Source organism: Brenneria tiliae, assembly GCF_023347575.1.
GTDB classification, from domain to species: domain Bacteria; phylum Pseudomonadota; class Gammaproteobacteria; order Enterobacterales; family Enterobacteriaceae; genus Brenneria; species Brenneria corticis.
The window spans coordinates 1-55447 of record NZ_JAKPCB010000086.1; the positions used below are offsets into that span (position 1 = coordinate 1).

Below are 55447 nucleotides of genomic sequence, written 5' to 3' on the forward strand. Positions count from 1 at the left end.
TTTGCCTGGCGGCGATAGCGCGGTGGTCCCACCTGACCCCATGCCGAACTCAGCAGTGAAACGCCGTAGCGCCGATGGTAGTGTGGGGTCTCCCCATGTGAGAGTAGGGAACTGCCAGGCATCAAATTAGAAGTAGCAGTGAAGTCCGACGGGCAGTTGACTACTCGATAGAGAGTAGGAAAAAAGCCGAAGGCTTTTAAACGTTGCGCAGCAACGGCCCGCAGGGTGAATCATGAAATGATTCATAAACTGCCAGGCATCAAATTAAGCAGTAAGCCGGCGAAATGCTGGTGAATAAAAGAAATTCGGTGGAGCGGTAGTTCAGTTGGTTAGAATACCTGCCTGTCACGCAGGGGGTCGCGGGTTCGAGCCCCGTCCGTTCCGCCACTTATTGCATAAGCCCTGAGTTAACGCTCAGGGCTTTTTTGCATCGATGATTTCTTATCCCCAGCCTGCTTCCGTATGTTGGCCGCATTAGTGCTGCCATGTATTGAAAGTCTACTATACAATCCTTATAACAGAAGCGTACCTTTGATCCATTAAAGGTGTTTTGAGGTACTGGAATTTATAGCAAGGCGTGGCGTGCGAAAAAAAACATATGCGATGAGGTATGTAGCTGGTCAGCCGGCAGAGCGTATCTTTCCCCCCGGAACAATGCATCATCTGGAGCAAGTGCTGCCGTCAGGTCCACTGCTGCTGGAGAAAGATGTTTTACGCGTCATGGTGTGGAATATCTTTAAGCAGCAAAGAATGAACTGGCTTTCAGTTTTACAGGACTTTGGCAGAGACGCGCAGCTGGTGCTATTGCAGGAGGCGCAAAGCTCGCCGGAGCTTATTCGTTTTGCAACCTCTAATTATCTTTCTACCGATCAGGTGCCGGCAATTATTTTGCCGCAACACCCTTCGGGCGTAATGACACTGTCCGCTGCTCAACCTATGTACTGTTGCCCGTTACGGGAAAAAGAGCCTTTGCTGCGGTTATCTAAATCGGCGTTGGTAACGGTCTATTCATTGCCCGACGGCCGCCAGTTGATGGTGATTAACATTCATGCGGTAAATTTCAGTTTCGGCGTTGAAGTGTACAGCAAGCAGCTTGAAACCATCGGAGAGCAGCTGATACACCATCACGGCCCGGTGGTAATGGCGGGGGACTTCAATGCCTGGAGTCAGCCTCGCATCAGGGCGCTTTATCGGTTTGCTACCAGGATGGCGTTACAGGAGGTGGGCTTTATTGACGACTACCGTCGCCGGGTGTTCGGTCGCCCTCTGGACTTTGTATTCTATCGGGATCTGACGGTGGTGCAATCCTCCATCCTGGTCACCCAGGCATCGGATCACAACCCCTTGCTGGTTGAGTTTCAGGCTTAATAGCTGGAAATAAAGCGGAAAAGGAATTCCAACCATAAAAAAACTGCCGTATAGGCAGTTTTTTAATCGTAAAGGCTTACGACTCTGGTTGGGTGTTTTTACTGACGTAAAGCGTCAGTCGATCGCCGGGCTGGATATTGGCATTTTTGTTGATTACCGTATTCCAACGCATAACATCAGCGATATTTACACCATGACGTTTGGCTATGCTGGCAAGTGAGTCACCTTTACGAACCTGATAGGTGATTGACCCGCCTTTACCGCCGCTGCCATTATCAACGTCAGACACTTGAGCAACTTGCAAGGTTTGACCAACCTTCAGCGCATTTGCGCTACGCAGATTGTTCCAGCTTTGCAAATCCCTGGTGCTGACCTTCAACCGTGCGGCAATGGTGGATAAAGTATCCCCAGCGCGCACCTTATACTGCGACTCCTGCGTTGACTGCGCCAGACGAGTTGGCTGGATCGCGGCGATATCGCTATCTGCCAGAGAATCCTTCAACTGCTCAACGTGAGCTTTCGGCACCATAATGTAGTGTGGCCCGTTAGGCGCGGTCACATTGCGTTTGTAGCCCGAGTTATAGCTCTTCAGTTTGTTCAACGGCAGGCCAGCCATCTCAGCTGCTTGCGTCAACTTCATCTGCTGCCCGACTTCAACTCTGGCCAATGCACGGCTTTCGTTTGGTTTGGGCAGGCTAACGCCGTATTTTTTGCTATTCTTAAGTATATCGCTCAGGGCCAACATTTTCGGAACATAGATTGACGTTTCGCGAGGTAACGCCAATGCCCAGAAGTTCGTTGGTTTGCCTTGTGCTTTATTGGCTTTCATGGCTTTCATGACGCGGCCTTCACCACTGTTATAGGCAGCGACGGTTAATAACCAGTCGCCGTCAAACATGTTGTTGAGGCGTTGCATCATATCCAGCGCGGCGGTCGTCGACGCGACTACGTCGCGGCGTCCGTCATACCACTGGTTTTGTTTCAAACCATAATTACGCCCCGTGCCAGGGATGATCTGCCATAGCCCTGCGGCATTGGCGGATGATGTGGCCTGAGGGTCAAAAGCGCTCTCCACTATGGGTAGCAGTACTAGTTCCATCGGCATCTTACGTTGTTTAATCTGCTCGACAATCCAGTACATGTACGGCTCTGCCCGTAATGTTACATCGTGGAGATAGCTCTTGTGTTTTAAATAACGCCTTTTTTGTTCGCGGATCCGGGCGTTTTCCGGAACCTCCATCTTCAGCTCGTCGCCAATAAAGTTCCACAGATCTCGTTGCGCGCCGCTGTCATCATCCAGCCATCGCGCCGAGGTCTCTCGACCCTCTGCGTACCTTGCTGCTTCACTTTGACTTGCCGAAGACAGACTCTGTGCATGCTGCTTGGGTTGAGAGGTATCGTTAGGCGGTACCTGGCAACCGGCCAGCAAGACTGAGGCGATAAGTATCGCTTTAGCCTTCATATGTGTGTCAAATAGTTGCTTAAAAGACGAGCAATAATACTTTGATTAGAGGGTTAGCACAACATAAACCTTTAGAAGCCGTCTTTCTTGCTACGTAGCTGAGCAAAAACTTGCAAGTTCTCTATGCTTTCAGGTTGTTGTGATGTTTTTCTTTTTAAATCAATATCATGACATCTAAGAAAAAGGTTGATTTTTCGCTCCAGCCCCAGGGTCGTCGGCAAAGTAGATTGTGACTTTTCGCGTATCTGTCTGATTTTATGAAGGTGAGCCGTAATTGTGGACTCTTCAGGCCAGACGGCATGAGCGAATTCCAGATTCGCAAGGGTATATTCATGGGCGCAGCAGATTAGCGTATCATCGGGTAGGTTGGATATTTTTTTAATTGAATCATACATTTGTTTTGGCGTGCCTTCGAAAATTCGCCCGCACCCGCCGGAAAAAAGCGTGTCTCCGCAGAATAAAAAAGGGTGGCTATAATAAGCAATATGTCCTGCCGTATGACCGGGAACGGCCAACACGGAAAAGTCCGAATTTAGCAGCGATAGGGTATCTCCCTCTTCAACAACGGTTGTTGCGCCGCTTTTTTGGGTTTCCCGGGGGCCAAAAATCGGCAGATGCGCATAATGTTCGACAATAGCGGCGACGCCCCCGACATGGTCGTGATGATGGTGAGTTAGCAAAATCGCCTCAGGCGTCAACCGATGTTTTCCGAGCGCGTCCAGCACCGGTTGTGCTTCGCCGGGATCGACGATGACACAGTGATTTTCTTTGTTACTCAATAACCAAATGTAGTTGTCCTGAAGTGCCGCAATACTGATAAGATTCATGGAGTACCTCGTTTTGTATCAGCCTGGGGAAGATAATAGAACATGAAGCCAGCACAAACATCTCAGACGGTTGCGGTTCCCGGCTCATGGGATGATATCCCCGGAGGACGATATTACCGCGAATCGCTTGAGAAGGCGCTGTCGCCCTGGTGGCCGAAGCTGTTCGGCTTTCATCTGTTGAAAATCGGAGCGTTGAGTGCGGCAACGAAGATAACGGAGTGCGCTATTGCGCATCAGGTCAATGTCGCGCCCGCCGGAGATAATGTGCAGGTTATTGCCGATCCGCATCAACTGCCTTTTGCCGAGAAATCGGTTGATGCCTGTCTGTTGATTCAAACGCTCTCTTATTCCGCCGATCCGCACCGCATATTGCGGGAGGTGGACCGCGTGCTGATTGACGACGGCTGGTTGATATTGAGCAGCTTCAACCCGGTGAGCCTGCTGGGGGTGGCAAAACTTATCCCAGGCTTAAACAGACGACAGCCCTATTGCAGCCGGATGTTTACGCAAATGCGCATGATGGACTGGCTCGGTTTGCTGAATTATGAAGTGGTCCATCATGCCAGCCTTCAGGTTACCCCATGGAGAAAAAACAAGGGAAAATTGAATAAACACTTGCCGGTATTCGGCTGCCTGTCGCTGATTATCGCGCGTAAGCGAACCATCCCCCTGAGCTTTACGCCGATGCGTGCCCGGCTTTGCAAGGTCCCTTTGCGCCGCACGGTCGGCGTGACGAAAACCTACCGTAGCTGAAAACCCGTTATTCGGGTTTATATCCAATATCATCCAGCGTTGGCGCACTGGCGGCGTTGCGGGCAAGTTCGTCACAGCGCTCATTCTCAGGATGGCCGGCATGGCCTTTCACCCATTCCCAGCGCAGCGTATGGTGCTGAATCGCCTGATCCAGCCGCTGCCAGAGATCGACATTTTTCACCGGTTTTTTATCCGCGGTTTTCCAGCCGCGTTTTTTCCAGTTGTGGATCCACTTGGTGATCCCCTGGCGAACATACTGGCTGTCGGTGCTTAGCACCACCTCGCAGGGTGAGGTCAGGGTTTCAAGCGCGGCGATGGCAGCCATCAGCTCCATGCGATTATTGGTGGTCAATCGATAACCCGCACTCAGGGTTTTTTCATGTTGCTTATAGCGCAGCAAGGCGCCGTAACCGCCGGGACCCGGATTACCGAGGCAAGATCCATCGGTGAAAATCTCTACCTGTTTAAGCATCTCTGGTAGACTCTTCCTTATGGTGAAAATGGCAAGTCTGACATAAACGAAAACGATGAGCACTGAAATTACGCGACAAATCGTCCTGGATACTGAAACCACCGGTATGAACAAACTGGGGGTTCACTACGAAGGACACAAAATTATCGAAATTGGCGCTGTTGAGGTGATTAACCGTCGTCTGACCGGGCGCCACTTCCATGTGTATATCAAGCCCGATCGTCTGGTCGATCCGGAAGCCTATAATGTGCACGGCATCAGCGATGAGTTTCTGGCGGACCAGCCGACCTATGCGGAGATTGCCGATGAATTTCTCGACTTTATCCGCGGCGCCGAGCTGGTCATCCATAACGCGATGTTTGATATCGGCTTTATGGACTATGAATTCCGAATGCTCAATCGGGAAATACCCAAGACGGAAACCTTCTGCAAGATAACCGATAGCCTGTTAATGGCGCGTAAGATATTTCCGGGCAAGCGGAACAATCTGGATGCGTTATGCGATCGCTATCAGATAGATAACAGTAAACGAACGCTGCACGGCGCTTTGCTCGATGCCGAAATTCTGGCGGAAGTCTATCTGGCGATGACGGGCGGCCAGACATCGCTGGCGTTCTCGATGGAAGGGGAGAAGCAACGGCAGGAGAATGAAAGCGAAAGCATTCAGCGCATCGTCCGTCCTGCCTCGACGCTGAAGGTATTATACGCCAGCGATGAAGAGCTGCTGGCGCATGAGAAACGGCTGGATTTGATCGCCAAAAAAGGCGGGAGCTGTCTGTGGCGCGGTGAATAGTATCGCGGCGGCGAGGGAATAGGCGTTCAGCTGAAATTATAAGCAAACAGAAGCGGTTAGTTATAAAAACCATTGACGTAATAGTAGCGCCATCTTAGTATTCATCCCGCTCGATGAGCGCAGAGTGGAGCGGTAGTTCAGTTGGTTAGAATACCTGCCTGTCACGCAGGGGGTCGCGGGTTCGAGTCCCGTCCGTTCCGCCACTTATCTATTCCGGGATGTTCCTATACATCTCTGGATGAATGAAAACCGTATCGCTGTCAAAGGCATACGGTTTTTTTTCGTCTCTATAATACCTCCGGCATAGCGGAGTATCCGGCGTAAAATGGCCCACGAAATTTCTCTTTCCGGCGCGTAGGCCATTTTTATGGCGCCCTATCCCTGACAAGATGAAAAAAACGCGGTACGAAACTAAAATCCAAACGTTGGTTCTTTATCTGAACTAAACTAAGATGACTTAGTTTATTAGTTCGTCTGGAGGCGTTATGCAAACCGTAAACATTCATGAGGCGAAAACCCATTTATCCCGACTGGTTGAGATGGCCGCGAAGGGGGAGTCCTTTATCATCGCCAAAGCCGGTAAGCCGTTGGTCAAAGTAACGGCATTAAGCGCGCCGGAGTCTCAGCAGGAAAGGCGGTTAGGGTTTATGGCGGGCAGCATCAATGTGCCCGATGACTTTGACCGGATGGGCGAGGGGGAGATTGAGCAGCTTTTCGGCGGTGACAAATGAAATTTTTACTTGATACCCATGTGTTGCTGTGGGCGGCTGGCATGCCGGAAAAACTGCCTTCATCAACGGCGAGGTTGCTTGGTTCGCCGGAAAACAAGCTTTTTTTCAGCGTGGTCAGTCTGTGGGAGGTAGTCATTAAGCGTGGGCTGGGACGTGACGATTTTCAGGTTGACGCACGATTGCTGCGCAGGGGGCTGCTGGATAATGGTTACAGCGAATTGCCTATCGCTAGTGAACATGTTGTCTCGGTCGAGAGTCTGCCTGCTGTTCACAAGGATCCATTTGATCGCCTGCTGGTGGCGCAGGCGACAGTGGAGGGCATTACGCTGTTGACTGCCGATGCGCTGGTGGCGCAGTATCCCGGCCCGATAAAAAGAGTTTAACGCAATAGAATAAATATCTCTGGCAACCGGTCATGCTACTGGCTTACGGGGCGGCGATCGGTAACATCGCAGGCGGCCGGATGACCGACCGCATGGGCATGGATCTCTGCTGGAGGGGGCGCGGCAATGCTGGTGCTGATCGGGCTGGGACAAACCAATTTCCTGGTCATAGCATTGGGACTGACTACCTATGACGCGATCTCGTCGCTGCAATCGCGCGCATCCTTGGACTGGAGCGCCGTCATCGTCCGCAGGCGTTGATGTGACTTCGGTAGACTACCGTCTGGCACCAAAAATTCATTTACAGTGGCAATGATTCTACGAAGCTCATAATTTTCTGGTATTGTCCATAATTGTAATGACAATTCCCAACATCAATCTTAGGCTTATTTTTTCCATGAAAATCACTACCGCAAGACACAAAAACATTTTTTGAACAAGCATAATCATATAAAAAATCGGAAAGTTTATCTGTATGATAGCTGGAAAAAACCTCAACCCCCTCCACTCCTACTGATAACATGTCATCAAGAGTTTCTTCATAGTTGTTTTTAATATTTGCACCTATATGAGCGATTATTGGAATGCCATTATTACCCTTTATAATTTCGATAATCCGTTCAAGCTTAGGGTAGTCCGCTGCTACATAACATGCTTTGCCATAACCGAAAAAATCCCAATAAAAGTTAATCAATGGCATATTTGAACGCTCACCACCATCTCTATACGGAATAAGTAATTTGTTACTATTATTTCTTTCATCTTGCAGAATCAATTCAGCCATTTGCTCCTCCTGTGGGATTTTTTCTTTAGCTAACTGATAAAGTTATTCTTCATCTATAAAAAATCCAAGAGCTTTTAGCTTATCAATTTTTAATGGTGTCAAGCCAAGTTGCAGTTCAAAGAAATTCTTCTCAATTAATTCAAAATCGGAAAAGTCATTGCCAATGCCATATCCAAGCAAATGAAAATTTTTCCCTTGAAACGAACAGTCAATTTCAGTTCCAGGGATAATAGTGATGTTATTTTCTGATAACCCTCTTTTTTTCACTTCGTTGATAGAATGAATCGAGTTATGATCGGTGATGGAGATTATATCGATCTCATTAGAGATACATCGCTGTACTAAGACATCAACAGACAGATCAGCATCATCACTATAATTTGAATGCATATGTAAATCGATCTTCTTCATAGCTACACCTTTTCATTTCTTAAAAAATATCGAAATAATTCTCTCTATTAAAGAGGTTTATGCTATTTAATACATGGCCAATTATGTCGATTAATACACGTCAAATATATCCAAGGCGGTTATAAAAAGATGATTATTATATCTTTTAGTGATCGGGAATCATATAAAGATATAATAATATCTAAAAATCTTAGTCATTATATGAATTTAACCATGGTTCAAACTGCTTGTATAATGGAAAAATTTCTTTTGGTGATAGGAGATTGGAATGGAGATCAGACAACTACGTGCTTTTGTCAAGTTAGCGGAATGCCTCAGCTACAGAGAAGCCGCTGATAAACTATGGTTGACGCAACCTACGCTAACTAAACAAATCAAGACGTTTGAAGATGAATTAGAACTAATTCTCTTTATTCGAGACAATCATGGCACTCAACTGAGTCCTCACGGACAGACTTTATATGATGATGCAAAAAAAATATTGGAGGAAATTGATAGATTTAAAATACGCTGTAAATACATGAAACAAGGAAAAAAGGGGAATTTATCGATAGGTTTTATTAATTCGGTTTCGGCGTTAATTCCTGATTTCATTTCCTCTTTTCAGGATTATTATCCTGAGATAAATATTCAATTGAATGATTGTTCATCCCCTCTACAGAAAGAAATGCTTCTTTCAGGGAAAATGCAGGTTGGATTCATGCGTTTACCTGTTGAACGACCGCTAGCATACAAAAAGATAGAGCAAGATCGCTTGGCAATTATTTACAATAAAAAAATAAATTTAAATAAAATGAAATTATTAGAGGCCATAAAAATATATCCCTTATTAACTATTGACGCAAAGACTTGTCCCGGTTCTGCGTTTCAAATTCACAATTTTATACTGAAAAACAAGATGGATGCCATATCCATTAATTACGTGAATAATGTAAATAGTTTAATTGCGATGGTAGAGTCAAAAATTGGAATAGGAATTTTATCCCAAAGCAATATTCCTTTAAATAACTCAAAAATTATTTGTGAAAAGTTGACTGGAGAATACGCTAGTTGGGATATTGGTTTGGTTTGGAATAACAATATTAATGACTTGCCCCGTGATAACTTTATTAAAGTGGCTCTTGATATTTTTACCCAAAAACCGCAGCTGAAGTTAACCTTACCTGATAATTATGGCGTTTAAATTAAAAAACAAAGTAAATATGCATAAATTATTATTCCTTTCGGAAGGATCAGTGTTCGCTTATTCCGTTCTTTATCACTAATTAACCTCCGAATAAGACATGAAAAACTAAACACGCCAGAGTCCCAGCAGGAAAAGCTGCTGGGGCTCTGGCGGGCTATATCAATGTGCCTGACGACTTTTACCTTGATGTGCAAAGGAGATATTGCGCAGCACTCCGGTCCGATACGGAGAGTCTGACGCTTTTCCTGGCGATTAAAAATCCCAATCCTCATCTTCGGTGTTTACCGCTTTGCCAATAACGTACGACGAACCGGAACCGGAGAAAAAGTCATGGTTCTCATCGGCGTTCGGCGAAAGCGCCGACAGGATCGCCGGGTTGACGTCGGTCATGCCTGCGGGAAATAGCGCCTCATAACCCAGATTCATCAGCGCCTTGTTGGCGTTATAGTGCAGGAATTTCTTTACGTCCTCCGTCCAGCCGACGCCGTCATATAATTCCTGGGTATACAGCACTTCATTGTCATACAAATCCTGCAGCAGATCGTAGGCAAAGTTTTTCACCTGCTGCCGGCGGGCGGGGTCCGCCTTCGCCAGGCCCTGTTGGAATTTATAACCGATGTAGTATCCGTGTACCGCCTCATCGCGGATAATCAGCCGTATCAGATCCGCGGTGTTGGTCAGCTTGGCGCGGCTCGACCAGTACATGGGCAGATAAAAGCCGGAATAGAACAGGAACGACTCCAGAAATACGCTGGCGACCTTTTTCATCAGCGGGTCGTCGCTGCGGTAGTGATTGAGAATGATGGCCGCTTTTTTCTGCAGCGACGGATTCTCCTCGCTCCAGCGGTAGGCGTCGTCCACTTCGCTGGTCAGGCACAGCGTGGAAAAGATCGAACTGTAGGAGCGGGCGTGCACCGCTTCCATAAAGCTGATATTGGATAAAACCGCCTCCTCGTGAGGCGTTACCGCGTCGGGCATCAGCGTCGGCGCGCCCACGGTGTTCTGGATGGTATCCAGCAGCGTCAGCCCGGTAAACACCCGAATGGTCAACTGCCGCTCCTGGGCGTTCAGCGTGCCCCAGGACGGAATGTCGTTGGATAGCGGAACCTTTTCCGGCAGCCAGAAATTCGAGGTAAGCCGGTTCCAGACCTCCAGATCCTTGTCGTCTTCAATTTTGTTCCAGTTGACGGCCTGTACGCGCGTTAACGATGTCATGATCAAATTTCCTTCAGCGATAGCTTATAAGGCGCAGGAGACGCAGCCCTGAACTTCAGTGCCTTCCAATGCCATCTGCCGTATGCGTATGTAGTAAATGGTCTTGATGCCTTTGGTCCACGCGTAGATTTGCGCTTTGTTGATATCCCGCGTGGTGGCGGTATCACGGAAGAACAGCGTCAGCGACAGCCCCTGATCGACATGCTGGGTCGCCGCCGCGTAGGTATCGATAATCTTCTGCGGCCCGATCTCGTAGGCATCCTGATAATATTCCAGGTTGTCGTTGGTCATGTAGGGGGCAGGGTAGTAGACCCGGCCGATTTTGCCCTCTTTGCGGATCTCAATTCGCGACACAATCGGGTGGATGCTCGACGTGGAGTGATTGATATAAGAGATGGAGCCGGTAGGGGGCACCGCCTGCAGGTTCTGGTTATACAGCCCGTGCGCCATCACGGCGTCGCGCAGCGCGGCCCAGTCCTGCTGGTCGGGAATGGTGATTCCCGCCTGTTCGAACAGTTGGCGTACCCGTTCCGTGGCGGGTTCCCAGCGTTGTTCAACGTACTTGCTGAAGTACTCGCCGGAGGCGTACGTCGAATTCTCGAAGCCTTTGAAGCTCTGGCCGCGCTCCGTCGCCAGCTGATTTGAGGCGCGCAGCGCATGGTAGGCGACGGTGTAAAAATAGATATTGGTGAAGTCGATCGCTTCCTCGGAGCCGTAAAATATCCTCTCGCGGGCCAGGTAGCCGTGCAGATTCATCTGCCCGAGGCCGATAGCGTGCGATGCGTCGTTGCCTTTTTCAATCGATGGCACGGAACCGATATGGCTCATATCGGAGACGGCGGTCAGCGCGCGGATCGCCATTTCCACCGTGAGGCCGAAGTCCGGCGACGACATCGCCTTGGCGATATTCAGCGATCCGAGATTGCAGGAAATATCCTTGCCGACGTGACGATAGCCGAGGTCTTCATCGTATAGGCTGGCGTCATTGACCTGCAAAATTTCCGAGCACAGGTTGCTCATATTGATGCGGCCCTGAATCGGATTGGCGCGATTTACCGTATCCTCGAACATCATATAGGGGTAGCCGGACTCGAACTGGATCTCCGCCAGGATCTGGAAGAACTCCCGCGCCTTGATCTGCGACTTGCGGATCCGTTTGTCGTTCACCATCTCATGGTATTTTTCCGTGACGCTGATTTCCGACAGCGGAACGCCGTACACCTGTTCGACATCGTACGGCGAGAACAGGTACATCACCTGGTTATTTTTCGCCAGTTGGAAGGTAATGTCCGGTATCACCACGCCAAGCGACAGCGTTTTGATGCGGATTTTTTCATCGGCGTTTTCCCGCTTGGTGTCGAGGAAACGCAGAATATCGGGATGGTGGGCGTTGAGGTACACCGCCCCGGCGCCCTGGCGCGCGCCCAGCTGGTTGGCGTAGGAGAAGGCGTCCTCCAGCATTTTCATCACCGGGATGATGCCGGATGACTGGTTTTCGATTTTTTTTATCGGCGCGCCGGTTTCGCGGATATTGGTGAGCATAAACGCCACGCCGCCGCCGCGTTTGGAAAGCTGCAGCGCGGAGTTGATGGCGCGGCCAATCGACTCCATATTGTCTTCAATACGCAGCAGAAAACAGGAAACCAGCTCGCCGCGCTGTTTTTTCCCGCAGTTGAGAAAGGTGGGGGTGGCGGGCTGAAAGCGTCCGCTGATGATCTCCTCCACCAGCGCGCTGGCGAGTTCGGTATTGCCGGCGGCCAGCGTGAGCGCCACCATGCAGACGCGGTCTTCGTAGCGTTCCAGATAGCGCTTGCCGTCAAAAGTCTTCAGCGTATAGCCGGTGTAGTATTTGAACGCGCCGAGGAAGGTTTGGAAGCGGAATTTATGGCTGTAGGCCTGCTGAAAAAGGCTTTTGATAAAGCTGAAAGCGTATTGGTCCAGCACCGCGGCTTCGTAATAGTTTTCTTCCACCAGATAGCGCAGCTTCTCTTCCAGATTATGGAAGAACACCGTGTTCTGATTGACGTGCTGTAAGAAATAGCGCCGCGCCGCCAGCTTGTCCTGTTCGAACTGGATGTGCCCCTCGGCGTCGTACAGGTTCAGCATGGCGTTGAGCGCATGGTAATCCAGCTCGGTATTGGCTGGTTTAGCGATCACGGATTCTGTTGTTGCCAAAATTCGGTTACTCCCTTTCGCACGTTTGCCACGTCTTCTGGCGTACCCAGCAGTTCGAAGCGATATAGATAAGGCACCCGGCACTTTTGCGCGATGATGTCGCCGGCAAGGCCGTACGCCGCGCCAAAATTGGTATTGCCCGCCGCGATGACGCCGCGCAGGTTGTCGCGGTTTTGCCGATCGTTGAGAAACAGGATCACCTGACGGGGCACCGCGCCTTTGGCGCTTCCCCCGCCATAGCTGGGAACCACCAGGATATAGGGTTGATCCAGTTTCAGTGCGGGCCGCTCAGTCGCTATCGGAATGCGCAGGGCCGGCAATCCAACCCTGGCGATAAAGCGATGGGTGTTCTCCGACTGGCTGGAAAAGTAGACCAGCGGGTTCATTTCCCCCCCTCACTGCAACTGCAGGGACTGCTGCAGCGTACTGATTTTGTCCGGGCGGAATCCGCTCCAGTGGTCGTTAGCCGTCATCACCACCGGAACCTGTTGATAGCCCAACGCTCTTACCTGCTGTAACGCCTGTTCGTCTTCCGTCAGGTCCACCAGTCGATAGTTGATTCCCTGCTTATCCAGCGCACGGCATGTGGCATTGCATTGCACACAATCTGGTTTGGTGAAAATAGTAATACGCATGATTCGTATTTACCCTTTGGCGTGAGAGAAGTGTTTCGGAACGGCTATCTTCGGGGCTTGCGCACCCGGACCGATTCCACGATGTAGCCACCAGTAGTGATGAACTTACGCTTTGAATACTAGATGTAGGTGTTTTAAATTTCAACCATACAATATATAGGATTTATGCGCGAGCTTATGCAAACGGCGGCTAACCCAGACGGCGTAAGGGGAAAAATAAAAACAAGTAAAAAAATAATTTTTAAAGGGTGGGAAAGGGACCGCCATTCCGAGGTTTTTTTCAGCAGAGTGAATGGTGAGAGGAAGGGAGCCGCGCTCCCTTCCTCGGACACTACAGCACCGGCAGATTTCTGCCGTAATAAATTTCCTGCATCTCGTGATACAGCAAATCAGTGATTCGTTTACGCTCTGCAGCGCTCAAGGCGTTGGGATCGACGTTGAACAGGTAATGCTTCAGGTCGAAATCTTTTAGCAACATCTTGGTGTGAAACATATTTTCCTGATAAACGTTTACATCCATCAGGTGATATAGCGATTTCATGTCTGCCGACATGAAGTTCTGGATCGAGTTGATCTGATGGTCGATAAAGTGTTTTACGCCGTTAATGTCGCGGGTGAAGCCCCTGACGCGGTAATCAATGGTGACGATATCCGATTCCAACTGGTGGATAAGATAGTTAAGCGCCTTCAGCGGGGAGATAACGCCGCAGGTCGACACTTCAATATCGGCGCGGAAGGTACAGAGTCCGCCCTCGGGATGGCTTTCCGGATAGGTGTGCACGCAAATATGACTTTTATCCAGATGGGCGACCACCGAGTTGGGCAACGGTCCCGGATGTTCGGAATTGTCGACGTCGCGGGGATCTATCGGCTCTTCACTGACCAGAATGGTCACGCTGGCGCCCTGCGGCTCATAGTCCTGACGGGCGATATTCAGAATATTGGCGCCGATGATCGAGCAGGTTTCACTCAGGATCTCGGTCAGCCGGTTAGCGTTATACTGTTCATCAATATAGGCGATGTAACCGTCACGCTCATCGGCCGTTCTGGTGTAACAGATATCGTAGATACAAAAACTCAGGCTTTTGGTCAGATTATTAAAGCCGTGCAGTTTCAGCTTGTGCAATTTAAGTCACCCCCTTATGGATGCGGAATCAATGCGATAGCGCATTCAGTAAATATTGCGGCAGCGCGAAGCTACCCCTGTGAACGGCCGGATTGTAATAACGGCACTCAATACCCGAGGCGTTAAAACGTTGTTGCAGCGTCTCGGTGGTTATCTGGCGCAGCGACGGCGCGTTGCTGGCCCAGGCAAAGGTCATGATGCCGCCGTAATAGGTGGGGATCGCCGCCTGGTAGAATGTGACGTCGCTAAAGTAGCGGCCGAGCTTTTTGTGGCTGTTGACGGCCTCGTCCTGTTGCAGAAAGCACACCCCGTTCTGCGCGACGAAGACGCCGCCTTCGTTCAGACAGCGGGCGCAGCCCTGGTAAAAATCGGAGGTGAACAGGCTTTCGCCCGGCCCGATGGGATCGGTGCTGTCGGAAATAATGACGTCGAATTTTTCCGTACAGCGATTAACGAACTTCACCCCGTCATCAATCACCAGATTAAAACGCGGGTCGTCATAGGCGCCGGCGTTATGATTGGGCAAATACCGCCGGCAGAACTCCACCACGCCGGCATCGATCTCCACCATGGTGATATGCTCAACGCCGGCGTGTCGGCTGACTTCGCGCAGTATGCCGCCGTCGCCGCCGCCGATAATCAGCACGCGTTTGGCCTGTCCGTGCGACAGCAGCGGAATATGGGTCAGCATTTCGTGGTAGATGAATTCGTCGCGCTCGGTGGTCTGGACCACGCCGTCCAGCGCCATGACGCGGCCTAAGGCGGCGTTTTCGAAGATGATCAGATCCTGATGGTCGGTCTTTTCGTGGTATAGCACCCGCTCGATGGCAAAGTACTGACCGAAGTTGGCATGCAGGGTTTCATACCAAATTTCTTTCTGGGACATGTTAGGGCTTCCTCCGCGATAACAGCCATGAAAATTGGCGCGCCATGATAGCGAACTCTCGCGGCGCTTGCACGGTCAAATTTCATTCAGTGCGCGGGAGAAAGAGAATTACTGTGCGTAGGCAAGTAAACCGAGTGAGTTACGGGCCAGCGCCTGACATTTTTGGGCCGTGGGGATGGCGATTTTACTCAGGTCCCGATAGCTGTCCTCTCCCAGAACGGTCATATTGAAGGCGCCGTAATTGCTGAGATCCCAACGATTTTGCCGGGCGAAAGCCAGCAGTGTCTGACGAATCTGCTCGTTGGGAAGGTCCTGATAACCGCAGTTGTTTTTCAGATAAACGAAAACCGCAGTTAAATCGGCGAGATCTTCCGCTTCAAATTCATTCAGAGCCTTGCTGGCGGAGGAGAAGCTCATCAGGCTCAGCAGGAACAGCGCCAGCGCAGAGTTTTTCATGGTTAAATTCATTCCGGTTATCGTCAGGAGACGTTATCACAATTGTAGATCACCTGACCAAATTTTCTCGTTGCGTTGGTTGTGCCTGGCAGAGCGGTCAAGCGCGGAGGTTAGGTTAATAAATATCTGATATTCGGATGATAGATTCATTCCAGCCCGGAATATAATACATGGCGGAGAGCGTGATTACGGCGGCGGGTCTTTTGATTTACCGGCGATACCGAATAAACGCGGCGAATTTCCAGCTTAATACGGTGCTGAAAAATAAACCATGACAGATGTAACCGATGTACTGGCGATTAATAACCTGACCTGCCGTTATCCGCCGGGTAAAGAAAAGGAGGGGACGGCGCTGCAAAACCTTTCCCTGACGGTTCGGCAGCGGGAAATTGTTTGCCTGCTCGGCGCCAGCGGCTGCGGCAAGACCACGCTGCTTAAAGCGGTGGCGGGGCTGCTTCCGGTGGATAGCGGGTCGATTGTGGTTGCCGGCCAGACGCTGAGCGAGGGTGAGCGGACCGTCGCGCCGGCGTTGCGTCAGGTTGGGCTGATTTTTCAGGATTGCGCGTTGTTTCCGCACCTGACGGTGGCGCAGAATATTGCCTTTGGGCTGAACGGTCAGCCTCAGGAAGCGATAGCCCGCAGCGTTGAAGAGACGGCGGCGCTGTTGCATCTGGCCGGGCTGGAGGACCGCTATCCGCATCAGCTCTCCCGTGAGCGGCGGCAGCGGGCGGCTATCGCCCGGGCGCTGGTCCGCAAGCCGAGCGTACTGCTGCTTGATGAGCCTTTTTCCAATATGGACAGCCAGGTGCGCGATACGCTGATTAACGAGCTGCGCCCCATCCTTAAACGGCAGCAGGTCGCCGCCGTCCTGGCGACCCGCAGCAAGGAAGAGGCCTTTGCCTTTGCCGATCGGCTGGCGGTAATGGACCACGGGGCCATTGTGCAGGAGGGCTATGCGGCAACGCTTTATCAGCGGCCCGGCAGCCGTTTGGTCGCGGACTATCTGGGCAGCAGCAACTATCTGCCGGTTAACATCCTCAGCGATCATCAGTGGCGGAGTCTCTTTGGCGATCATCACGCCGCGCACCCGCACGGGCAGCCCATCGGCTCTCACTGCGACTGGCTGGTTCGTCCGCATGATATTGCGCTGGCGCTCGACCCCAAAGGCGAGGCGGAGGTTGTGGATCGGCTGTTTATGGGCACCTTGAACCACTATCGCATCAGGTTGGACGACCATATCATCCAGGTACAGAGCAGTACCTGGTTTGAGCCGGGGCAACCGGTCAGGTTAAGTATAAAAACCGAACAACCGCTCCTGTTTCCCCGCTTATAGCCGCCCCACGGCGTTATAACCCGGCGGGTTTGGGGACTTCGAGGTATTCGCCGTTGATGGTGCGTTTGTAATAGGCGCCGTTTTTCACATAGAAGCGTTCGCCGTTCATGTCCAGCACGGTCATGCCGCCCTGTGTTGTGGCGGAGGCCGCATTCGGCGGCGCGTCAACCACCACGTATCGGTCATTCTGGCGCTGGTAGAAGATGCCGTTCAGCACATAATAGGTCAATCCGGCGATTAACACGGTTTCCACGCCGGAAGGCAATCTGTCGAACCGCGCGCCGGGAGCGGGGCCCCAGCCGCCGGGACCCGGACCGCCGTACCCTCCGCCAGGACCACCGGGGCCGGGGCCGCCCGGACCGGGACCGGCAAGGACGCTCACCGGCAGTAACAGGCTTAACGCCACGAGCATAGTCAGTGATTTTTTCATACCGCACTCCCTACCGACATCGTATTCGGATCAGCTTTTCCCCACCACGGGTGGCGAAAATTATTGATTGTCTGTCTTCTCTTCCGGCGCCGCCGGGGGCGCAGACGGCAGCTCTCTCACCGAGACTCTGACTTCGTAATTTTTACCCTCTCCCTTCGGCGCGTTGGCGACCAGCTTATTCAGCGCTTCATCGGGATTACGCGTCTGAAGAGAGGCTTCATACAGCGGCGCCGGCGGAGGCGGGAAACCCGGCCCGTCATGAGGAAAATGCGCTACTGGCGCGGGCTGTTGCGGTACGGCTTCAGGGGCCGCCCAGGCGGCGACGCCGGCGCCGGACAGCGCCAGCAGCAGGGCGGCGGTAGCGGATACTTTGGTCATTTTTTGCATAAAACCTCCGTTAGTCGGGATTCTCATCAGCTATAAGAAACTCAATCGACGGAGCCCGCAATGGGCTTTACGCAAATTTATTCCGTGATAACGCAATCCTGCATATTCATTAACAATTAGCGGCATCATGACCGTAGCCGACGGGGATGGGGCTGGCCCGCGCTTTCTGATATACTGCGCGCCCTTAGGCGCTATCCGTCTGCACTGGCGTACCGTCGATAAGCATTATCTGTATGCTATTGATGGTGCTGAATACCTTTATTCAAAGAGTTATGAGTATGATGAAGCATACCGTGGAAGTCATGATTTCCGAGCAGGAAGTCAAGGCGCGGGTTACCGAACTGGGCCGTCAAATCAGCGAACACTACCGCGACAGCGGCAGCGATATGGTGCTGGTCGGCTTATTGCGCGGCTCGTTTATTTTTATGGCCGATTTGTGCCGGGCGATTGATGTTTCACACGAAGTCGATTTCATGACGGCCTCCAGCTATGGCAGCGGTATGAGCACCACCCGCGACGTGAAGATCCTCAAAGATCTGGATGAGGATATCCGCGGCAAAGATGTGCTGATCGTCGAAGATATCATCGACTCGGGCAATACGCTGAGCCGAGTGAGCGAGATCCTGCAACTGCGCTCCCCGAAGTCGCTGGCAATCTGTACCTTGCTGGACAAACCGGAGCGCCGCGAAGTGGACGTCAACGTCGAGTGGGTCGGATTCTCCATTCCTGATGAATTCGTGGTCGGCTATGGCATTGACTACGCGCAGCATTACCGGCATTTGCCCTACGTCGGCAGGGTTATCCCTCAGGATTAAGGCCGCGAGCGCAACGCCGTGGTAAATCGACGCCCGATGCCAGGGCGTCGGCATCGGTCAGGTCAGGGAGGACATCGCCCGGCGATAGCGCTGTTCCAGCGTCTCCCGGTTGGTGGCGGTCACTTCCAGATTGCGCAGCCGCCCATCCTGAATACCGTAAACCCATCCGTGGATGGTCACTTTCTGGCCGCGTTTCCACGCCGACTGCATGATGGTGGAGTGGCCGAGGTTATACACCTGCTCAACCACGTTGATTTCGCACAGGGTATTCAGGCGCTGTTCGGGAGGCAATTCTCCCAGCAGCGAACTATGCTTGTACCACAGATCGCGGATGTGCAGCAGCCAGTTGTTGATCAATCCCAGTTCGGGGTTTTCCACCGCCGCCTGGACGCCGCCGCAGCCGTAATGGCCGCAAATAATGATATGTTCGACCTCCAGCACCTCGACGGCGTATTGCACCACGGAAAGGCAATTCAGGTCGGTATGAATCACCAGGTTGGCAACGTTGCGGTGCACGAACAGTTCGCCCGGTTCAAGGCTGGTGAGGCTCTCTGCCGGCACGCGGCTGTCCGAGCAGCCGATCCATAAAAAACGGGGGCGTTGCGCCTGCGCCAGCCGTTCAAAATAACCCGGATCCTCTTCCACCATGGTTTCTGACCAGCGTTGGTTATTGGCGATAAGCGTTTCGATTTCTTTCATGAAAGTAAATGACCTGTAACAAACAAAGGGCGGTGAGAGGTAATATAGGACAACAATCGTCGTTTGAAAAACGATAGTTTAGGAATTGAAACTGTAGAACTTACTGATAATAGGGCAACGCATTTTTTATGACATATGCACTGGAACTGGCGCAGCTGACCAAGACCTACCCAGGGGGCGTCAGGGCGCTGCGCGGTATCGATCTGCGCGTTAAAGCAGGCGATTTCTACGCGCTGCTGGGGCCGAACGGCGCCGGGAAGTCCACCACCATCGGCATCATCAGCTCACTGGTCAATAAAACCGCCGGAAAGGTTCAGGTATTCGGTTACGATCTCGATCGCGACGTGGTCAACGCCAAGCGTCAACTGGGGCTGGTGCCGCAGGAATTCAACTTTAATCCGTTTGAAACCGTGCTGCAGATTGTGGTCAATCAGGCGGGTTATTACGGCGTCAAACGTCAGGACGCTCTGCAGCGGGCGGAAAAATATCTGCGGCTGCTGGATTTATGGGAGAAGCGCAACGAGCGGGCGCGCATGTTATCCGGTGGGATGAAGCGTCGCCTGATGATTGCCCGCGCGTTGATGCATGAGCCTAAATTACTGATCCTTGATGAACCCACCGCCGGGGTGGATATCGAACTGCGCCGCTCCATGTGGGGATTTCTGAAAGAACTCAACGCGCAGGGCACGACCATTATTCTGACCACCCACTATCTGGAAGAGGCGGAAATGCTCTGCCGCAACATCGGTATTATCCAGCATGGCCAACTGGTGGAAAATACCTCCATGAAGCACCTGCTTTCCAAGCTCAAGTCGGAAAACTTTATTTTCGATCTGGCGGCGAAGAGTCCGTTGCCGAAGCTTGAGGGATATCAGTATCGCCTGGTGGATACCTCAACCCTGGAAGTGCAGGTTATGCGCGAGCAGGGGCTGAACGGCGTGTTCAGCCAGTTGAGCGCGCAGGGCGTTCAGGTATTGAGCATGCGCAATAAAGCCAACCGGCTGGAAGAGCTGTTTGTCACCCTGGTGAACGGCAATGGAGGGAAAGCATGATGCGGTTATATTGGGTGGCGTTGCAGAGTATTTGGTACAAAGAGGTGCATCGTTTCGGCCGTATCTGGATCCAGACGCTGGTCCCCCCCGTCATCACCATGACGCTCTATTTTATTATCTTCGGCAATCTGATCGGTTCCCGCATCGGGGAGATGCATGGCTTTGATTACATGCAGTTTATCGTTCCCGGACTGATTATGATGTCGGTGATCACCAATGCCTACGCCAACGTGGCCTCTTCCTTCTTCAGCGCCAAGTTTCAGCGCAATATCGAAGAGCTGCTGGTGGCGCCGGTGCCGACGCACGTGGTGATCGCGGGTTATGTCGGCGGCGGCGTGGCGCGCGGCATTTGCGTCGGCGTGCTGGTGACGGCGGTATCGCTGTTTTTCGTGCCGCTGCATATTCACGCCTGGTGGGTGATTGTTTTGACGCTGGTGCTGACGGCGGTACTGTTCTCGCTGGCGGGGCTGCTGAACGCGGTGTTCGCCAAGAGCTTTGACGATATCAGCCTGATCCCGACGTTTGTGCTGACGCCGTTGACTTATCTCGGCGGGGTATTTTATTCGCTGACGCTGCTGCCGCCGTTCTGGCAGGCGGTATCGAAGCTGAATCCGGTGGTTTATATGATCAGCGGTTTTCGCTACGGTTTCCTGGGGATCCAGGACGTGCCGCTGGCCTTTACCATGGCGGTGCTGCTCGCCTTTATCGCGGTGTTTTATCTGCTGGCATGGTGGCTGATTGAACGCGGGCGCGGACTGCGCAGCTGAGCCGCGGATGCAAAGCAAAGGCGGTGTCGCCACCGCCTTGTCATATCACGCCACCTGTACCGGTATCGCCTTGGCCTGGCGCTGTAGCTGGTTGTCGCCGGAGAAGTAAGCCACCCTGGGGTGATGTTCCCGCGCCTGCTCGTCGGACATCTGCACATAAGAACAGATGATCAGCTTGTCGCCGACGCAGGCGCAGCGCGCGGCGGCGCCGTTTACCGAAATAATCCGCGAACCGCGTTCTCCGGCAATGGCATAGGTTGAGAACCGCTGGCCGTTATCCACGTTGTAGATATCGATGGCTTCGTATTCCAGTATGCCCGCCGCATCCATAAAATCCTGATCGATGGCGCAAGAGCCTTCGTAGTGCAAATCAGCCTGGGTTACCTTTACCCGATGCAGTTTGCCTTGCAGCATGTTACGTATCATTGTTCATCACCTCGACTTATCCCTTTCATCTTTCAAGCTGCATCTGTGTTGGCTTCCTTCTTTCACCCCAGTCACTTACTGGCGTAAGCTCCTGGGGATTCATTCAGTCGCCGCCTTGATGCAACTCGAAATCTATTGGGTTTATACGGTCAAATCGACCTGCTGGTTATCAATTAATCGCGCTTTACCCAGCCAGGCGGCCATTAAAATCACCGCGCGGGTGCTGGCCGGCGTCAGTGGCTGCAGTGTATCAGCATCGCGGATAAACAGCTTGTCAGGGGTAAAACCGGCCTGTTGCAGCGCCGTGTCCGCCTGGGCGAGCAAGGTATCTATCCGGCGATCGCCGGCCGCCATTTTTTGCGCCACGGTCGCCATGATTTGATTCAGGCGCGGGGCGATCTGGCGCTGCTCGGCGCTGAGGCGGCCGTTGCGCGAACTGAGGGCCAGCCCGTCTTTGGCGCGCACAATCGGCACGCCGATAATGCTGACGTCATAGCCCATATCGCTCACCAGCCGGCGGATCAGCGCCAACTGCTGATAATCTTTTTCGCCGAAGCAGGCCACATCGGGCTGCACCAGGTTAAACAGTTTGCTGACGATGGTGGCGACGCCCCGAAAATGACCGGGACGGCTGGCGCCTTCCAAAATAGCGGAAAGACCGGGAACGTCGACGAAAGTCTGCTCTTCCAGCCCGTTCGGGTAGATCACCTCGGGACCGGGCGCGAAAACCAGATCGACGCCGCGGCGGGTCAGCTTCTCGCAGTCTTCCTGCAACGTGCGCGGGTAGCTGGCCAAATCATCCGGCCGTTCAAACTGCATCGGGTTGACGAAAATACTCACCACCACCAGGTCAGCGCGTTCTCTGGCCTCATCGACCAGTTTCATATGCCCGTCGTGCAGGTTGCCCATGGTGGGCACCAGGGCAATACGTTTCCCCTCCTGGCGCCAGCGGCGGATTTCACGGCGCAGCAGCAGAGGGGTTTCAATAATCAGCACTCCTATGTACTCCTTAATGCTTAACAAACGCAGCCGATCTTAATGAAAAGAATGTTCTTCGGCCGGATAAATACCCTGTTCGACTTCCTGGACGTAAAGACGCGCCGCGGCGCGAATGTCGCCGCTCTGCGCCAGGAAGTTCCTGGCAAACTTCGGCGTTTTTTCACCGGTGATGCCAAAGGCATCGTGCATCACCAGAATTTGCCCGTCGGTCACGTTGCCCGCGCCGATGCCGATAACCGGAATGGCGAGCGCGTCTGTGATGCGCTTCGCCAGCGCCACCGGCACGCACTCCAGCACCAGCAGCTGCGCGCCGGCCTGTTCTATGGCGCGCGCATCGTCAAGCAGTTGGTTGGCGGCGGCCTCGTCCCGGCCCTGGATCTTATAACCGCCGAAGATATTGACGGACTGCGGCGTCAGCCCTAAATGCCCGCAAACGGGCACGGCGCGTTCGGTCAGCATCCGTACGGTGGGGGCCAGCCAGCTTCCGCCTTCCAGCTTCACCATATTGGCGCCGGCGCGCATCAGCTTCGCCGCCTGGTCGAACGCCTGTTCCGGCGTGGCGTAGCTCATAAACGGCATATCGGAGAGCAGCAGGGCCAGGGGCGCGCCGCGGCGCACGCAGCGGGTGTGGTAAACCATATCATCGATGGTGACGGGCAGGGTGGAGTCATGTCCTTGCAATGTCATACCCAGCGAGTCGCCAATCAGCATTACCCGGATACCCTGTTCAAAGAATAAACGGGCAAAGCTGGCGTCGTAAGCGGTAATTGAAGCGAATTTCCGCTGCTCTTGTTTCCATTGGCGCAGGTGGGATATGGTCGTTGGTTTCATGGCGGCTTTCCTAAGTCAATAGGGTAAAGATTAAAAAAGTATTCTAATGGATGCCGTCAGGGAGTGATAGCGATCGCGCCTTCACTTTGACACATGACGCTATCGGGAATCGGGCGTTTCATCCCAGAGAATCAAACCATTGCGATTCACGCTAAGCAGGCGATAAGCGAGGGGTTCGCCGTCGGGAAAAATCAGTTCCGGGGCGATCTCGGCCAGTGGATACAACATAAATTCGCGGTTTTTCATATCGTAGTGGGGAACGGTCAGACGCGGCGTGGCGATGACTTCGTCGCCGAACAGCAGAATATCCACATCCAGCGTGCGCGGCCCCCAGCGCTGCGCTTTACGTACCCGTCCCTGTTCCCGTTCAATCGCCTGGGTATGATCCAGCAGTTGCTCGGCGCTCAGATCGGTCGTCAGCTCCGCCACGGCGTTCAGATAGTCGGGCTGATCCTGCGGGCCTAACGGACGGCTGCGGTAGAAAGAGGAACAGCGCGCCAGCCGGGTCTGCGGCAGGTTATCCAGCGCGCTCAGGGCGGCGTGAATCTGTTGCAACGGCTGCGCCAGATTACTGCCCAGGGCCAGATAGACGCGCGTCATCAAGCTTTTTCCCGCGCGGCGGCCGATTTGCGCGGACGCCGCGGGCGGGAACGGCGGTGCGGCGTCGGGCCGTCGTCCAGCGAGCCCAGCATTGCCTGCTGACGCGGCGGCGGTGCCACCTGAAACTCGCCCCACCATTGGGCCAGACGTAATAACTCCTGATGATTTTCGATCTCCGCGCGCAGGCAAAGCAGATCGTAGGCGGCGCGGAATTTGGGATGCTCCATCAGTTTATAGGCGCGTTTGCCCTGACGGCGCGACAGGCGCAACTGCAGCAGCCAGATGTCGCGCACTAGCGAAGTAATACGTTTGGGGATCGCCAGCGAGCGGCATTGTTCGTCCAGAATGTCGTTCATCGCCAGAGCGAAGGCATCGAAATAGGCCAGGCCGCTTTCCTGCGTCAGTTTTTGTGCGTGCTCAATCAGCGGATACCACAACATGGCGGAGAACAGAAACGCCGGATTAACCCGCATATCATTTTGCAGACGCCGATCGGTGTTTTTCAGCACCTGCGCCACCATCCGTTCCAGCGTACTGTCGCCGGTTTCGGTAAAGTTATTGCTGATTAACGGGAAAAGCGGCTGGAATAGCTGATATTCGCACAGCATTTTATAGGTCGCGTAGCCGTAACCGGTCTGCAGCAGCTTCAGCGACTCCTCAAACATCCGCGCCGCCGGGATATCGTGCAACAGGGCGGCCAGGCGGGGAATCGGTTCGGCGGTTTCAGGGCTGATGGTCATATCCAGCTTGGCGGCGAAGCGCACGGCGCGCAGCATGCGCACCGGGTCTTCACGGTAGCGGGTTTCCGGATCGCCGATCATGCGAATAACGCCCTGGCGCAGATCGTTCAGGCCGTCGGTATAGTCCCGTACGGTGAAATCGGCAATGCTGTAATACAGGCTATTGATGGAGAAATCGCGCCGCTGGGCGTCTTCTTCAATGGAGCCGAAAATATTGTCGCGCAGCAGCATGCCGCTCTGGGCCTGCTGGGCGGAGTTCTTGATTTCCTGCTGTTCCTGATGCTGCTCATGGTGACCGCGGAACGTGGCAACCTCGATCACTTCCGGTCCGAACATGACGTGGGCCAGCCGGAAACGGCGCCCCACCAGACGGCAGTTGCGGAATAGCTTGCGCACCTGCTCCGGCGTGGCGCTGGTGGTGATATCAAAATCTTTAGGCCTTTTGCCCAGCAGCAGGTCGCGCACGCCGCCGCCGACCAGATAAGCCTCATAGCCCGCTTTGTTCAGGCGATAAAGTACTTTCAGCGCGTTCTCGCTGATCTCTCGGCGTGAAATATTATGCTGGTCGCGCGGGATAACCGTCATATGCTGACGCGGCTCCTCGGCTTTGACCACTTCGTTCTCACGATTCAGTACCTTACGGCAAAAATTAGCGACTCGGGTAAAGATAATACACCTCGATAGTGATGAATAATAAAAGTAAAAGCCCAATAAAAAATTTCCGGGAGAAATTTTTAACGTCGCTCCCAGCGACGGCCCGCAAGGGGGGCGGGCAGGGATAGCCCGCCATAAAAAATTTCCGGGAGAAGTTTTTGACGCCGCACCGGCGACGCGCCATAAAAAAATAGCGGCTAATCATAGCTCACCGGACCCGGTTTGAGAATGCCGATGTGAGTTCAGGCCGGTTTTTGCCGTTTGCGGCGGGATGCGGGAGAGCGTCCAATGGGCGACGGACCAGGCAAGCAGCGCCGGGAGCGTCAGATCTTGCCAGCTTTCCGGCAATGGCTGATGCAGAAACCGCAAGGCGGCTATCAATACCGGGCGCGGGTCGCCGTTTGGCAGCGCCGGGGCATGGTTTTGTTTGGAGAGTTTATCCCCGCCGGCATTCAGTACCAGCGGCAGATGGATATAGGAAGGCTGATGATAACCCAGTTGGCGGTATAGCGAGATCTGCCGCACGGTAGGCGCTATCAGATCGGCCCCGCGGACGATCTCCGTGACGCCCTGCGCGTGGTCGTCGACCACCACGGCCAGATTATAGGCGAAAAGCCCGTCGCGACGATGAATAATAAAGTCTTCGCCCGCGAATGCCGTATCGGCGAAAACCTCTCCGCGCAGTCCGTCGTAAAAGTGCAATACCGGCGCGGTTTGTCGCAGGCGTATCGCGGCGTTTTTCGCGGGTAAGCCGCGCTCCCGGCAGCGGCCGTCATAATGCCCGCCTGATTGCTGGATCCGGCGGCGGGTACAGGTGCAGTGGTAGCTTAATCCCCGTAGCTCCAGCCAGCGGAGCGCCTCTTGATAAAGCGCGTGGCGCTGTGACTGATAGACGACTTCGCCGTCCCAATACAGGCCGTAATGTTCTAACTGGGAGAGAATGCGGGCTGCCGCGCCGGGGATTTCACGGGGAGGATCGAGATCTTCAATGCGAACCAGCCAGCGCCCGTGCTGAGCGCGAGCCTGGAGATAACTGCCGAGAGCGGCAATCAATGAACCGAAGTGCAGGTCGCCGGACGGAGAAGGGGCAAAACGACCGATGTAGTGATCTGTTTGGGACATAAAAATAATAACGCCGTCATACCTTTTATCTTGCGGACTGCAAGGATAAAACAGCGGAGAACGCTCTGTTTCGAGCGCTCAGACGGACTCCCGCGAAACCTGGCCCAGGGGGTGAAAACCCTACCCGCGGGGCCAGGCTTTAGGATGAACGATTATCCTGCCATCTGCTTTTCGCGTATTTCTGCCAGCGTTTTGCAGTCAATACACAAATCAGCCGTCGGACGGGCTTCCAAACGACGGATGCCAATCTCCACGCCGCAGGATTCGCAATAACCGAAGTCTTCGTCTTCGATTTTTTGCAACGTTTTGGCGATCTTCTTGATCAGCTTCCGTTCGCGATCGCGGTTGCGCAGTTCGAGGCTGAACTCTTCTTCCTGAGCTGCACGATCCACCGGATCGGGAAAATTGGCTGCTTCATCTCGCATATGCGATACAGTACGATCCACTTCATCCCTGAGTTGGTTGCGCCATGCTTCAAGAATACGCTTGAAATGAGCCAGCTGGGCGTCGTTCATATACTCTTCGCCCGGCTTCTCCTGGTACGGCTCTACTCCGGCAATTGCGAGAATGCTCAGAGAAGATGTCTTACGGTTTTGCCCTTCTTGCATGTTGCTTCTCCTACATAACACGACACGCACTATACCCTTCTTACTTGAGGTCGCAGCCTGGCTGCAACGCCAATTACCTTGGGTATATCGATCCCCTAAGGGGGAAAAACAGGCCGCTATAAATAGCAGATGAAGATTGGGTTGGCAATGGTTCCTGACACCGGCCTGATAAAGTGTGAGGAACAGCGTATTATCATCGGATGATAAACAACGTGTTAGCGTGTTGTGCCTGGGCACTTTATTTACCATTTATACCGTAACAAATAACGGCAATTGATGCGTAAGCTTGATGCTGTCAGGGGTTAATATGGAGCCATAACATAGAATTTCAACCCCCTGCCGTTGTGCGGCCATCAATAATTCGGCGTAGCGCGGGTCGATATGCCGGGCGGGAGAGACCTGTTTGATCCCCGAGTGAAGCACGGCGAAAAACAGCACCGCCCGCTCGCCGTTGGCGACCACCTGTTGCAGTTCGCGCAGGTGCTTTTGCCCCCTGAGAGTTACCGCATCCGGGAAATAACCACATCCATGTTGCAACAATGTGACGGATTTCACCTCAATATAGCAGTTAATCCTGTCCGGCGCCTGTAACAGCAGATCGATCCGGCTGTTTTCCGCGCCGTACTTCACTTCGCTTTTGCAAGAGGTATAACCCGCCAACGCCTCTACCCGACCTTCCAGCAGGGCCTCATGCAATAACGTATTGGCGCGCAGCGTGTTGACGCAAATCCAGTCGTTCTGCTGCGTCTCGGTCAGTTCCCAGCTGTGCGGGTATTTGCGTTTGGGGTTATCGGAGGTGGAGTACCAGACGGTATCGCCGGGGGTGGCGCAGCCGGTCATGGCGCCGGTATTGGCGCAGTGAAGGGTGAGCGTTTCTCCCTCCGGGGTCGCCACATCGGCAAGAAAACGTTTGTAACGTTTAATTAGTCGGGCCGGCCGTAAGCGGGGCGTGTATTGCATCCGTATCCTATTTTTGTTTGGTCAGCGGCCAGCTTGCCAGCGTCTGATAGCGGGTTTTGCCATTTTCAAACAGCGATTGATAGAGTGAAAAATGGCGCACGGGTAGCGACCAGCTGAAATCGGCGGGCGGCAGGGCGACGGCTTTGGTGGCGCCGCGCAGCAGGGTGATATGGGGATGGAAAGGTTGCGCGCTCTGATAGCAGCCGTTGCGTGCCGCCTGCGAGCGCAATAAATCAGCCAGCTGCAATAATCCGCGCGGCGCCTGCCGGCACCCCATCCAGACCACGCCGGAGCCTATCCACTGGCCCGCATCGTTCAGCGTCACGGTGAATTCCGGCTGGCGGATGCGTCCCGCCAGCGCACGCAGAGCCTGCTCTTTGGGTTCGCTGACCTCACCAAGAAAGGCCAGCGTCAGATGGAGGCTGGCGGCGGCGACCGGACGACCGGCCTCCGGCGCGAAGCGTGCGGCGCGCCAGCGGATAATCTCCTGCCGGGTATCTTCCGGTAGCGATAAGGCAAAAAACAGGCGGCGGGTAGGGTGCATGTCGATCTCTTAAGTTCTGATTCCATCCGATGCTACAATGCCTGCCGCTGAAAGTTAACCGTTATGGAGATTTCTGTGATTTTACCGCCCGTCAGTGCCGTGCTGGATGAAGTGATAAGCGCGCTGCACGCATCGCCTCAGGTTCTATTGCATGCGCCGACCGGGGCGGGGAAATCGACCTGGCTGCCGTTGCAACTGCTCCGTCAGGGCAATCTGGGCGGCAAGATAATCATGCTGGAGCCGCGGCGGCTGGCGGCGAAGAGCGTCGCCTGGCGTTTGGCGCAGCAGTTGGGCGAGGAGCCGGGGCAGACGGTGGGCTATCGGATGCGCGCGGAAAGCCGCGTCAGCGCCGCCACCCGCCTGGAAGTGGTCACCGAAGGGATGCTGACGCGGCAGCTGCAACAGGATGCCGAACTGAAAGGCGTGGCGCTGGTGATTCTGGATGAGTTTCACGAGCGCAGCCTGCAGGCCGATCTGGCGCTGGCGCTGCTGCTGGATGTGCAGCAGGGGCTGCGTGACGATTTAAAGCTGCTGATCATGTCCGCCACGCTGGATAACGCCCGGCTGGCGGCGCTGCTTCCTGATGCGGCGGCGGTGGTCTCTGAAGGGCGCAGTTATCCGGTGGAACGGCACTATTATCCGTTAAATAGCCACGAACGGCTGGAAGAGGGCGTGGCCCGTCAGGTCAGACGGCTACTGACCGAACAGCAGGGATCGCTGCTGCTGTTTTTACCCGGCGTGGCGGAAATCAAACGGGTGCAGGCCTTGCTGGCGGGCAGCGTGACGGACGACGTGGATCTGTGCCCTTTATATGGCGCGCTGACCCTGGAGGAGCAGCAGAGGGCGATTCTGCCGGCGCCGAACGGGCGCCGCAAGGTGGTGCTGTCGACCAATATCGCCGAAACCAGTCTGACCATTGAAGGGATCCGGCTGGTGGTGGATTGCGGGCTGGAACGGGTCGCGCGCTTTGACGTTAAAAGCGGTTTAACCAGACTGATCACCCAGCGCATCAGTCAGGCGTCGATGGTGCAGCGCGCCGGACGCGCCGGCAGGCTGAGCGCCGGCATCTGCTGGCACCTGTGTTCCCGTGAACAGGCGGAGCGCGCCGCCGCGCAAAGCGATGCCGAGATACTTAACGGCGATCTCGGCAGTCTGTGGCTGGATCTGCTGCAATGGGGATGCCACGCCGCCGAGCAGCTGATCTGGCTGGACGCGCCGCCGCCGCCCGCCCTGCAGGCGGCGCGTCAGCTGTTGCGTCAACTGGGGATCGCCGACCGGGATGATCGGCTGACGCCCGCCGGGCGAAAAATGGCCTCGCTGGGGTGCGATCCGCGGCTGGCGGCGATGCTGACGGCGGCGGCGGAGCAGGGCAACGATGCGCTGGCGACGGCGGGCTGTCTGGCGGCGATGCTGGAAGAGCCGCCGCGCGGCGGTTCGCTCAATCTGCTCGACTGGCTGCACCGTCCTCAGCCGCACTGGCTGCGGCGCTCGCGACAGCTTACGCGCCGTTTGTCGGCGGCGCCGGGCCGTATCGATGCGGGATGGGCCGCCTGGCTGCTGGCGCAGGGCTTCGCCGATCGCATCGCCCGGCGGCGCGCTCAGGACGGCCGCTATCAGCTGGCGAACGGCAGCGGAGCGATGATGTCGCCGGACGAGGCGTTGTCCGGCACGGAGTGGCTGCTGGTTCCCACTTTATTGCACAACGGCCATAATGCGGATGCGCGCATCCTGCTGGCGCTGCCGCTGGATATCGAGCGCCTGGAACGGCAGTTGCCCGGTCTGGTCGGCGAACATAACCTGGTGCAGTGGGACGAAGAAAAAGGTACGCTGCGCGCCAGCAAACGCCATCAGATAGGTTGTCTGACGCTGCGGCAGCGGCCGTTAAGCAAGCCCTCTGACGAGGAGCTACAGCAGGCCTTGCTGGCCTGGCTGCGCGAGCAGGGGCTGTCCGGCCTGAACTGGGATGCGGCGGCGTTGCAGCTGCGCGCCCGGCTGCAGTGCGCCCGCCAGTGGCTGCCGGAGGCGAACTGGCCGCCGGTGGATGACGACACCCTGCTGGCGACGCTGGAGCGGTGGCTGCTGCCGTCCCTGTCGGGCGTGCGCGACCTGCGGGCACTGCGCCAGATTAACCTCGGCGAGGCGTTAATGCGTTTGCTGGACTGGCCTCTGCGCCGGCGGCTGGACAGCGCGCTGCCCACTCATTACACCGCGCCGGGCGGTAGCCGGCTGCCCATCGCCTATTATGAGGATAAGCCGCCGGTGCTGGCGGTGCGGATGCAGGAAATGTTTGGCGAGCGGCAAAGCCCGCTGCTGGCGGAAGGACGGGTCGCGCTGGTGCTGGAGCTGTTATCGCCGGCGCAGCGGCCGTTGCAGATTACGCGCGATCTGGCCGCATTCTGGCAGGGGGCGTACCCCGAGGTGCAAAAAGAGATGAAAGGGCGCTATCCCAAGCACGTCTGGCCGGACGATCCGGCGAATGCGCTCCCGACCCGGCGCACCCGGAAATATCAGAATCACTAATTTCAGACGTTTCCGCTTCCTTGCAAACGGCGGTGGAAACAGAGTAGGCGGCTTGAGCGAACAGCCGGTGGCCGTTAATAACCAGACGGAGAAGCAACAGTAATGTCTCGGGATGACCGCGAACCTATCGGGCGCAAAGGAAAGGCGTCGGGACGGAAACCTGCGCGCAGGCAGGCAGTTCGGCGCCGCAGGGATGACGACTATGACGATGATTATGAAGACGATTATGACGATTATCAGGACGACTATGACGACGATGGCTATGATGACGAGGGCGGGATGACGCGCAAATCGCGGAATAAACGACGGAGTTGGCTGGGGCTTTTCATCAAGCTGTTTCTGGTGTTTGCCGTATTGCTGGCGATCTATGGCGTCTATCTGGACAGTCAGATCCGCAGCCGCATTGAAGGAAAAGTGTGGCAACTCCCGGCCGCGGTGTACGGCCGCATGGTCAATCTTGAGCCGGGGATGGCCTATAACCGCAAAGAGATGGTCGGCCTGCTGGAAGGGATGCAGTATCGTCAGGTTACCCGCATTACCCGCCCCGGCGAATTCAGCGTGCGTGGCAACAGCATTGAAATACTGCGGCGCCCGTTTGATTTTCCCGACGGTAAAGAGGGGCAGATCCGCGCCCGCCTGACGTTCAATAACGATCGTCTGGCGCAGATCCAGAATCTGGATAACCAGCGCAATTTCGGCTTCTTTCGTCTCGATCCGAAGCTGATCACCATGATGCAGTCGCCCAACGGCGAGCAGCGCCTGTTTGTGCCGCGTACCGGTTTTCCCGATCTACTGGTGGATACGCTGATCGCCACGGAAGATCGTCATTTCTATGAGCATGACGGCATCAGCCTGTACTCGATCGGCCGCGCCTTCCTGGCCAACATCACCGCCGGTCGGGCGGTGCAGGGCGGCAGCACGCTGACGCAGCAGCTGGTGAAAAACCTGTTCCTCACCAATGAGCGTTCACTGTGGCGTAAAGCCAACGAAGCCTATATGGCGCTGATCATGGATTATCGCTATAGCAAGGATCGCATTCTGGAACTGTATCTCAACGAAGTGTACCTCGGTCAGAGCGGCAGCGATCAGATCCGCGGCTTTCCGCTGGCCAGCCTTTACTATTTCGGCCGTCCGGTGAATGAACTGAGCCTCGATCAGCAGGCGCTGCTGGTGGGGATGGTGAAAGGCGCGTCGCTGTATAACCCGTGGCGTAATCCTAAAATCACCCTGGAACGCCGCAATCTGGTGTTGCGCCTGCTGCAGAATCAGCAGGTGATTGACGTCGAACTGTATAACATGCTGAGCGCGCGTCCGCTGGGCGTGCAGCCGAAAGGGGGCGTCATCAGTCCTCAGCCGGCGTTTATGCAACTGGTGCGGCAGGAGTTGCAACAGCGGCTGGGGGATAAAGTCAGCGATCTCTCCGGGGTGAAGGTGTTCACCACCCTCGATCCGGTCTCGCAGGACGCCGCGGAAAAAGCGGTGGAAGAGGGGATCCCGGCATTAAGGGCCGCGCGCGGCGTTAACGATCTGGAGACGGCGATGGTGATCGTCGATCGCTTCAGCGGTGAAATTCGCGCCATGGTCGGGGGAGCGCAGACGCAATACGCCGGGTTCAACCGCGCCCTGCAGGCGCGTCGTCCCGTCGGGTCGCTGGCCAAACCGCCCACCTACCTGACGGCGCTGAGCCAGCCGGATACCTATCGGCTTAATACCTGGCTGGCGGATGAGCCGCTGTCGCTCAAGCAGCCCAACGGCCAGCTGTGGCAGCCGAAAAACTACGATCGCCAGTTCCGCGGACGTGTAATGCTGGTTGACGCGCTGGCGAACTCGCTCAACGTGCCGACGGTGAATCTGGGGATGGCGGTGGGACTGGATCAGGTTACCGCCACGCTGAAACGGCTGGGGGTTCCTGAAAACGTGATCTCGCCGATGCCTTCGATGCTGCTGGGGGCCATCAGCCTGACGCCGATGGAAGTGGCGCAGGAATACCAGACCATCGCCGGCGGCGGCAACCGCGCGCCGTTGTCGTCCCTGCGTTCGGTGATTGCCGAAGACGGCACGGTGTTGTTCCAGAGTTTCCCGCAGGCCGAGCGCGCGGTTCCCGCCCAGGCGGCCTACCTGACGCTTTACGGCATGCAGCAGGTGGTGGCGCGCGGCACTTCACGTTCGCTGGCGGTCAAGTTCCCGAACTATCATCTGGCCGCGAAGACCGGCACCACCAACGACCTGCGCGATAGCTGGTTCGCCGGGGTGGACGGCAAGGAGGTGGCGATAAGCTGGGTCGGGCGTGACAACAACGGGCCGGCGAAGCTGACCGGCGCGAACGGCGCCTTGACCATTTATCGCCGCTATCTGGAAAACCAGACGCCGCTGCCGCTGATGCTGACGCCGCCGGAAGGCATAACCACCATGACGGTGGATGCCGGCGGCAATTTTGTCTGCAACGGCAGCAGCGCCGGGCGGGTTTTACCGGTATGGACGGATAATCCGCAGGCGCTGTGTCAGGCCAGCCAGCCGCAGCCGGCGCAGCAAAACGGCGAGGGCGTGGCGGACTGGATCAAGGAAATGTTCGGTCAATGATTTTTCTTCCTCTCCCCCGGTTCGCCGGGGTTTTTTTTCCGCTTGCCGGTGATGTTTCGGCGTCTTCGTTATTTATTCCCGCGGTGTAAATTCCTTGCGGAGCGCATTCCGTTACGCCTATCATGCAACCTTTATAATAATCATTATCATTGTCTTTTATCTTGATAACCATTAGCCGCCTTGATTCCAGGCCGGCGGTGAAATCCAAAACGTTATGCAAAACCAACATGCACTGCCCGATACTACCTTCAGGCTGGACGATGTCAGCTTTACTATCGCCGACCGCGCGCTGCTGCGCCCGCTGACCCTGACTTTTCCCGTGGGGAAGGTCTGCGGTCTGATCGGACACAACGGCTCCGGCAAATCCACCCTGCTGAAAATTCTTGGCCGCCACCAGCCGGCCAGCGGCGGCTCGGTGTGGCTGGGCGAACGCTCCCTCGACCGCTGGGACAGTAAAGCCTTTGCCCGTCAGGTGGCCTACCTGCCGCAACAGCTGCCTGCGGCGGAAGGCATGACCGTGCGCGAACTGGTCGCCATCGGGCGCTATCCGTGGCACGGCGCCCTGGGGCGTTTCGGCGGTGCCGACCGGGAAAAGGTCGACGTGGCGATTAGGCTGGTAGGGTTGAAATCCTTCGCCAACCGTTTGGTGGATAGCCTGTCCGGCGGGGAGCGGCAGCGAGCCTGGCTGGCGATGACCGTGGCGCAGGACAGCCGTTGCCTGTTATTGGACGAGCCGACGTCGGCGCTGGATATCGCGCATCAGGTCGAGGTGCTGGCGTTGATCCAGCGGATGAGCCGGCAGCGGGGATTGACGGTGATCGCCGTGTTGCACGACATCAATATGGCGGCGCGTTATTGCGATTATCTGGTGGCGCTGCGCGGCGGTGAAATGATTGCGCAAGGCGAGCCTCTGGCGCTGATGCAAGGTCCGGTGCTGGAAAATATTTATGGTATTCCCATGGGAATATTGCCTCATCCCGGCGGTGGCGCGCCGGTAAGTTTTGTTTGCTGACTATGTCTTATCCATTATCGTCCGGCCGCAGCGCCGATATGGTGCGCCGCCGTCTGCTGACCGCGCTGGCGCTTTCCCCGCTTCTCTATTCCGCCGCCGGCCGTGCCGCGGCCTATCCCGATCTGCGGCGTATCGTGGCGCTGGAGTGGCGGCAGGTTGAAATGCTGATGGCGTTGGGGATCGCGCCGATGGGCGTCGCGGATATCCATAATTACCGCCTGTGGGTGGCGGAACCCGAACTGCCGCCGGGGGTGATTGATGTCGGTTTTCGTACCGAACCGAACCTGGAACTGCTGGCCGAACTTCGCCCCTCGCTGATTCTGCATTCCGAAGGCTACGGCCCGTCGGCGGAGAAGCTCGTCCGTATCGCGCCGGCGATGGGGTTCGGTTTTAACGATGGAACCGGCAAGCCGCTGGCGTTGGTGAAGCCCTCGCTGGAGAAGCTGGCGGGCGCGCTGGGCATACCCGAGGCGGCGAACCGGCATTTACGGCAGTTCTCCGAATTTATGCAGCAGGCAAAAACGCGTTTACAGCCTTATACCCGTCGCCCGCTGCTGCTGTTTACCCTGCTGGACCTGCGCCACGCGGTGGTGATCGGCAAAAACAGCCTGTTTCAGGAAGTGATGGATGAAGTCGGGATAGAGAACGCCTGGCGCGGCGAAACCAGTTTCTGGGGCAGTACGATTATCGGCATTGAACGTCTGGCCGAGATTGAACACGCCAACGCCCTCTGCTTCGATCACGGCGACGACGCCGTCATGGCGCAGCTGGCGGACAGCCCGCTGTGGCAGGCGATGTCGTTTGTGCGTCAGCGGCGTCTGCAGCGGATACCTCCGGCCTGGCTGTATGGCGCCACGCTGTCGGCCATGCGTTTCTGCCGCCTATTGGAACAGGCTCTGGAGGCGCGGCGTGGCGTTAACTAAAAACCGCATGTTGCCCGTTCTGCCGATCGGTTTTTTGCTGGCGGCGGCGCTGGCGCTGGGCGCTTACAATTTGCAGCGTCAACTGCCCGCGGCGCTGTGGTGGCAGGGGTTATGGCAGCCCTCCGCCGAGGATATCCGCCAACTGCTGTTTCACTATAGCCTGCTGCCGCGCATGGCGCTGGCGCTGCTGGTGGGGGCCGGGCTGGGATTGAGCGGGGTGCTGTTTCAACAGGTTTTGCGTAATCCGCTGGCGGAGTCCTCGACGCTGGGGATCGCCACCGGGGCGCAGCTGGGCATTACGGCCGCCACGCTGGCGGCGCTGCCCGGCGGCGTGTTTATTCAGCAAATAGCGGCGATGATCGGCGCGTTGGCGGTTGGCGCGCTGGTGTTCGGCGTCGCCTGGGGAAGACGTCTGTCGCCGGTTACGCTGATTCTGGCCGGGCTGGTGGTGAGCTTTTACTGCGGCGCGCTCAACCAGCTGCTGGCGCTGTTTTACCACGACCAGCTACAGAATATGTTCCTGTGGAGCAGCGGGGTGCTGAATCAGCAGGACTGGAGTAACGTGCGCTTTGTCTTTCCGCGTCTGCTGATCTGTTTCTGCCTGGCGTTACTGCTGCTGCGTCCGTTAACCCTGCTGGGGCTGGACGACGCCGTCGCCGGCAATCTGGGGCTGGGGATATCGCTGGCGCGGCTGGGCGCCCTCGGACTGGCTATTTTCCTCAGCGCGCAGCTGGTCAACGCGGCCGGCATTATCGGTTTTATCGGCCTTTTTGCTCCGCTGCTGGCCAAAATGCTGGGCGCCAGGCGTTTACTGCATCGACTCTGGCTGGCCCCGTTGCTCGGCGCCTTATTGCTGGGCGTGACCGATCAAATCGTCATCTGGCTGAGCGGCGTATGGCTCGAGGTGCCGACCGGCGCGGCGACGGCGGTGATTGGCGCGCCGCTGCTGCTGTGGCTGCTGCCGCGTTTGCGCACCGGCGGGCAGCCTTCGATGATGGAACCGGGCGGAATACGGGAGACGGAGCGGCGCCGGTGGGGATGGTGGATGCTGGCGGGCGGCGCGCTGTTGATCGCCGTGGCGTTAATCGCGCTGACGCTGGGGAAAAACGCGCAGGGCTGGCAGTGGAGCGGCGGCGATCAGCTGACGCAGCTATTGCCGTGGCGCTGGCCGCGCGTGCTGGCGGCATTGGCCGCCGGGGTGATGCTGGCGGTGGCCGGCACGCTGATACAGAAACTGACCGGCAACCCGATGGGCAGCCCTGAAGTGCTGGGGATCAGTTCCGGCGCCTCCTTCGGCGTCATCATACTGCTGTTCTTCGTACCCGGCGACGCCTTTGCGTGGCTGATCCCGGCCGGAAGCGCCGGCGCCGCGGCGGCGCTGCTGGCGATGGTGATGATTGCCGGGCGCGGCGGATTTTCCACCCAGCGCATGCTGCTGGCCGGTATCGCCCTGAGCATGGTGTTTGGCACGGTGATTACGCTGCTGTTGGCCAGCGGCGATCCGCGCGTGGCGAGCGTGCTCACCTGGCTGTCCGGGTCCACCTATAACGTGGAAGGGCCGGATGCCGTGCGATCCGTCGTTATCGCCGTATTGCTGCTGCTGATAGTCCCGCTGTGCCAGCGCTGGCTGCGTATTTTGCCGTTAGGCGCCGCCACCGCCCGCTCGCTTGGGGTGGCGGTTACCCCGGTGCGTCTGCTGGTGCTGCTATTGGCCTCGGTACTGACCGCCACGGCGACGTTAATCGTCGGGCCGATGAGCTTTGTGGGACTGATGGCGCCGCATCTGGCGCGCATGATGGGGTTCAGCCGCATCATGCCGCAGATCTGCGCTTCCGCGCTACTTGGCGGGGGGCTGATGGTGTCGGCCGACTGGTGCGGGAGAATGTTGCTGTTCCCGAACCAGATTCCGGCCGGGCTGCTGGCGACCTTTATCGGCGCGCCCTATTTCGTTTATCTGCTGCGCCGGCAGGCCCGGTAAAGCCCCACGAGCCCCACGGGGTGGGGCTTAATGGGCAATTTATTACAGCCGGGAAAAGGAACGATGCGCGGCTTCTATCGTGCGTTCAATATCCTGCGGGCTGTGCGCCAGCGACATAAAGCCGGCTTCAAAGGCGGAAGGTGCCAGGTAGATCCCTTCCTCCAGCATCAGATGGAAGAAGCGCTTGAAACGCGCTACGTCGCTGGTCATCACCTCCTGATAGCAGGTGACGCGCTCGGCGTCGGTGAAGAATAGCCCGAACATCCCGCCGGCCTGATTAATAACCAGCGGAATATTCGTCGCCTGCGCCGCCGCGGACAGACCCGCCGCCAGCTGTTCCGTCAGTGCGGTCAGCTTCTGATGCACGCCGGGTTTGGCGACTTCGCTCAGGCAGGCGAAACCCGCCGCCATGGCTATCGGGTTGCCGGACAGTGTTCCCGCCTGATAAACCGGACCGGTGGGGGCCAGCGCCTGCATCACGTCGCGCCGGCCGCCGAAAGCGCCCACCGGCATGCCGCCGCCGATGATTTTCCCCAGACAGGTCAAATCCGGCACGACGCCGTAGTGCGCCTGCGCGCCGGCAAGGGCGACGCGAAAACCGGTCATCACTTCGTCGATAATCAGCAGCGCGCCGAATTCGTCGCACAGCGCGCGCAGCCCCGGCAGAAAATCCGGCAGCGGCGGCACGCAGTTCATATTTCCGGCCACGGGTTCGACGATAACCGTGGCAATATCGTCCGGATATTGTTCAAAGGCGGCGCGTACGGAAGCCAGATCGTTATAGGTGCAGGTTAGGGTATGGCGGGCGAAATCCGCCGGTACGCCCGGCGAATTGGGCTGCCCCAGCGTCAGCGCGCCGGAGCCGGCTTTCACCAGCAGGCAGTCGGCATGTCCGTGATAACAGCCTTCGAATTTGATGATTTTGTCGCGTCCGGTAAATCCCCGCGCCAGGCGGATTGCGCTCATGGTTGCTTCGGTGCCGGAGTTAACCATGCGCACCATGTCGATGGTCGGCACCAGCGAGGTCACCAGATGCGCCATGCGCACTTCCATTTCCGTCGGGGCGCCGAAGCTCAGCCCGCGCTCGGCGGCGTCAATCACCGCCTGACGAATGGCCGGATGGTTATGTCCCAGCACCATCGGCCCCCAGGAGCCGACGTAATCGATATAGGATTTTCCGTCGGCATCGTAAAGATAGGCGCCGTCGGCCCGTTCGATAAACAGGGGAACGCCGCCCACGCCGTTAAACGCCCGAACCGGCGAGTTCACCCCGCCGGGAATAAGTTGCTGCGCCGCGGCGTACAGACTTTCTGATTTGTTCATTAAGCGGTTCCTGACCTTGCATATAGCGTGGAAAATAGTGCCATTCTAATGAACTGGGCGCGGTTGTGAAATCGTTGTGCGGATTTCATAGTTGAAAATGCCTGCGCAGGGTACTGACACAACGGGCGCGCTGGTTGCATAATGGCGTGATGAATTCGTCGACCGGCGTCAAACCTTGAACGTTTTAACCTACTGCTGGATAATAGGCGTATGATTAGGGCGTATCACCTGATGGCCCTGAGTTGGGAGTAGAAAATATTATGAGCGACGATATAGCACTGCCGCTGCAATTTACCGATGCGGCGGCGAACAAGGTGAAAAACCTGATTGCCGATGAAGAAAATCCCGAGCTGAAACTGCGGGTTTATATTACCGGGGGCGGCTGCAGCGGCTTCCAGTACGGCTTTACGTTTGACGATCAAATCAACGAAGGCGATATGACCATCGAGAAGCAGGGCGTGGCCCTGGTGGTCGATCCGATGAGCCTGCAATATCTGGTGGGCGGCTCGGTCGATTATACCGAAGGTCTGGAAGGTTCGCGTTTTATCGTCACCAACCCCAACGCCAAAACCACCTGCGGCTGCGGTTCCTCTTTCAGTATCTGATCGCCAGAAAAAACCATAAGGCCCGTGCCGTCGCTCACACCGCGCGGGTTTTTGCCTTCTGGCGTTACCGCGCCGCTTTACGGACTTAACCACGCACCCGCAATCAGACGTGCCGGCGGCTAATCGTCGTTTTTCAATTCGGCCAACTGGCGGCAAATTTGCTGCGCCGCCAGCAATAAACGCGGCCCGCTGCGGTTAAACCAATCTTCATTGACCGCAATAACCGGCACGGATAACTGCGGCTGCCAGAATTGCCGCGTATTGGCGATGGCGGCGGGGGGGGCGCTGATAATAATCACCTGCGGTTTGCGCGTCAGCACCTGTTCGCGGCTGACCTGCGGCCACGGCACCGGGCTGTCGCTGAAAATATTCCGCGCGCCGCACAGTGAGACGACCTGGCTCTGCAAGGTGCCTTGCGCCGAGGTGAACAGCGGCTGGGAACCAAACTGGATAAAAACCCGCCGGGGCTTATTGCTGGCGTAGCGCTGCCGCAGCTGCGCGATTTGCCGGCGCAGGGCGGCGGCGCTCTGCCGCGCCTGTTCGGGATGCGCACTGTACGGCGCCAGGGTTATCAATGCGCCGGGAATATCGTCAAGGGTTTTAGGGTCCAGATAAACCACGGGAATGCCGAAATTGATCAGCTGTTCCAGCGGCCTCTGCGGGTTGCCTTCGCGCCAGGCCAGAATAAGATCGGGCTTTAGCGCCAGGATCCGCTCAAGGTTAATGCCCTGCCAGGAGGCCACCTGCTCCAGCTTCCGCGCCTGCGGGGGATAGTCGGACCAACTGCTGACCGCCGCCAGCTGCGTCTCCATCCCGGCGGTGTACGCCAGTTCGGTGGCGTGCGGCGCCAGGCTTATCACCCGCTGCGGCGCCGCGTGGGCCGCGGCGGCCAGCGAGAGCAGCAAAAGCCCGAGCAGGCGACGGAGGACGCGCATGATCAGCGGCGCTCGGCCAGCGCCTGCAACATGGTTTCCACCATGCGGGTGGATTGCTCGGCGGCGACCGTCAGAAACTCATCAAAGCTGAGATGGGATTCCTGGTCGGCGACGTCGGAAATGGCCCGCACGATAACGAAAGGCACGGCGAACTGATGGCAGACGTGGGCAATGGCCGTCGCCTCCATCTCTACCGCTATCGCCTGAGGAAAGGTGCGGCGGATGCGCGCCAAAGGTTCCGCGCCGTTGATAAACGCGTCGCCGCTGACCACCAGGCCGCGCACCGCATGCAGCTGAAGTTTGGCAATGGCGTCCTGCGCCAGCGTAATCAGCCCCTCGTCGGCGATAAACGCCGCCGGGCAGCCCGCCATCTGGCCCGGCTCATAGCCAAAGGCGGTGACGTCGGCGTCGTGATAGCGCACTTCGTCGGAAATCACAATATCGCCGACCTTCAGCGTCGCGGCCAGCCCGCCGGCCGAGCCGGTGTTAATCACCACGTCCGGCCGGCTGTGCTCCAGCAATAACGTGGTTCCCAGCGCCGCGGAGACTTTACCGATACCGGACTTCAATAACGCGACTTCGACGCCGTTTAACCGGCCGCTGTAGATTTCACAGCCGGCGCGTTGTATGGTCTGACGGTTTTCTATCCGATCGCGAAGCAGGGTAACTTCTTGTTCCATAGCTCCGATAATGCCGACTTTCATAGGGGTTCCCCACAAATTTTGTGATAAATAGCATGAGTATAGCGTCGGCTAGTCTATCATGGCTTACGGGGTTAAATGGAGACGGTTATGCAGCGGCACTCAATGGAGGATCCTATGTCCGGTATCGATTTCGCCAAAAAGATGAGCTTTCAGCGTCCTCTTAGCCAGCCGATTAGCGCGGAGGATGACTATTCGATTGTGCGCCAGTTTGAAAGCGATCGCGGACGCATCATCAATTCGGCCGCCATTCGCCGCCTGCAGCAAAAAACCCAGGTTTTCCCGCTGGAACGCAACGCCGCGGTGCGTTCGCGCCTGACCCACTCCATGGAAGTGCAGCAGGTCGGGCGCTATATCGCCAAAGATATCCTGGAGCGCCTGCGACGGGATGATCGTCTGGAGGAGCTGGGACTGGCCCAGTGGCAAACCCCGTTCGAAAGCATGGTGGAAATGGCCTGCCTGATGCATGACATCGGCAATCCCCCTTTTGGTCATTTCGGCGAGTCGGCGATCAACAACTGGTTCGGGGCGTTAATGGACGTCGCCTATCAGGGCGAGGGCGATGGACGCCAGGATCGGTGCCGCGTTGAGGCGCTGCGCCTGCGCGACGATGGGCTGGACGAACTGCGCAGCCGCATCCGTCAGGACCTGAGCTACTTTGAAGGAAATGCGCAGGCCATTCGTCTGGTGCATACCCTGCTTAAGCTGAACCTGACCTACGGGCAGGTTGGCTGCATCCTGAAATACACCCGGCCGGCCTACTGGCGCGGAGCCGTACCCGCGCAGTACGACTACCTGATGAAAAAACCCGGCTACTACCTGGCCGAGGAGGAGTTCGTCACCACGCTGCGCGACGCGTTATCGATGGGGGAATTTCATCGCCATCCGCTTACCTACATTATGGAAGCGGCGGACGATATCTCTTACTGCGTTGCCGATCTGGAAGATGCGGTAGAGAAAGATATTCTCACCGTCGAACAGCTTTACGACCGTTTACATCAGAGCTGGGGCGAGGTGCTGCCGGGAGACCTATTCAGCAAGACCGTCGGCCGCGCTTTCGAAAACCAGAATCGTCACCCGTGGCGCAGCACCAGCGATCAATTCTTTATGAATCTTCGCGTAAATACCGTGGCCAAACTGGTGCCGCACGCTTCGCAGCGCTTTATTGATAACCTGCCGGAAATCTATAACGGGGCGTTTAATCAGGCGCTGCTGGAAGATGAAAGCGCGCAGAACCGGTTATTGAAAATATTTAAAAATGTCGCCTTGAAGCACGTATTCAATCATCACGAGGTTGAGCAACTGGAGCTTCAGGGCTACCGGGTTATCCGCGGGCTGCTGGATATTTATAGTCCGCTGCTGGAGCTGGCGTATCAGGACTTCAGCCGACTGGTAACAGAAGGAACGCATAAACGCTATCCTATCGAAACGCGCCTGTATCATAAATTATCCAGCAAACACTGCTTGGCGTATCGGGAGGCGGTGGAGAACCTGCAACGCTTATCTTCCGCCGAGCAGGAGATTCGCGAGTATTATTATCGCGCCCGGTTAATTCAGGATTACATCAGCGGTATGACCGACCTGTATGCCTATGATGAATACCGCAGGCTGATGGCCGCGGAATAATCACTTTTGTAAATAGCGACAATATTTTCTTACGCTTCATCATCTTCCATTGATGAACTTTATTGGTTCATATTTATCTCATCCAGCACGACCTGAGCATAAAGGCCGTGAAACTTGCCCATTGTTACTATGAGATATATTCCCCATGAAAAGAAAATCATTAGTTCTAAGCGCGCTGACGTTAAGCCTGGCGATGGCGATGGGGCCGATCGGAGCGTATGCGGCAGAGACGGCTTCCTCTTCACCTTCACCGACCACGCTTCCCAGCCTGGCGCCGATGCTGGAAAAAGTCATGCCTTCGGTCGTCAGTATTTTTGTGGAAGGGCATACCAACGTCGCCAAAGAGAACATCCCTCAGCAGCTACAGCCTTTCTTTGGCGAAGACTCGCCGTTCTGTCAGGACGGCTCGCCGTTTCAGCAATCTCCCATTTGTCAGAATGGGGAGAGCGACGATGAGGGGCAGCCTTCCCGCCAGCAGGATTTTCAGGCGCTGGGCGCCGGGGTGGTCATCAATGCCGAAAAAGGCTACGTGGTCACCAATAACCACGTGGTGGATAACGCCGATAAAATTCAGGTGCGCCTCAACGACGGCCGTAAATATGACGCCAAAGTGATCGGCAAAGATCCCCGTTCCGACGTGGCGCTGGTGCAACTGCAAAATTTCAACAACCTGACGGCCATCCGCCTGGCCGATTCCGACCAGCTGCGCGTCGGCGATTACACCGTCGCCATCGGTAACCCGTACGGGCTGGGGGAGACGGCGACCTCCGGGATTGTATCGGCGTTGGGGCGCAGCGGATTGAATATTGAAAACTATGAAAACTTTATTCAGACCGACGCGGCCATCAACCGGGGAAACTCCGGCGGCGCGCTGGTTAACCTGAATGGCGAGCTGATCGGGTTAAACACCGCGATCCTGGCTCCTGACGGCGGCAATATCGGCATCGGTTTCGCCATTCCCAGTAATATGGTGAAAAGCCTGGTGGCGCAGATCGTCGAGTTCGGTGAGGTAAAACGCGGCGAGCTGGGCATTACCGGTACCGAGCTGAATTCGGAACTGGCGCAGGCGATGAAGGTGGATGCGCAGCGCGGCGCTTTTGTCAGCCAGGTTCGGCCGAAATCGTCCGCGGCCGAGGCGGGCATTAAAGCCGGCGACGTGATTGTGACGCTGAACGGCAAAGCGATCGGCAGTTTTGCGGCGTTGCGGGCGCAGGTGGGGTCGTTGCCGGTGGGCAGCAAGGTGTCGCTGGGACTGTTGCGCGACGGCAAACCGCTAACGGTGAATGTGACGTTGCAGCAAAGCAGTCAGGCGCAGGTGGCGTCCGGCAACCTCTATTCCGGTATCGAAGGCGCCGAATTAAGCAATATCCAGGTGGATGGCCAAAAGGGCGTCAAGGTCGATAACGTCAAGGCGGATTCCGCGGCGGCGCGCATTGGCTTGAAAAAGGATGACATCATCCTTGGCGTGAACCAGCAGCCGATACAGAATCTTGGCGAACTGCGCAAGATCCTGGAAAGCAAGCCCGCGGTGCTGGCGCTGCATATTCGTCGCGGCGACAGCAATATTTATCTGCTCTCCCAATAATCCCGTTCCATCAAAGCCGGGTGGCTCGCACCCGGCTGTCCCCTCTCAACTATTCCGCCCGAGTTTTGTGAGGTCTTCCACAGTTTCAACTGAATCCCCCATTCTTTGTTAATTTGCACAATGTACGGCGCGGGACGTGCCGCTATGCTGGTGCAATTGTCAGTGTTCCCGCTCAGAGGTAGAAATGGCGTCGTACCACCTTAATGCCAAAATGGCGCAGGATATCGTCGCGCGAACCATGCAGATTATTGATAGTAATATCAACGTGATGGATGCTCGCGGCAAGATCATCGGCAGTGGCGATCAGGAGCGGTTGGGGGAATTGCATGAAGGCGCGCTGCTGGTGCTTTCGCAGGGAAGGGTGGTCGATATTGACGAGGCGGTGGCGCGCCATCTGCACGGCGTTCGTCCTGGGATCAACCTGCCGCTGCATATTGACGGTGAAATCGTCGGGGTGATCGGTCTGACCGGCAACCCCGGACAGTTGCGTCAGTACGGCGAGCTGGTGTGCATGACGGCGGAAATGATGCTTGAGCAGGCGAGGCTGCTGCATATGCTGGCGCAGGATAGCCGCCTGCGCGAAGAGCTGGTGCTTAATCTGATTCGTACTGACGATCTTTCTCCCGCGCTGATGGAGTGGGCGCAGCGTTTGGGCATCGATGTTAATCAGCCGCGCGTCGTGGCCGTGGTTGAGGTCGATAGCGGACAGCTTGGCGTAGACAGCGCGATGGCGGAGCTACAGCAGTTGCAGACGCTGCTGACCACGCCGGAGCGCGACAATCTGATCGCCATTGTTTCCCTGACGGAAATGGTGGTATTGAAGCCGGCGTTAAACAGCCACGGCCGCTGGGATGCGGAAGAGCATCGCCGCCGCGTGGATGGTCTGCTGTCGCGCATGACGGAAAGCAGCCGCCTGCGGGTGCGGCTGGCGCTGGGAAACTATTTTACCGGCCCCGGCAGCATTGCCCGTTCTTACCGTACCGCCCGCACCACCATGAGCGTCGGCAAACAGCGGATGCCGGCGCAACGCTGCTATTATTATCAGGATCTGATGCTGCCGGTATTGCTGGACAGCCTGCGCGGAGGCTGGCAGGCGAATGAACTGGTGCGTCCGTTGGCGAAGCTTAAGGCCATGGACGGTAACGGCCTGCTGCGCCGCACGCTGCATGCCTGGTTCCGCAATAATGTGCAGCCCGGCGTAACGGCAAAGGCGCTGTTTATCCATCGCAACACGCTGGAGTACCGCCTTAACCGTATCTCTGAGCTCACCGGACTGGATCTGGGAAATTTCGACGATCGTCTGCTGCTATATGTCGCCCTGCAATTGGATGAGGAAAAATAGCTATTGCAACATTGCCGCAAAAATATCGTTCCGGCGAATATCATTTACTTAGATTGAAAACTATTTCATATCGGCTAACAATATAACGCGATAGTATAAATTATCGCGAAACAGTATTTTTGCCACTTTCCCATATCCTCTATTGTCACTTTCGTGCCGTCGGTCTGATGCCTGAGCGTACGCCGCGCCAATCAGTCGCATTCATCGTTATTTTTTGAATCTAACTGTCGGAAATGATAACGCATTAACCCGTTATCCTGGGCGCTATAGCGTTCCGGGCGGGAATAAATACTGTCAAATTTTAGGGAGTGATAATAATGTCAATACGTCGTCTGGGACTATCTGTTGCTACGGCAGCGCTGTTGTTTTCCGGCGTTGCTTCCGCAGCGACCGAGCTATTGAACGTATCTTACGATCCGACCCGCGAACTCTATCAACAATATAACGCCGCTTTTATCAAGCATTGGAAAGAGACCGCGGGTGAAGATATCACCATCAAAAACTCCCACGGCGGCTCCGGCAAGCAGGCGCGTTCGGTGATTGACGGCCTGCAGGCTGATGTCGTGACGCTGGCGCTGGCCGGGGATATCGATGCGCTTAATCTGAATCAGCAAATTATCGACCCGAAGTGGCAGGCTCGCTTGCCCGACAATAGTACGCCTTATACCTCCACCATCGTTTTTCTGGTGAGAAAGGGCAATCCGAAGCAGATTAAAGACTGGAACGACCTGGTTAAACCAGGCGTCGAAGTGATTACGCCAAATCCGAAGACTTCCGGCGGCGCCCGCTGGAACTTCCTGGCCGCCTGGGCGTATGCCAAGGCTCAGCCCGGCGGTAATGATGAAACGGCGCTGAAGTTTGTCACCGATCTGTATCGCAATGCCCCGGTGCTGGATACCGGCGCCCGCGGCTCGACGATCAGCTTTGTGCAGCGCCAACTGGGCGATGTTCTGCTGGCCTGGGAAAACGAAGCCTACCTCTCTTTGAAAGAGCAGGGCGGCGATCAGCTGGAAATCGTTACTCCGTCGCTGTCTATTCTGGCCGAACCCCCGGTGGCGGTGGTTGACAAGGTGGTGGAGCGTAAAGGAACGCGGAAACAGGCGGAAGCCTATCTGCAATACCTCTACAGCGACGAGGCGCAACGGATTATCGGTAAGAACTTCTACCGTCCGCGCAATGAAAAGATTGCCGAAGAATTTAAAGATCAGTTCGCCTCGGTGAAGCTGGTAACGATTGACGGCGACTTCGGCGGCTGGAAAGCCGCGCAGGACAGGTTCTTCAAAGATGGCACGGTATTTGACAAAATATTCCAAGAGATCAATAAATAATTAACAGTCTTTCTGGTACTCTTTCAGGCCGCTGTCTATGCAGCGGCTTTATCTCGTCGGCAATTATTTGATTCGCCTGGATCTCTGAGTATGACTATTTAAAGGCACAGTATGTCACAACGTTCCTCCTCGGTAATTCCCGGTTTCGGATTAACTTTGGGTTTCAGCCTGAGTTACTTAGGGTTGATAGTACTCATCCCTTTGGCCGGTATGTTTCTTTACGCCAGCCAACTGACCCTGGAACAATTCTGGGATCTCATTACCAGTCGGCAGGTGCTTTTCTCGCTCCAGCTCTCTTTTGGCACGGCGCTGGCCGCCGCGTTTATCAATGGTATTTTGGGAACGCTGCTGGCGTGGGTGTTGGTCCGTTACACCTTTCCCGGCCGCAAGGTCATTGATGCGATGATCGATATGCCGTTCGCGCTGCCGACGGCGGTCGCGGGGATTGCGCTGACGGCCCTATACGCGCCGAACGGCCTGATTGGTTCGCTGTTTCCGTTTAAAATCGCCTACACCGGCATCGGCATCACGCTGGCGTTGATTTTTGTCACCCTGCCTTTTGTCGTCAGGACATTGCAGCCCGTTCTTGCCGATATTCCGAAAGAAATCGAGGAAGCCGCGGCCTGTCTTGGTGCACGTCCGCTGCAGGTATTCCGCCATGTGTTGATTCCCACCCTGCTTCCCGCCTGGCTGACCGGCTTTGCCCTGGCGTTTGCCCGCGGCGTGGGGGAGTACGGTTCAGTGGTGTTTATCGCGGGGAATATTCCTTTTAAAACTGAAATTCTGCCTCTGCTGATCGTCTCGAAGCTCGACCAGTATGATTACAAAGGCGCGACCGGGATTGGCGTGTTTATGCTGCTGGTTTCTTTCATTATGTTGCTGTTGATTAATTTATTGCAGCGCCGCATCCAACCGAAACTGTAAGGCATGTCGTGATGGATCAAGTTATTTCCGCTCAGCCCCGTGCAACAAAATCCAAGAAGCACCCGGCGACCTACTATATTTTGGTTTCGCTGGCGTGGATCGTCTTTTTCCTGATTCTGGTTTTGCCGCTGTTTATGGTGGTGACGCAGGGGCTGGATAGAGGCGTCGCCGCATTCTGGGATGCCATCACCGAACCCGATGCGGTCTCCGCGCTGAAGCTGACGCTGCTGGCAACGGTGATTTCCGTGCCGCTCAATGTCCTCTTCGGCCTTGCCACCGCCTGGAGCGTGACGAAATTCGAATTCCGCGGCAAAAGTTTTCTGCTGGCGTTAATCGATTTGCCTTTCTCCGTCTCGCCGGTGGTCGCCGGTTTGGTCTATGTCCTGCTGTTTGGGGCGCAAAGTAAGCTGTATCCGTTTCTGACCGCCCATAATCTGGAAGTCGTTTATGCGGTGCCGGGGATTGTGCTGGCGACGATTTTCGTCACGCTGCCGTACGTGGCCCGCGAACTGATCCCGTTGATGGAGCAGCAGGGGTCGCAGGAAGAAGAGGCCGCCAGGCTGTTGGGCGCCAATGGCTGGCAGATGTTCTGGCATATCACGCTGCCTAACGTGAAGTGGGCGCTGATTTACGGCGTAGTGCTGTGTACCGCCAGGGCGATGGGGGAATTCGGCGCCGTCTCGGTTATTTCCGGCCATATCCGCGGGTTGACCAACACGCTGCCGCTGCATATCGAAATTCTTTATAACGAATACAATATCGTCGCTGCTTTTAGCGTCGCCATACTGCTGTTGGTGATGTCGCTGGTCGTGCTGCTGTTGCGCCAGTGGAGTGAGAGCCGCCTGACGAAGCAACTAGAGAAACAACAGGAGTTGACCAAAAATGAGCATTGAGATCCGCAATATTAATAAACAATTTGGTCAGTTCCAGGCTCTGAATCAAATCAATCTGGCCATTCAGAGCGGCGAACTGGTGGCTCTGCTGGGGCCGTCCGGGTGCGGTAAAACAACATTATTGCGTATTATCGCCGGTCTGGAGCAGCCGGATAGCGGCAGCATTATTTTTCATGGCGAGGATGTCTCCGTTCACGATGTGCGTCAGCGCAATGTGGGGTTTGTGTTCCAGCACTACGCCTTGTTCCGCCACATGACGGTATTTGACAACGTGGCGTTCGGGCTGCGGATGAAGCCGAAAAGCACCCGCCCGTCGAAACGCGATATTGAGAAAAAAGTCCATGAACTGCTGCGCCTGGTGCAGCTGGAGTGGCTGGCGGATCGCTATCCCGAGCAATTGTCCGGCGGTCAGCGTCAGCGTATCGCCCTTGCCAGGGCGCTGATTGTCGAGCCCAGCATTCTGTTGCTGGACGAACCCTTCGGCGCGCTGGATGCCAAAGTGCGCAAGGAGCTGCGTCGCTGGTTGTCCCGCCTGCATGAGGATATCAATCTGACGTCGGTGTTTGTTACCCACGATCAGGAAGAGGCGATGGAAGTCGCCGATCGTATCGTACTGATGAATAAAGGCGTTATTGAACAGATTGGTTCGCCTGATGAAGTCTATAATCATCCGGCCAGTGAATTTGTTTATCACTTCCTGGGGGACAGCAACCTGCTGAAGATTGAGCAGACTGACGAAACCATTCTGTTCCGTCCCCATGAAGTGGCTTTGTCCGTTGAGGCGCAGGATGGCTATCAGCCGGTCATCGTACGCGATATCCGTCCGCTGGGCGCGTTGACCCGCCTGTCATTGAAGATTGGCAATCAACAGGAGCTGATAGAAGCCGAAGTGGCGAAAGACGATCTCAGTTTGCATGGCTTGCAAAAAGGGGATGTTATCCAGTTCAAACCCAAGCGTTATAACCACGACTGGGAAATCTGACGCTTTCGCGGATAAACCCTTCACCGTATAAAACCCATAAAAAACGCTCTTATCAGGGCGTTTTTTGTTGAAACGGACAAAATCAATTATTAGGCGAGATGGAAGAATATCGGGTAACGACGATATGCAGTATGCCGCGGGCGGCGGCGAGCCTGCTACGAATCATGTCTGACGCCGTTCAGGTGTTGGTGAGTATGGCATCAAAAGCAGAAAGAATTTCACCCCGGGATAAAATGGCACTACACACAAAATCCATTTTATGAATTTTTCTGGCTTCGAGAAATGTCATCGCGGGAGTAAATACGTAATAGTCCCCACCATTAACATTCACGATAGGGGTTATTCTTTTTTGATTCAGGGTGAGGTTATGCTTTGAAACCAGGGGAACAATCAATCTTGTCGATAAATCATCGAAATAATCGTGCTGAATGACCAGATAATACGGCCATAGCTGGTTTGATTTTGCCGATGGATTGCGGTAGATATCAAACTGTGACATTAAATGCCGCCGAAAAAGTCATCATCCGTGAGCATTCCGGCCTTTTCCATAAACATATTCATGGCCTGCATATCCTGCTTTTCTTTTTCCCGCTCGTTTTTTCGGGCCTCTATTGCCTGTGCCAGAAGCTGATCCAGCGTTGCCGACAGGTTCATATCCATGCTGCGGGCCGCTTCAACCAATGAAGCCGTCAGATATACATTGGTGCTTCTTTTGGCGCCATGGCGGGGGACGATTGCGGTTTTCATCATGTGGTATCCTCTGCGCAAGGGTATGCGCAGAGTATGTGCCAGCGGTGTTGAAAAAGCAATCTCAGCACCCGCACGACTCGTGCAACATGGTAATTTTGAATGAATGTACTTCAGAAAGGAAAACTTTGCGGATATTGGTGGGTCGTGCAGGATTCGAACCTGCGACCAATTGATTAAAAGTCAACTGCTCTACCAACTGAGCTAACGACCCGCAGAAGTGGTGGGTGATGACGGGATCGAACCGCCGACCCCCTCCTTGTAAGGGAGGTGCTCTCCCAGCTGAGCTAATCACCCACTTCTGAACTTCATTTCCAGCAAGAAGACAGCTGGTATGAGATTGGTGGGTGATGACGGGATCGAACCGCCGACCCCCTCCTTGTAAGGGAGGTGCTCTCCCAGCTGAGCTAATCACCCAATCTCGATTCTTCTTGCTTCACACAGCGCGTCACTCTAAGAGTGGTGGGTGATGACGGGATCGAACCGCCGACCCCCTCCTTGTAAGGGAGGTGCTCTCCCAGCTGAGCTAATCACCCTCGCTGTGTGGAGTCGCATTATAGGGATAGTTGAAAGTGAGTCAACGCTTTTTAAAAGTAAAACGGCCGTTCGTTGTAAAATTAGGCAAGGCGTCCTATTTCTGCGCGTCGGCGATGCTTCCTTGGTCAGCTCGGGGCGTAATAAACCAGGGCGCGGCACGTTACGGCGTTGAGGAATCGGGGCAGAATGATAGAATGTCGCCACTTTATATTATTTTGAACTTATGTCGGTATACGCCGACAGCCGTTGCGTAAAAAGGCTGTAATCCCAAATGAAAATCAAAACCCGTTTCGCGCCCAGTCCAACTGGCTATCTTCACGTCGGCGGCGCCCGCACCGCGCTTTATTCCTGGCTGTTTGCCCGTCATCATGGCGGCGAGTTCGTTTTGCGTATTGAAGATACCGACCTGGAGCGTTCTACCCAGGAAGCGATTGATGCCATTATGGACGGCATGAACTGGCTGCATCTTGATTGGGATGAGGGTCCGTATTATCAGACCAAGCGCTTTGACCGCTATAACGCCGTTATTGACCAGATGCTGGAAAACGGTACCGCCTATAAATGTTATTGCTCGAAAGAACGTCTGGAAGCGCTGCGCGAAAAGCAGATGGCGAACGGCGAGAAGCCGCGTTATGACGGCCACTGCCGCGATTCCCATCACCATCACGCCGATGACGAGCCTCACGTGGTGCGTTTTCTGAATCCGCAGCAAGGCTCGGTGATCTTTAACGACAGCATTCGCGGTCCGATTGAGTTCAGCAATCAGGAGCTTGACGATCTGATCATCCGCCGTACCGACGGTTCGCCGACCTATAACTTCTGCGTGGTGATCGACGACTGGGACATGGAAATTACCCACGTGATCCGTGGCGAAGACCATATCAACAATACGCCGCGCCAGATTAATATCCTGAAGGCGTTGGGCGCGCCGGTGCCGGAATATGCCCACGTATCGATGATTCTGGGGGATGACGGCAAGAAACTCTCCAAACGGCACGGCGCCGTGGGCGTGATGCAGTATCGCGATGATGGCTATCTGCCGGAAGCGCTGCTGAACTATCTGGTGCGTTTAGGGTGGTCGTACGGCGATCAGGAAATTTTCTCGGTGGAAGAGATGAAAAATCTGTTTTCACTGGATGCGGTCAGCAAATCGGCGAGCGCCTTCAATACCGAAAAACTGCAGTGGCTGAATCATCACTATATCAATCACCTGCCGCCGGAATACGTCGCCACCCATTTGTCATGGCATATCGAGCAGGCGGGTATCGACACCCGCACCGGGCCGCAGCTGAGCGAACTGGTTACCCTGCTGGGCGAGCGCTGCAAGACCCTGAAAGAGATTGCGGCTTCCTGCCGTTATTTCTATGAAGACTTTGAACAGTTCGATGCCGATGCGGCGAAGAAACACCTGCGTCCGGTGGCGCGTCAGCCGCTGGAGCTGGTGCGCGCCAAGCTGGCGGCCATCACCGACTGGACGGCTGAAAATATTCATCAGGCGATTCAGGGAACCGCCGATGAATTGGGCCAGGGCATGGGTAAGGTCGGTATGCCGCTGCGCGTGGCCGTAACCGGCGCAGGGCAGTCTCCCGGCGTGGATGTGACGGTACAGGCTGTCGGTCAGCAGCGAGCGCTGGCGCGGATTGATAAGGCGCTGGCGTTTATCGCCGAACGTGAAGCGCAGCAGTAATCGCTGACGCTATTCGCTTAACGCAAGCCCGGCAAACCCGCCGGGCTTTTTTCATCCGGAAGCGGGCGTCGTTACTGGCCGGCGATAATAACCGCCCTGGCGATGGCGTCCGGAATAACGTCGCCGTGGTTTTTGCCGGCAAACAGGATAAACCGCGCATTGGCGCCCTGATCTTGTAACCGGGCGGCCAGCGTTCGCGCTTTGGTCACCATTTGCCGCCGGCTGTGACGCTCCTCCCGTCTGGCGTCGGCGGGCCGTCCTGCCGTCGCTTTTTCCGGCGCGTCCTCGTATTCGCCCACGCTCAGGGTAATGGACTGCGGCGGCGCGTCGAGCAGCGGCGTTTTTGCCGGGATAACCACGTCATCGCCCCACCAGATAGAGGGGCTTGCCGCCACATAGCGCTGAAAAGACGCGCTATGGTTAAACAGCGCGTAAAGGGTAAACAGACCGCCGAAAGAGTGGCCGGCGAGGGTCTGTTTTTGCCTGTTAACCCGATAACGCGCCTCCACCCAGGGTTTCACGCCGCTTTGCAGGAACTGATAAAAGGCTTCGGCTTCCCCGCCCTTGTCAAAATGGGGATCGGCGATGGTGGTCGGCGGGGTGTAATCCCGCGTTCGGGCCGGCACATCGTACGCCCGATCGCCCTGGTAGCCGACGGCGACGATCAGCGGTGCCGCTCCGTTTTCCGTTTTATAGCTGTTCACCGCGAAAGGAAACTGCGCATTGCCGTCCAGCAGATAAAGAACGGGATAACCTTCCGCCGGCGGCGCCTGACGCGGAAGCGCAATAAAAAGTCGGTACCGGCGGCCTTTATCACTCTCCATGTCGAACTGGCGGATATCGAAATGATCTCCGGCCTGTTCGGTGATGGGAGCGATGTCCGGCTGTGCTCTGGCAGGCAAGATGCCGGCCATCATCAGGGTAAATGCAATCATCGGCAAATAGCGCATGGGACAGGTTGGGTAAATGGATGAACGTAATACTATCAGATGATAATAAAACGCCTTATCGTTGACAGCTTTTTTATGCTATTTACCTGACGCGCCGCGCTTTCGCCATCCTGAACCACCGGTCGAGGCCGATATGTTATCGATTATGAGCGCGTTTGGCGTCTTTTTCAGCGGTTGGCGCCATAAAAGGATTTAGCCGTTGACACTGCCAATCGGGTCTCATATTATGCGACCCGTTCGCACAGATACGGTCTGTAAGATACGGGGCTATAGCTCAGCTGGGAGAGCGCTTGCATGGCATGCAAGAGGTCAGCGGTTCGATCCCGCTTAGCTCCACCAAACAATCCCTCTGTTTGGTTTTATATCGCGAACACGCCACTTGATGTGGGGCTATAGCTCAGCTGGGAGAGCGCTTGCATGGCATGCAAGAGGTCAGCGGTTCGATCCCGCTTAGCTCCACCAAATCACTCCCTCTCCCTGTTATATCATTCCCTGGTCTGTTATCGTTTTTCAATGCCTTGATATTGCTGCCTCCAGCGGCTGAAGGCAGTGTTTCTTTACTGATTCTCCGGCAGGCGCGGCGTCCAGTCTATCGGGGCAAGACCTTGCTGTTCCAGGAGCCGGTTAGCCTGGGAAAAATGCTTACATCCCAGAAAGCCGCGATGGGCTGACAGCGGGGAAGGGTGCGGCGCTTTCAGAACGTGATGGCGCTGGCGGTCAATAATGCTGCCTTTTTTCTGGGCGTGCGATCCCCACAGCAAAAAGACAATGCCTTCGCGATTTTCATTCAATGCCGCAATAACGCGGTCGGTAAAGGTTTCCCAGCCCAGATTGGCGTGTGAGTGCGCCTGGCCGGCCTCAACGGTCAACACCGTATTCAGCAGCATCACCCCTTGCTCGGCCCAGCTTTGCAGGAAGCCGTGCCGCGGGATTTCAAAGCCCGGTATATCATTAGCCAGTTCTTTATAAATATTGACCAGCGACGGTGGTGCGGGCACGCCAGGGCGAACGGAAAAAGAGAGCCCATGGGCCTGGTTGGGGCCGTGGTAGGGATCCTGGCCGAGGATAACCACCTTGACCTGATGAAGCTCGGTAAAGCGGAAAGCGTTAAAGACATCTTTCTGCGGCGGGTAAATGATTTTTCCCGCCGCGCGTTCTGTACCGACGAATTTAAGCGTATTAATAAAGTAGGGCTGTAGCTTTTCTTGTGCCAGAACGTCATGCCAGGTTAGGGAAGTTGCCATTATGCACTCTCTGTCCGTAGGGTGAGTTTTGTTGCCGGTAGCTTACCGTTCAATTGCGCCGAGGTAAAATCGTAACCATGGCGAAAGCAGCGCGACGCAGGGATGATTTTGAAAAAAAATTGAAAATTTACAAAATTATTTGCAATAATGATGGCTGATAAATTTGATGTAAAACAATAAATTGCCCTGACTGGTTGTTTTTGGTGGTTGTTAAAATTGATTTAAGTCAAGGAATGCCCGCCACTGTGCTGGTATATAGGGACTCAGGTAGAATTAGTTTTATTCAAACGTTAAAAACTAACGGCAGTTTGTTACTGATACCAATTTTTAATTAAGACGATAAACACGCCGTTTTACGGAGGCAATAATGGTTACTGGTATTCAAATCACCAAAG

At 55.6% G+C, this 55447-nt stretch carries 57 protein-coding genes, 8 tRNA genes and 1 rRNA gene (1 of these 66 cut by a window edge); 31 read left to right on the top strand and 35 right to left on the bottom strand.

The genetic code is table 11. From position 1 onward, the window contains the following. Positions 1–4 precede the first annotated feature (4 nt). The 3 genes from rrf (at position 5) to MFP24_RS02325 (ending at position 1368) form a co-directional block, all read left to right on the top strand. A 5S ribosomal RNA gene (gene rrf / locus MFP24_RS02315) occupies positions 5–120 on the top strand. A 190-nt stretch (positions 121–310) separates the two neighbouring features. Further along, positions 311–387 (top strand) — tRNA-Asp (locus MFP24_RS02320). 195 nt (positions 388–582) lie between these two features. Then, on the top strand, positions 583–1368 hold the full coding sequence (locus tag MFP24_RS02325; protein ID WP_249229057.1) for an endonuclease/exonuclease/phosphatase family protein: 786 nt from the start codon (positions 583–585) through the stop codon (positions 1366–1368). Between the two features lie 76 nt (positions 1369–1444). Here the strand turns inward: MFP24_RS02325 and mltD are convergent, their stop codons facing one another. Then, positions 1445–2830 (bottom strand): murein transglycosylase D, encoded by a 1386-nt coding sequence (gene mltD, locus MFP24_RS02330; protein WP_249229056.1) that lies wholly within the window; start codon positions 2828–2830, stop codon positions 1445–1447. Between the two features lie 71 nt (positions 2831–2901). Continuing rightward, positions 2902–3657, bottom strand: coding sequence for a hydroxyacylglutathione hydrolase (gene gloB, locus MFP24_RS02335; protein ID WP_249229055.1), 756 nt, complete (start codon positions 3655–3657; stop codon positions 2902–2904). A gap of 42 nt (positions 3658–3699) precedes the next feature. Here gloB and MFP24_RS02340 point away from each other — a divergent pair, with 42 nt between their 5' ends. After that, positions 3700–4410 carry a class I SAM-dependent methyltransferase gene (locus MFP24_RS02340; protein WP_249229054.1) on the top strand — a complete coding sequence of 237 codons (711 nt, stop codon included), beginning with the start codon at positions 3700–3702 and terminating at the stop codon, positions 4408–4410. A 7-nt stretch (positions 4411–4417) separates the two neighbouring features. Here MFP24_RS02340 and rnhA read toward each other — a convergent pair whose 3' ends face one another. Next, positions 4418–4984: a ribonuclease HI gene (rnhA, locus tag MFP24_RS02345; protein WP_249229053.1), complete on the bottom strand. Its 567-nt coding sequence runs from the start codon at positions 4982–4984 to the stop codon at positions 4418–4420. Here rnhA and dnaQ point away from each other — a divergent pair. The 5 genes from dnaQ to MFP24_RS23970 all read left to right on the top strand — a co-directional run bounded on the left by dnaQ (position 4938) and on the right by MFP24_RS23970 (position 7050). Continuing rightward, entirely contained in the window at positions 4938–5675 is a 738-nt protein-coding gene (gene dnaQ / locus MFP24_RS02350) for a DNA polymerase III subunit epsilon (RefSeq protein WP_249229052.1), read from the top strand. The genes rnhA and dnaQ overlap by 47 nt on opposite strands. A gap of 126 nt (positions 5676–5801) precedes the next feature. Then, positions 5802–5878 (top strand) — tRNA-Asp (locus MFP24_RS02355). Positions 5879–6160: 282 nt separating this feature from the next. Further along, positions 6161–6406, top strand: coding sequence for a type II toxin-antitoxin system Phd/YefM family antitoxin (locus tag MFP24_RS02360; RefSeq protein WP_249229051.1), 246 nt, complete (start codon positions 6161–6163; stop codon positions 6404–6406). Beyond that, positions 6403–6789, top strand: coding sequence for a type II toxin-antitoxin system VapC family toxin (locus MFP24_RS02365; RefSeq protein WP_249229050.1), 387 nt, complete (start codon positions 6403–6405; stop codon positions 6787–6789). Before MFP24_RS02360 ends, MFP24_RS02365 begins: the two co-directional genes overlap by 4 nt. A gap of 126 nt (positions 6790–6915) precedes the next feature. Then, positions 6916–7050: a hypothetical protein gene (locus MFP24_RS23970; RefSeq protein ID WP_263458383.1), complete on the top strand. Its 135-nt coding sequence runs from the start codon at positions 6916–6918 to the stop codon at positions 7048–7050. Between the two features lie 40 nt (positions 7051–7090). Here the strand turns inward: MFP24_RS23970 and MFP24_RS02370 are convergent, their stop codons facing one another. Beyond that, complete coding sequence (locus MFP24_RS02370) at positions 7091–7573, bottom strand: PHP domain-containing protein (protein WP_249229049.1); 483 nt, start codon at positions 7571–7573, stop codon at positions 7091–7093. 42 nt (positions 7574–7615) lie between these two features. Continuing rightward, a complete protein-coding gene (locus MFP24_RS02375; RefSeq protein WP_249229048.1) occupies positions 7616–7984 on the bottom strand; it encodes a PHP domain-containing protein in 369 nt (122 codons plus the stop codon). Positions 7985–8252: 268 nt separating this feature from the next. Here MFP24_RS02375 and MFP24_RS02380 point away from each other — a divergent pair, with 268 nt between their 5' ends. Then, a complete protein-coding gene (locus MFP24_RS02380; RefSeq protein ID WP_249229047.1) occupies positions 8253–9167 on the top strand; it encodes a LysR family transcriptional regulator in 915 nt (304 codons plus the stop codon). Positions 9168–9422: 255 nt separating this feature from the next. On the opposite strand, the gene nrdF is transcribed toward MFP24_RS02380, so the two are convergent. From nrdF to MFP24_RS02415, 7 genes are all read right to left on the bottom strand, one after another. Further along, positions 9423–10385, bottom strand: coding sequence for a class 1b ribonucleoside-diphosphate reductase subunit beta (gene nrdF, locus MFP24_RS02385; RefSeq protein ID WP_249229046.1), 963 nt, complete (start codon positions 10383–10385; stop codon positions 9423–9425). A 24-nt stretch (positions 10386–10409) separates the two neighbouring features. Beyond that, entirely contained in the window at positions 10410–12560 is a 2151-nt protein-coding gene (nrdE, locus tag MFP24_RS02390) for a class 1b ribonucleoside-diphosphate reductase subunit alpha (protein ID WP_249229045.1), read from the bottom strand. Further along, positions 12539–12946: a class Ib ribonucleoside-diphosphate reductase assembly flavoprotein NrdI gene (gene nrdI, locus MFP24_RS02395; RefSeq protein WP_249229044.1), complete on the bottom strand. Its 408-nt coding sequence runs from the start codon at positions 12944–12946 to the stop codon at positions 12539–12541. The genes nrdE and nrdI overlap by 22 nt, the downstream gene beginning before the upstream one ends. 9 nt (positions 12947–12955) lie before the next feature. Next, complete coding sequence (gene nrdH, locus MFP24_RS02400; protein ID WP_136168089.1) at positions 12956–13195, bottom strand: glutaredoxin-like protein NrdH; 240 nt, start codon at positions 13193–13195, stop codon at positions 12956–12958. 331 nt (positions 13196–13526) lie between these two features. Then, positions 13527–14321: an adenosylmethionine decarboxylase gene (speD, locus tag MFP24_RS02405; RefSeq protein WP_249229043.1), complete on the bottom strand. Its 795-nt coding sequence runs from the start codon at positions 14319–14321 to the stop codon at positions 13527–13529. Between the two features lie 28 nt (positions 14322–14349). Continuing rightward, positions 14350–15207, bottom strand: a complete 858-nt coding sequence (speE, locus tag MFP24_RS02410; RefSeq protein WP_249229042.1) for a polyamine aminopropyltransferase — start codon at positions 15205–15207, stop codon at positions 14350–14352. Between the two features lie 108 nt (positions 15208–15315). Further along, positions 15316–15663 carry a YacC family pilotin-like protein gene (locus MFP24_RS02415; RefSeq protein WP_249229041.1) on the bottom strand — a complete coding sequence of 116 codons (348 nt, stop codon included), beginning with the start codon at positions 15661–15663 and terminating at the stop codon, positions 15316–15318. A 271-nt stretch (positions 15664–15934) separates the two neighbouring features. On the opposite strand from MFP24_RS02415, the gene MFP24_RS02420 reads away from it, so the two are divergent. Further along, positions 15935–16996 carry an ABC transporter ATP-binding protein gene (locus tag MFP24_RS02420; protein WP_249229040.1) on the top strand — a complete coding sequence of 354 codons (1062 nt, stop codon included), beginning with the start codon at positions 15935–15937 and terminating at the stop codon, positions 16994–16996. A gap of 13 nt (positions 16997–17009) precedes the next feature. Here the strand turns inward: MFP24_RS02420 and MFP24_RS02425 are convergent, their stop codons facing one another. Further along, positions 17010–17426 (bottom strand): DUF6515 family protein, encoded by a 417-nt coding sequence (locus tag MFP24_RS02425; protein WP_249229039.1) that lies wholly within the window; start codon positions 17424–17426, stop codon positions 17010–17012. 60 nt (positions 17427–17486) lie between these two features. Then, positions 17487–17813, bottom strand: coding sequence for a hypothetical protein (locus MFP24_RS02430; RefSeq protein WP_249229038.1), 327 nt, complete (start codon positions 17811–17813; stop codon positions 17487–17489). Positions 17814–18085: 272 nt separating this feature from the next. Here MFP24_RS02430 and hpt point away from each other — a divergent pair, with 272 nt between their 5' ends. After that, positions 18086–18628: a hypoxanthine phosphoribosyltransferase gene (hpt, locus tag MFP24_RS02435; protein WP_249229037.1), complete on the top strand. Its 543-nt coding sequence runs from the start codon at positions 18086–18088 to the stop codon at positions 18626–18628. Positions 18629–18685: 57 nt separating this feature from the next. Here the strand turns inward: hpt and can are convergent, their stop codons facing one another. Continuing rightward, positions 18686–19327 carry a carbonate dehydratase gene (gene can / locus MFP24_RS02440; protein WP_249229036.1) on the bottom strand — a complete coding sequence of 214 codons (642 nt, stop codon included), beginning with the start codon at positions 19325–19327 and terminating at the stop codon, positions 18686–18688. A gap of 128 nt (positions 19328–19455) precedes the next feature. Here can and MFP24_RS02445 point away from each other — a divergent pair, with 128 nt between their 5' ends. Continuing rightward, a complete protein-coding gene (locus MFP24_RS02445) occupies positions 19456–20379 on the top strand; it encodes an ABC transporter ATP-binding protein (protein ID WP_249229035.1) in 924 nt (307 codons plus the stop codon). Beyond that, the gene (locus MFP24_RS02450) at positions 20376–21146 is read left to right on the top strand and encodes an ABC transporter permease (RefSeq protein WP_249229034.1); all 771 of its coding nucleotides are present in this window, start codon (positions 20376–20378) and stop codon (positions 21144–21146) included. Before MFP24_RS02445 ends, MFP24_RS02450 begins: the two co-directional genes overlap by 4 nt. Before the next feature lie 45 nt (positions 21147–21191). On the opposite strand, the gene panD is transcribed toward MFP24_RS02450, so the two are convergent. From panD to thpR, 9 genes are all read right to left on the bottom strand, one after another. Continuing rightward, positions 21192–21572, bottom strand: coding sequence for an aspartate 1-decarboxylase (panD, locus tag MFP24_RS02455; RefSeq protein ID WP_009111795.1), 381 nt, complete (start codon positions 21570–21572; stop codon positions 21192–21194). Between the two features lie 141 nt (positions 21573–21713). Further along, a complete protein-coding gene (gene panC, locus MFP24_RS02460) occupies positions 21714–22568 on the bottom strand; it encodes a pantoate--beta-alanine ligase (RefSeq protein ID WP_249229033.1) in 855 nt (284 codons plus the stop codon). Between the two features lie 39 nt (positions 22569–22607). Further along, on the bottom strand, positions 22608–23402 hold the full coding sequence (panB, locus tag MFP24_RS02465) for a 3-methyl-2-oxobutanoate hydroxymethyltransferase (RefSeq protein ID WP_249229032.1): 795 nt from the start codon (positions 23400–23402) through the stop codon (positions 22608–22610). 99 nt (positions 23403–23501) lie between these two features. Beyond that, positions 23502–24002: a 2-amino-4-hydroxy-6-hydroxymethyldihydropteridine diphosphokinase gene (gene folK, locus MFP24_RS02470; protein ID WP_249229031.1), complete on the bottom strand. Its 501-nt coding sequence runs from the start codon at positions 24000–24002 to the stop codon at positions 23502–23504. Beyond that, positions 24002–25411: a polynucleotide adenylyltransferase PcnB gene (pcnB, locus tag MFP24_RS02475; protein WP_249229062.1), complete on the bottom strand. Its 1410-nt coding sequence runs from the start codon at positions 25409–25411 to the stop codon at positions 24002–24004. Before pcnB ends, folK begins: the two co-directional genes overlap by 1 nt. A 186-nt stretch (positions 25412–25597) precedes the next feature. Further along, the gene (gene gluQRS / locus MFP24_RS02480; protein WP_249229030.1) at positions 25598–26518 is read right to left on the bottom strand and encodes a tRNA glutamyl-Q(34) synthetase GluQRS; all 921 of its coding nucleotides are present in this window, start codon (positions 26516–26518) and stop codon (positions 25598–25600) included. A gap of 152 nt (positions 26519–26670) precedes the next feature. Continuing rightward, complete coding sequence (gene dksA, locus MFP24_RS02485; RefSeq protein ID WP_136168102.1) at positions 26671–27126, bottom strand: RNA polymerase-binding protein DksA; 456 nt, start codon at positions 27124–27126, stop codon at positions 26671–26673. A 249-nt stretch (positions 27127–27375) separates the two neighbouring features. Then, the gene (gene sfsA / locus MFP24_RS02490; protein ID WP_249229029.1) at positions 27376–28086 is read right to left on the bottom strand and encodes a DNA/RNA nuclease SfsA; all 711 of its coding nucleotides are present in this window, start codon (positions 28084–28086) and stop codon (positions 27376–27378) included. A gap of 7 nt (positions 28087–28093) precedes the next feature. After that, the gene (gene thpR / locus MFP24_RS02495; RefSeq protein WP_249229028.1) at positions 28094–28630 is read right to left on the bottom strand and encodes an RNA 2',3'-cyclic phosphodiesterase; all 537 of its coding nucleotides are present in this window, start codon (positions 28628–28630) and stop codon (positions 28094–28096) included. 75 nt (positions 28631–28705) lie between these two features. On the opposite strand from thpR, the gene hrpB reads away from it, so the two are divergent. From hrpB to fhuB, 5 genes are all read left to right on the top strand, one after another. Further along, complete coding sequence (gene hrpB, locus MFP24_RS02500; RefSeq protein WP_249229027.1) at positions 28706–31150, top strand: ATP-dependent helicase HrpB; 2445 nt, start codon at positions 28706–28708, stop codon at positions 31148–31150. Positions 31151–31252: 102 nt separating this feature from the next. Continuing rightward, positions 31253–33730: a bifunctional glycosyl transferase/transpeptidase gene (mrcB, locus tag MFP24_RS02505; RefSeq protein WP_249229026.1), complete on the top strand. Its 2478-nt coding sequence runs from the start codon at positions 31253–31255 to the stop codon at positions 33728–33730. Between the two features lie 214 nt (positions 33731–33944). Next, a complete protein-coding gene (gene fhuC / locus MFP24_RS02510; RefSeq protein WP_249229025.1) occupies positions 33945–34742 on the top strand; it encodes a Fe3+-hydroxamate ABC transporter ATP-binding protein FhuC in 798 nt (265 codons plus the stop codon). Between the two features lie 2 nt (positions 34743–34744). Next, entirely contained in the window at positions 34745–35665 is a 921-nt protein-coding gene (gene fhuD, locus MFP24_RS02515; RefSeq protein ID WP_249229024.1) for a Fe(3+)-hydroxamate ABC transporter substrate-binding protein FhuD, read from the top strand. Positions 35666–35672: 7 nt separating this feature from the next. Continuing rightward, entirely contained in the window at positions 35673–37643 is a 1971-nt protein-coding gene (gene fhuB / locus MFP24_RS02520; protein WP_249229061.1) for a Fe(3+)-hydroxamate ABC transporter permease FhuB, read from the top strand. 42 nt (positions 37644–37685) lie between these two features. On the opposite strand, the gene hemL is transcribed toward fhuB, so the two are convergent. Then, a complete protein-coding gene (hemL, locus tag MFP24_RS02525; RefSeq protein WP_249229023.1) occupies positions 37686–38966 on the bottom strand; it encodes a glutamate-1-semialdehyde 2,1-aminomutase in 1281 nt (426 codons plus the stop codon). A gap of 260 nt (positions 38967–39226) precedes the next feature. Between hemL and erpA the strand changes: the two genes are divergently transcribed. Beyond that, positions 39227–39571 carry an iron-sulfur cluster insertion protein ErpA gene (gene erpA, locus MFP24_RS02530; protein WP_136168110.1) on the top strand — a complete coding sequence of 115 codons (345 nt, stop codon included), beginning with the start codon at positions 39227–39229 and terminating at the stop codon, positions 39569–39571. A 119-nt stretch (positions 39572–39690) separates the two neighbouring features. Here the strand turns inward: erpA and btuF are convergent, their stop codons facing one another. Then, positions 39691–40506 carry a vitamin B12 ABC transporter substrate-binding protein BtuF gene (gene btuF, locus MFP24_RS02535; RefSeq protein WP_407061968.1) on the bottom strand — a complete coding sequence of 272 codons (816 nt, stop codon included), beginning with the start codon at positions 40504–40506 and terminating at the stop codon, positions 39691–39693. A gap of 2 nt (positions 40507–40508) precedes the next feature. Beyond that, a complete protein-coding gene (gene mtnN / locus MFP24_RS02540) occupies positions 40509–41210 on the bottom strand; it encodes a 5'-methylthioadenosine/S-adenosylhomocysteine nucleosidase (RefSeq protein WP_249229022.1) in 702 nt (233 codons plus the stop codon). 114 nt (positions 41211–41324) lie between these two features. On the opposite strand from mtnN, the gene dgt reads away from it, so the two are divergent. The 7 genes from dgt to MFP24_RS02575 all read left to right on the top strand — a co-directional run bounded on the left by dgt (position 41325) and on the right by MFP24_RS02575 (position 49887). Then, the gene (dgt, locus tag MFP24_RS02545) at positions 41325–42833 is read left to right on the top strand and encodes a dGTPase (RefSeq protein ID WP_249229021.1); all 1509 of its coding nucleotides are present in this window, start codon (positions 41325–41327) and stop codon (positions 42831–42833) included. 145 nt (positions 42834–42978) lie between these two features. Continuing rightward, complete coding sequence (gene degP, locus MFP24_RS02550) at positions 42979–44418, top strand: serine endoprotease DegP (protein ID WP_249229020.1); 1440 nt, start codon at positions 42979–42981, stop codon at positions 44416–44418. Between the two features lie 184 nt (positions 44419–44602). Further along, the gene (locus MFP24_RS02555) at positions 44603–45760 is read left to right on the top strand and encodes a CdaR family transcriptional regulator (RefSeq protein ID WP_249229019.1); all 1158 of its coding nucleotides are present in this window, start codon (positions 44603–44605) and stop codon (positions 45758–45760) included. Positions 45761–46077: 317 nt separating this feature from the next. Beyond that, complete coding sequence (locus MFP24_RS02560; protein WP_249229018.1) at positions 46078–47088, top strand: sulfate ABC transporter substrate-binding protein; 1011 nt, start codon at positions 46078–46080, stop codon at positions 47086–47088. Positions 47089–47199: 111 nt separating this feature from the next. After that, positions 47200–48012, top strand: coding sequence for a sulfate ABC transporter permease subunit CysT (gene cysT, locus MFP24_RS02565; RefSeq protein WP_249229017.1), 813 nt, complete (start codon positions 47200–47202; stop codon positions 48010–48012). An 11-nt stretch (positions 48013–48023) separates the two neighbouring features. Then, the gene (cysW, locus tag MFP24_RS02570; RefSeq protein ID WP_009111818.1) at positions 48024–48905 is read left to right on the top strand and encodes a sulfate ABC transporter permease subunit CysW; all 882 of its coding nucleotides are present in this window, start codon (positions 48024–48026) and stop codon (positions 48903–48905) included. Beyond that, a complete protein-coding gene (locus tag MFP24_RS02575) occupies positions 48895–49887 on the top strand; it encodes a sulfate/molybdate ABC transporter ATP-binding protein (protein WP_249229016.1) in 993 nt (330 codons plus the stop codon). Before cysW ends, MFP24_RS02575 begins: the two co-directional genes overlap by 11 nt. 178 nt (positions 49888–50065) lie before the next feature. Here MFP24_RS02575 and MFP24_RS02580 read toward each other — a convergent pair whose 3' ends face one another. The 6 genes from MFP24_RS02580 to MFP24_RS02605 all read right to left on the bottom strand — a co-directional run bounded on the left by MFP24_RS02580 (position 50066) and on the right by MFP24_RS02605 (position 51170). Further along, a complete protein-coding gene (locus MFP24_RS02580; RefSeq protein WP_249229015.1) occupies positions 50066–50386 on the bottom strand; it encodes a CcdB family protein in 321 nt (106 codons plus the stop codon). Beyond that, positions 50386–50634 carry a type II toxin-antitoxin system CcdA family antitoxin gene (locus MFP24_RS02585; protein ID WP_249229059.1) on the bottom strand — a complete coding sequence of 83 codons (249 nt, stop codon included), beginning with the start codon at positions 50632–50634 and terminating at the stop codon, positions 50386–50388. The genes MFP24_RS02580 and MFP24_RS02585 overlap by 1 nt, the downstream gene beginning before the upstream one ends. A 138-nt stretch (positions 50635–50772) precedes the next feature. Beyond that, a tRNA-Lys gene (locus MFP24_RS02590) sits at positions 50773–50848 on the bottom strand. 7 nt (positions 50849–50855) lie between these two features. Continuing rightward, positions 50856–50931, bottom strand: a tRNA-Val gene (locus MFP24_RS02595). Positions 50932–50975: 44 nt separating this feature from the next. Then, positions 50976–51051, bottom strand: a tRNA-Val gene (locus MFP24_RS02600). A 43-nt stretch (positions 51052–51094) separates the two neighbouring features. Further along, positions 51095–51170: transfer RNA gene (locus MFP24_RS02605), tRNA-Val, on the bottom strand. Between the two features lie 272 nt (positions 51171–51442). Here MFP24_RS02605 and gltX point away from each other — a divergent pair. Beyond that, positions 51443–52858, top strand: a complete 1416-nt coding sequence (gene gltX, locus MFP24_RS02610; protein ID WP_249229014.1) for a glutamate--tRNA ligase — start codon at positions 51443–51445, stop codon at positions 52856–52858. 71 nt (positions 52859–52929) lie between these two features. Here the strand turns inward: gltX and MFP24_RS02615 are convergent, their stop codons facing one another. After that, complete coding sequence (locus MFP24_RS02615) at positions 52930–53793, bottom strand: alpha/beta hydrolase (protein WP_249229013.1); 864 nt, start codon at positions 53791–53793, stop codon at positions 52930–52932. A gap of 278 nt (positions 53794–54071) precedes the next feature. On the opposite strand from MFP24_RS02615, the gene MFP24_RS02620 reads away from it, so the two are divergent. Further along, a tRNA-Ala gene (locus MFP24_RS02620) sits at positions 54072–54147 on the top strand. 47 nt (positions 54148–54194) lie between these two features. Continuing rightward, positions 54195–54270: transfer RNA gene (locus MFP24_RS02625), tRNA-Ala, on the top strand. Positions 54271–54365: 95 nt separating this feature from the next. Here the strand turns inward: MFP24_RS02625 and ung are convergent. Next, entirely contained in the window at positions 54366–55052 is a 687-nt protein-coding gene (ung, locus tag MFP24_RS02630) for a uracil-DNA glycosylase (RefSeq protein ID WP_249229012.1), read from the bottom strand. Positions 55053–55419: 367 nt separating this feature from the next. Here ung and grcA point away from each other — a divergent pair, with 367 nt between their 5' ends. Further along, positions 55420–55447, top strand: partial view of an autonomous glycyl radical cofactor GrcA gene (gene grcA / locus MFP24_RS02635; RefSeq protein WP_009111825.1) — the start only. It continues 356 nt past the right edge of the window; 28 of the gene's 384 nt are visible here — the first part of the coding sequence; it begins with the start codon at positions 55420–55422; its stop codon lies off the right edge, out of view.

Coding starts and splice junctions, on each gene's coding strand:
- mltD (WP_249229056.1), bottom strand. CDS start 2,830: ATGAAGGCTAAAGCGATACTTATCGCCTCAGTCTTGCTGGCCGGTTGC.
- gloB (WP_249229055.1), bottom strand. CDS start 3,657: ATGAATCTTATCAGTATTGCGGCACTTCAGGACAACTACATTTGGTTA.
- MFP24_RS02340 (WP_249229054.1), top strand. CDS start 3,700: ATGAAGCCAGCACAAACATCTCAGACGGTTGCGGTTCCCGGCTCATGG.
- dnaQ (WP_249229052.1), top strand. CDS start 4,938: ATGAGCACTGAAATTACGCGACAAATCGTCCTGGATACTGAAACCACC.
- MFP24_RS02360 (WP_249229051.1), top strand. CDS start 6,161: ATGCAAACCGTAAACATTCATGAGGCGAAAACCCATTTATCCCGACTG.
- MFP24_RS02365 (WP_249229050.1), top strand. CDS start 6,403: ATGAAATTTTTACTTGATACCCATGTGTTGCTGTGGGCGGCTGGCATG.
- MFP24_RS23970 (WP_263458383.1), top strand. CDS start 6,916: ATGCTGGTGCTGATCGGGCTGGGACAAACCAATTTCCTGGTCATAGCA.
- MFP24_RS02370 (WP_249229049.1), bottom strand. CDS start 7,573: ATGGCTGAATTGATTCTGCAAGATGAAAGAAATAATAGTAACAAATTA.
- MFP24_RS02375 (WP_249229048.1), bottom strand. CDS start 7,984: ATGAAGAAGATCGATTTACATATGCATTCAAATTATAGTGATGATGCT.
- MFP24_RS02380 (WP_249229047.1), top strand. CDS start 8,253: ATGGAGATCAGACAACTACGTGCTTTTGTCAAGTTAGCGGAATGCCTC.
- nrdF (WP_249229046.1), bottom strand. CDS start 10,385: ATGACATCGTTAACGCGCGTACAGGCCGTCAACTGGAACAAAATTGAA.
- nrdI (WP_249229044.1), bottom strand. CDS start 12,946: ATGAACCCGCTGGTCTACTTTTCCAGCCAGTCGGAGAACACCCATCGC.
- nrdH (WP_136168089.1), bottom strand. CDS start 13,195: ATGCGTATTACTATTTTCACCAAACCAGATTGTGTGCAATGCAATGCC.
- speE (WP_249229042.1), bottom strand. CDS start 15,207: ATGTCCCAGAAAGAAATTTGGTATGAAACCCTGCATGCCAACTTCGGT.
- MFP24_RS02415 (WP_249229041.1), bottom strand. CDS start 15,663: ATGAAAAACTCTGCGCTGGCGCTGTTCCTGCTGAGCCTGATGAGCTTC.
- MFP24_RS02420 (WP_249229040.1), top strand. CDS start 15,935: ATGACAGATGTAACCGATGTACTGGCGATTAATAACCTGACCTGCCGT.
- MFP24_RS02425 (WP_249229039.1), bottom strand. CDS start 17,426: ATGAAAAAATCACTGACTATGCTCGTGGCGTTAAGCCTGTTACTGCCG.
- MFP24_RS02430 (WP_249229038.1), bottom strand. CDS start 17,813: ATGCAAAAAATGACCAAAGTATCCGCTACCGCCGCCCTGCTGCTGGCG.
- hpt (WP_249229037.1), top strand. CDS start 18,086: ATGAGTATGATGAAGCATACCGTGGAAGTCATGATTTCCGAGCAGGAA.
- can (WP_249229036.1), bottom strand. CDS start 19,327: ATGAAAGAAATCGAAACGCTTATCGCCAATAACCAACGCTGGTCAGAA.
- MFP24_RS02445 (WP_249229035.1), top strand. CDS start 19,456: ATGACATATGCACTGGAACTGGCGCAGCTGACCAAGACCTACCCAGGG.
- MFP24_RS02450 (WP_249229034.1), top strand. CDS start 20,376: ATGATGCGGTTATATTGGGTGGCGTTGCAGAGTATTTGGTACAAAGAG.
- panD (WP_009111795.1), bottom strand. CDS start 21,572: ATGATACGTAACATGCTGCAAGGCAAACTGCATCGGGTAAAGGTAACC.
- panB (WP_249229032.1), bottom strand. CDS start 23,402: ATGAAACCAACGACCATATCCCACCTGCGCCAATGGAAACAAGAGCAG.
- folK (WP_249229031.1), bottom strand. CDS start 24,002: ATGACGCGCGTCTATCTGGCCCTGGGCAGTAATCTGGCGCAGCCGTTG.
- gluQRS (WP_249229030.1), bottom strand. CDS start 26,518: ATGTCCCAAACAGATCACTACATCGGTCGTTTTGCCCCTTCTCCGTCC.
- dksA (WP_136168102.1), bottom strand. CDS start 27,126: ATGCAAGAAGGGCAAAACCGTAAGACATCTTCTCTGAGCATTCTCGCA.
- sfsA (WP_249229029.1), bottom strand. CDS start 28,086: ATGCAATACACGCCCCGCTTACGGCCGGCCCGACTAATTAAACGTTAC.
- thpR (WP_249229028.1), bottom strand. CDS start 28,630: ATGCACCCTACCCGCCGCCTGTTTTTTGCCTTATCGCTACCGGAAGAT.
- mrcB (WP_249229026.1), top strand. CDS start 31,253: ATGTCTCGGGATGACCGCGAACCTATCGGGCGCAAAGGAAAGGCGTCG.
- fhuC (WP_249229025.1), top strand. CDS start 33,945: ATGCAAAACCAACATGCACTGCCCGATACTACCTTCAGGCTGGACGAT.
- fhuD (WP_249229024.1), top strand. CDS start 34,745: ATGTCTTATCCATTATCGTCCGGCCGCAGCGCCGATATGGTGCGCCGC.
- fhuB (WP_249229061.1), top strand. CDS start 35,673: ATGTTGCCCGTTCTGCCGATCGGTTTTTTGCTGGCGGCGGCGCTGGCG.
- hemL (WP_249229023.1), bottom strand. CDS start 38,966: ATGAACAAATCAGAAAGTCTGTACGCCGCGGCGCAGCAACTTATTCCC.
- erpA (WP_136168110.1), top strand. CDS start 39,227: ATGAGCGACGATATAGCACTGCCGCTGCAATTTACCGATGCGGCGGCG.
- btuF (WP_407061968.1), bottom strand. CDS start 40,506: ATGCGCGTCCTCCGTCGCCTGCTCGGGCTTTTGCTGCTCTCGCTGGCC.
- mtnN (WP_249229022.1), bottom strand. CDS start 41,210: ATGAAAGTCGGCATTATCGGAGCTATGGAACAAGAAGTTACCCTGCTT.
- dgt (WP_249229021.1), top strand. CDS start 41,325: ATGTCCGGTATCGATTTCGCCAAAAAGATGAGCTTTCAGCGTCCTCTT.
- degP (WP_249229020.1), top strand. CDS start 42,979: ATGAAAAGAAAATCATTAGTTCTAAGCGCGCTGACGTTAAGCCTGGCG.
- MFP24_RS02555 (WP_249229019.1), top strand. CDS start 44,603: ATGGCGTCGTACCACCTTAATGCCAAAATGGCGCAGGATATCGTCGCG.
- MFP24_RS02560 (WP_249229018.1), top strand. CDS start 46,078: ATGTCAATACGTCGTCTGGGACTATCTGTTGCTACGGCAGCGCTGTTG.
- cysT (WP_249229017.1), top strand. CDS start 47,200: ATGTCACAACGTTCCTCCTCGGTAATTCCCGGTTTCGGATTAACTTTG.
- cysW (WP_009111818.1), top strand. CDS start 48,024: ATGGATCAAGTTATTTCCGCTCAGCCCCGTGCAACAAAATCCAAGAAG.
- MFP24_RS02575 (WP_249229016.1), top strand. CDS start 48,895: ATGAGCATTGAGATCCGCAATATTAATAAACAATTTGGTCAGTTCCAG.
- MFP24_RS02580 (WP_249229015.1), bottom strand. CDS start 50,386: ATGTCACAGTTTGATATCTACCGCAATCCATCGGCAAAATCAAACCAG.
- MFP24_RS02585 (WP_249229059.1), bottom strand. CDS start 50,634: ATGAAAACCGCAATCGTCCCCCGCCATGGCGCCAAAAGAAGCACCAAT.
- gltX (WP_249229014.1), top strand. CDS start 51,443: ATGAAAATCAAAACCCGTTTCGCGCCCAGTCCAACTGGCTATCTTCAC.
- MFP24_RS02615 (WP_249229013.1), bottom strand. CDS start 53,793: ATGATTGCATTTACCCTGATGATGGCCGGCATCTTGCCTGCCAGAGCA.
- ung (WP_249229012.1), bottom strand. CDS start 55,052: ATGGCAACTTCCCTAACCTGGCATGACGTTCTGGCACAAGAAAAGCTA.